Annotated in this window: 46 protein-coding genes, 1 pseudogene and 1 riboswitch (1 of these 48 running past the window's edge); of the genes and pseudogenes, 25 read left to right on the top strand and 22 right to left on the bottom strand. The window is 52.4% G+C overall.

The genetic code is table 11. The features are described 5' to 3' along the window. Nucleotides 1–46: 46 nt before the first annotated feature. The 3 genes from ACUTQ5_RS13040 to ACUTQ5_RS13030 all read left to right on the top strand — a co-directional run bounded on the left by ACUTQ5_RS13040 (nucleotide 47) and on the right by ACUTQ5_RS13030 (nucleotide 3,500). Nucleotides 47–874 carry an AraC family ligand binding domain-containing protein gene (locus ACUTQ5_RS13040; protein WP_445651686.1) on the top strand — a complete coding sequence of 276 codons (828 nt, stop codon included), beginning with the start codon at nucleotides 47–49 and terminating at the stop codon, nucleotides 872–874. A 376-nt stretch (nucleotides 875–1,250) separates the two neighbouring features. Further along, nucleotides 1,251–2,357: an ABC transporter substrate-binding protein gene (locus tag ACUTQ5_RS13035; protein WP_445651595.1), complete on the top strand. Its 1,107-nt coding sequence runs from the start codon at nucleotides 1,251–1,253 to the stop codon at nucleotides 2,355–2,357. 177 nt (nucleotides 2,358–2,534) lie between these two features. Beyond that, nucleotides 2,535–3,500 (top strand): DMT family transporter, encoded by a 966-nt coding sequence (locus ACUTQ5_RS13030; protein ID WP_445651594.1) that lies wholly within the window; start codon nucleotides 2,535–2,537, stop codon nucleotides 3,498–3,500. 31 nt (nucleotides 3,501–3,531) lie between these two features. Here ACUTQ5_RS13030 and fusA read toward each other — a convergent pair whose 3' ends face one another. The 4 genes from fusA to ACUTQ5_RS13010 form a co-directional block, all read right to left on the bottom strand. Next, on the bottom strand, nucleotides 3,532–5,637 hold the full coding sequence (gene fusA, locus ACUTQ5_RS13025) for an elongation factor G (protein WP_445651593.1): 2,106 nt from the start codon (nucleotides 5,635–5,637) through the stop codon (nucleotides 3,532–3,534). Nucleotides 5,638–5,880: 243 nt separating this feature from the next. Further along, complete coding sequence (locus ACUTQ5_RS13020) at nucleotides 5,881–6,918, bottom strand: ABC transporter ATP-binding protein (RefSeq protein WP_445651592.1); 1,038 nt, start codon at nucleotides 6,916–6,918, stop codon at nucleotides 5,881–5,883. Beyond that, nucleotides 6,915–8,498, bottom strand: a complete 1,584-nt coding sequence (locus ACUTQ5_RS13015) for an ABC transporter permease (RefSeq protein WP_445651591.1) — start codon at nucleotides 8,496–8,498, stop codon at nucleotides 6,915–6,917. Before ACUTQ5_RS13015 ends, ACUTQ5_RS13020 begins: the two co-directional genes overlap by 4 nt. Before the next feature lie 33 nt (nucleotides 8,499–8,531). Beyond that, complete coding sequence (locus ACUTQ5_RS13010) at nucleotides 8,532–9,548, bottom strand: iron ABC transporter substrate-binding protein (protein WP_445651590.1); 1,017 nt, start codon at nucleotides 9,546–9,548, stop codon at nucleotides 8,532–8,534. 570 nt (nucleotides 9,549–10,118) lie between these two features. Beyond that, nucleotides 10,119–10,292, top strand: a riboswitch (M-box (ykoK) riboswitch). Between the two features lie 30 nt (nucleotides 10,293–10,322). Here ACUTQ5_RS13010 and ACUTQ5_RS13005 point away from each other — a divergent pair. The 4 genes from ACUTQ5_RS13005 to ACUTQ5_RS12990 all read left to right on the top strand — a co-directional run bounded on the left by ACUTQ5_RS13005 (nucleotide 10,323) and on the right by ACUTQ5_RS12990 (nucleotide 13,322). Further along, nucleotides 10,323–11,387 carry a magnesium transporter gene (locus ACUTQ5_RS13005; protein ID WP_445651589.1) on the top strand — a complete coding sequence of 355 codons (1,065 nt, stop codon included), beginning with the start codon at nucleotides 10,323–10,325 and terminating at the stop codon, nucleotides 11,385–11,387. Between the two features lie 142 nt (nucleotides 11,388–11,529). Continuing rightward, complete coding sequence (gene mgtS / locus ACUTQ5_RS13000; protein ID WP_013813036.1) at nucleotides 11,530–11,622, top strand: protein MgtS; 93 nt, start codon at nucleotides 11,530–11,532, stop codon at nucleotides 11,620–11,622. Nucleotides 11,623–11,732: 110 nt separating this feature from the next. Next, the gene (locus ACUTQ5_RS12995) at nucleotides 11,733–11,912 is read left to right on the top strand and encodes a hypothetical protein (protein WP_445651588.1); all 180 of its coding nucleotides are present in this window, start codon (nucleotides 11,733–11,735) and stop codon (nucleotides 11,910–11,912) included. Between the two features lie 27 nt (nucleotides 11,913–11,939). Beyond that, a complete protein-coding gene (locus tag ACUTQ5_RS12990; RefSeq protein WP_445651587.1) occupies nucleotides 11,940–13,322 on the top strand; it encodes a cation diffusion facilitator family transporter in 1,383 nt (460 codons plus the stop codon). A gap of 51 nt (nucleotides 13,323–13,373) precedes the next feature. Here ACUTQ5_RS12990 and ACUTQ5_RS12985 read toward each other — a convergent pair whose 3' ends face one another. After that, nucleotides 13,374–15,101 (bottom strand): ABC-F family ATP-binding cassette domain-containing protein, encoded by a 1,728-nt coding sequence (locus ACUTQ5_RS12985; protein WP_445651586.1) that lies wholly within the window; start codon nucleotides 15,099–15,101, stop codon nucleotides 13,374–13,376. Nucleotides 15,102–15,592: 491 nt separating this feature from the next. Here ACUTQ5_RS12985 and ACUTQ5_RS12980 point away from each other — a divergent pair, with 491 nt between their 5' ends. Continuing rightward, on the top strand, nucleotides 15,593–18,019 hold the full coding sequence (locus ACUTQ5_RS12980) for a DUF3772 domain-containing protein (protein ID WP_445651585.1): 2,427 nt from the start codon (nucleotides 15,593–15,595) through the stop codon (nucleotides 18,017–18,019). Between the two features lie 54 nt (nucleotides 18,020–18,073). On the opposite strand, the gene ACUTQ5_RS12975 is transcribed toward ACUTQ5_RS12980, so the two are convergent. After that, nucleotides 18,074–18,247: a hypothetical protein gene (locus tag ACUTQ5_RS12975; RefSeq protein WP_445651584.1), complete on the bottom strand. Its 174-nt coding sequence runs from the start codon at nucleotides 18,245–18,247 to the stop codon at nucleotides 18,074–18,076. An 830-nt stretch (nucleotides 18,248–19,077) separates the two neighbouring features. On the opposite strand from ACUTQ5_RS12975, the gene ACUTQ5_RS12970 reads away from it, so the two are divergent. From ACUTQ5_RS12970 to ACUTQ5_RS12950, 5 genes are all read left to right on the top strand, one after another. Next, nucleotides 19,078–20,355, top strand: a complete 1,278-nt coding sequence (locus ACUTQ5_RS12970) for a lysine N(6)-hydroxylase/L-ornithine N(5)-oxygenase family protein (protein WP_445651583.1) — start codon at nucleotides 19,078–19,080, stop codon at nucleotides 20,353–20,355. Between the two features lie 78 nt (nucleotides 20,356–20,433). After that, nucleotides 20,434–21,312 carry an ATP-grasp fold amidoligase family protein gene (locus ACUTQ5_RS12965; protein WP_445651582.1) on the top strand — a complete coding sequence of 293 codons (879 nt, stop codon included), beginning with the start codon at nucleotides 20,434–20,436 and terminating at the stop codon, nucleotides 21,310–21,312. 342 nt (nucleotides 21,313–21,654) lie between these two features. Continuing rightward, nucleotides 21,655–22,008: a DUF1428 domain-containing protein gene (locus ACUTQ5_RS12960; RefSeq protein ID WP_445651581.1), complete on the top strand. Its 354-nt coding sequence runs from the start codon at nucleotides 21,655–21,657 to the stop codon at nucleotides 22,006–22,008. A 12-nt stretch (nucleotides 22,009–22,020) separates the two neighbouring features. After that, the gene (locus tag ACUTQ5_RS12955) at nucleotides 22,021–22,491 is read left to right on the top strand and encodes a VOC family protein (RefSeq protein ID WP_445651580.1); all 471 of its coding nucleotides are present in this window, start codon (nucleotides 22,021–22,023) and stop codon (nucleotides 22,489–22,491) included. 212 nt (nucleotides 22,492–22,703) lie between these two features. After that, the gene (locus ACUTQ5_RS12950) at nucleotides 22,704–24,041 is read left to right on the top strand and encodes a D-serine ammonia-lyase (protein ID WP_445651579.1); all 1,338 of its coding nucleotides are present in this window, start codon (nucleotides 22,704–22,706) and stop codon (nucleotides 24,039–24,041) included. Between the two features lie 29 nt (nucleotides 24,042–24,070). Here the strand turns inward: ACUTQ5_RS12950 and ACUTQ5_RS12945 are convergent. After that, nucleotides 24,071–24,519 (bottom strand): annotated as a pseudogene (locus ACUTQ5_RS12945) (helix-turn-helix domain-containing protein); the annotation flags it as partial. 23 nt (nucleotides 24,520–24,542) lie between these two features. After that, the gene (locus ACUTQ5_RS12940; RefSeq protein WP_445651685.1) at nucleotides 24,543–25,187 is read right to left on the bottom strand and encodes a TetR family transcriptional regulator; all 645 of its coding nucleotides are present in this window, start codon (nucleotides 25,185–25,187) and stop codon (nucleotides 24,543–24,545) included. A gap of 194 nt (nucleotides 25,188–25,381) precedes the next feature. Here ACUTQ5_RS12940 and ACUTQ5_RS12935 point away from each other — a divergent pair, with 194 nt between their 5' ends. Next, nucleotides 25,382–25,672, top strand: coding sequence for an FAD-dependent monooxygenase (locus tag ACUTQ5_RS12935; RefSeq protein WP_445651578.1), 291 nt, complete (start codon nucleotides 25,382–25,384; stop codon nucleotides 25,670–25,672). Between the two features lie 81 nt (nucleotides 25,673–25,753). Here the strand turns inward: ACUTQ5_RS12935 and ACUTQ5_RS12930 are convergent, their stop codons facing one another. The 3 genes from ACUTQ5_RS12930 to ACUTQ5_RS12920 all read right to left on the bottom strand — a co-directional run bounded on the left by ACUTQ5_RS12930 (nucleotide 25,754) and on the right by ACUTQ5_RS12920 (nucleotide 28,522). After that, nucleotides 25,754–27,190, bottom strand: coding sequence for a 6-phospho-beta-glucosidase (locus ACUTQ5_RS12930; RefSeq protein ID WP_445651577.1), 1,437 nt, complete (start codon nucleotides 27,188–27,190; stop codon nucleotides 25,754–25,756). Between the two features lie 123 nt (nucleotides 27,191–27,313). Then, nucleotides 27,314–28,048: a MurR/RpiR family transcriptional regulator gene (locus ACUTQ5_RS12925; protein ID WP_445651576.1), complete on the bottom strand. Its 735-nt coding sequence runs from the start codon at nucleotides 28,046–28,048 to the stop codon at nucleotides 27,314–27,316. 147 nt (nucleotides 28,049–28,195) lie between these two features. Then, the gene (locus tag ACUTQ5_RS12920; RefSeq protein ID WP_445651575.1) at nucleotides 28,196–28,522 is read right to left on the bottom strand and encodes a DUF1493 family protein; all 327 of its coding nucleotides are present in this window, start codon (nucleotides 28,520–28,522) and stop codon (nucleotides 28,196–28,198) included. A 289-nt stretch (nucleotides 28,523–28,811) separates the two neighbouring features. On the opposite strand from ACUTQ5_RS12920, the gene ACUTQ5_RS12915 reads away from it, so the two are divergent. Genes ACUTQ5_RS12915 through ACUTQ5_RS12905 form a run of 3 tightly spaced genes read left to right on the top strand, consistent with a single transcriptional unit; the run spans nucleotide 28,812 to nucleotide 32,862 of the window. Further along, entirely contained in the window at nucleotides 28,812–29,285 is a 474-nt protein-coding gene (locus ACUTQ5_RS12915) for a (2Fe-2S)-binding protein (protein WP_445651574.1), read from the top strand. After that, entirely contained in the window at nucleotides 29,282–31,567 is a 2,286-nt protein-coding gene (locus tag ACUTQ5_RS12910) for a molybdopterin cofactor-binding domain-containing protein (protein ID WP_445651573.1), read from the top strand. The genes ACUTQ5_RS12915 and ACUTQ5_RS12910 overlap by 4 nt, the downstream gene beginning before the upstream one ends. Further along, nucleotides 31,564–32,862: a c-type cytochrome gene (locus tag ACUTQ5_RS12905; RefSeq protein WP_445651572.1), complete on the top strand. Its 1,299-nt coding sequence runs from the start codon at nucleotides 31,564–31,566 to the stop codon at nucleotides 32,860–32,862. Before ACUTQ5_RS12910 ends, ACUTQ5_RS12905 begins: the two co-directional genes overlap by 4 nt. Before the next feature lie 85 nt (nucleotides 32,863–32,947). Here the strand turns inward: ACUTQ5_RS12905 and ACUTQ5_RS12900 are convergent, their stop codons facing one another. Further along, nucleotides 32,948–33,853: a DMT family transporter gene (locus tag ACUTQ5_RS12900; RefSeq protein WP_445651571.1), complete on the bottom strand. Its 906-nt coding sequence runs from the start codon at nucleotides 33,851–33,853 to the stop codon at nucleotides 32,948–32,950. A 129-nt stretch (nucleotides 33,854–33,982) separates the two neighbouring features. Here ACUTQ5_RS12900 and ACUTQ5_RS12895 point away from each other — a divergent pair, with 129 nt between their 5' ends. Further along, nucleotides 33,983–34,552: a helix-turn-helix domain-containing protein gene (locus tag ACUTQ5_RS12895; RefSeq protein WP_445651570.1), complete on the top strand. Its 570-nt coding sequence runs from the start codon at nucleotides 33,983–33,985 to the stop codon at nucleotides 34,550–34,552. Between the two features lie 18 nt (nucleotides 34,553–34,570). On the opposite strand, the gene ACUTQ5_RS12890 is transcribed toward ACUTQ5_RS12895, so the two are convergent. Next, complete coding sequence (locus tag ACUTQ5_RS12890) at nucleotides 34,571–35,128, bottom strand: GNAT family N-acetyltransferase (protein WP_445651569.1); 558 nt, start codon at nucleotides 35,126–35,128, stop codon at nucleotides 34,571–34,573. 194 nt (nucleotides 35,129–35,322) lie between these two features. Here ACUTQ5_RS12890 and ACUTQ5_RS12885 point away from each other — a divergent pair, with 194 nt between their 5' ends. Continuing rightward, entirely contained in the window at nucleotides 35,323–37,266 is a 1,944-nt protein-coding gene (locus ACUTQ5_RS12885) for a DUF3857 domain-containing protein (RefSeq protein WP_445651568.1), read from the top strand. A gap of 46 nt (nucleotides 37,267–37,312) precedes the next feature. Here the strand turns inward: ACUTQ5_RS12885 and ggt are convergent, their stop codons facing one another. Then, a complete protein-coding gene (ggt, locus tag ACUTQ5_RS12880; RefSeq protein WP_445651567.1) occupies nucleotides 37,313–38,986 on the bottom strand; it encodes a gamma-glutamyltransferase in 1,674 nt (557 codons plus the stop codon). 152 nt (nucleotides 38,987–39,138) lie between these two features. Then, nucleotides 39,139–40,002, bottom strand: a complete 864-nt coding sequence (locus tag ACUTQ5_RS12875; RefSeq protein ID WP_445651566.1) for a LysR family transcriptional regulator — start codon at nucleotides 40,000–40,002, stop codon at nucleotides 39,139–39,141. 148 nt (nucleotides 40,003–40,150) lie between these two features. Here ACUTQ5_RS12875 and ACUTQ5_RS12870 point away from each other — a divergent pair, with 148 nt between their 5' ends. Next, on the top strand, nucleotides 40,151–41,278 hold the full coding sequence (locus ACUTQ5_RS12870) for an agmatine deiminase family protein (RefSeq protein WP_445651565.1): 1,128 nt from the start codon (nucleotides 40,151–40,153) through the stop codon (nucleotides 41,276–41,278). Nucleotides 41,279–41,434: 156 nt separating this feature from the next. On the opposite strand, the gene ACUTQ5_RS12865 is transcribed toward ACUTQ5_RS12870, so the two are convergent. After that, on the bottom strand, nucleotides 41,435–42,004 hold the full coding sequence (locus ACUTQ5_RS12865) for a DJ-1/PfpI family protein (RefSeq protein ID WP_017892877.1): 570 nt from the start codon (nucleotides 42,002–42,004) through the stop codon (nucleotides 41,435–41,437). 214 nt (nucleotides 42,005–42,218) lie between these two features. On the opposite strand from ACUTQ5_RS12865, the gene ACUTQ5_RS12860 reads away from it, so the two are divergent. Beyond that, nucleotides 42,219–43,757, top strand: coding sequence for a long-chain-fatty-acid--CoA ligase (locus ACUTQ5_RS12860; protein ID WP_445651564.1), 1,539 nt, complete (start codon nucleotides 42,219–42,221; stop codon nucleotides 43,755–43,757). A gap of 56 nt (nucleotides 43,758–43,813) precedes the next feature. Here the strand turns inward: ACUTQ5_RS12860 and ACUTQ5_RS12855 are convergent, their stop codons facing one another. Further along, nucleotides 43,814–45,088: a Glu/Leu/Phe/Val family dehydrogenase gene (locus tag ACUTQ5_RS12855; protein ID WP_445651563.1), complete on the bottom strand. Its 1,275-nt coding sequence runs from the start codon at nucleotides 45,086–45,088 to the stop codon at nucleotides 43,814–43,816. A 618-nt stretch (nucleotides 45,089–45,706) separates the two neighbouring features. Here ACUTQ5_RS12855 and ACUTQ5_RS12850 point away from each other — a divergent pair. Further along, entirely contained in the window at nucleotides 45,707–47,164 is a 1,458-nt protein-coding gene (locus tag ACUTQ5_RS12850; protein ID WP_445651562.1) for an amino acid permease, read from the top strand. 81 nt (nucleotides 47,165–47,245) lie between these two features. Further along, nucleotides 47,246–48,985, top strand: a complete 1,740-nt coding sequence (locus tag ACUTQ5_RS12845; RefSeq protein WP_445651561.1) for a thiamine pyrophosphate-dependent enzyme — start codon at nucleotides 47,246–47,248, stop codon at nucleotides 48,983–48,985. Nucleotides 48,986–49,103: 118 nt separating this feature from the next. Here ACUTQ5_RS12845 and ACUTQ5_RS12840 read toward each other — a convergent pair whose 3' ends face one another. From ACUTQ5_RS12840 to ACUTQ5_RS12825, 4 genes are all read right to left on the bottom strand, one after another. Further along, nucleotides 49,104–51,137 carry a TonB-dependent copper receptor gene (locus ACUTQ5_RS12840; protein WP_445651560.1) on the bottom strand — a complete coding sequence of 678 codons (2,034 nt, stop codon included), beginning with the start codon at nucleotides 51,135–51,137 and terminating at the stop codon, nucleotides 49,104–49,106. A 243-nt stretch (nucleotides 51,138–51,380) separates the two neighbouring features. Continuing rightward, nucleotides 51,381–51,848, bottom strand: coding sequence for a DUF2946 domain-containing protein (locus ACUTQ5_RS12835; protein ID WP_445651559.1), 468 nt, complete (start codon nucleotides 51,846–51,848; stop codon nucleotides 51,381–51,383). An 804-nt stretch (nucleotides 51,849–52,652) separates the two neighbouring features. Continuing rightward, nucleotides 52,653–53,042: a nuclear transport factor 2 family protein gene (locus ACUTQ5_RS12830; protein WP_445651558.1), complete on the bottom strand. Its 390-nt coding sequence runs from the start codon at nucleotides 53,040–53,042 to the stop codon at nucleotides 52,653–52,655. Nucleotides 53,043–53,354: 312 nt separating this feature from the next. Then, entirely contained in the window at nucleotides 53,355–53,672 is a 318-nt protein-coding gene (locus ACUTQ5_RS12825) for a cupin domain-containing protein (protein ID WP_012145173.1), read from the bottom strand. 628 nt (nucleotides 53,673–54,300) lie between these two features. On the opposite strand from ACUTQ5_RS12825, the gene ACUTQ5_RS12820 reads away from it, so the two are divergent. Further along, nucleotides 54,301–54,807, top strand: a complete 507-nt coding sequence (locus ACUTQ5_RS12820) for a hypothetical protein (protein WP_445651557.1) — start codon at nucleotides 54,301–54,303, stop codon at nucleotides 54,805–54,807. A 77-nt stretch (nucleotides 54,808–54,884) separates the two neighbouring features. Here the strand turns inward: ACUTQ5_RS12820 and ACUTQ5_RS12815 are convergent, their stop codons facing one another. Continuing rightward, nucleotides 54,885–56,759 carry a PAS domain S-box protein gene (locus ACUTQ5_RS12815; protein WP_445651556.1) on the bottom strand — a complete coding sequence of 625 codons (1,875 nt, stop codon included), beginning with the start codon at nucleotides 56,757–56,759 and terminating at the stop codon, nucleotides 54,885–54,887. Between the two features lie 610 nt (nucleotides 56,760–57,369). On the opposite strand from ACUTQ5_RS12815, the gene ACUTQ5_RS12810 reads away from it, so the two are divergent. Continuing rightward, a protein-coding gene (locus ACUTQ5_RS12810) for a diaminobutyrate--2-oxoglutarate transaminase (RefSeq protein ID WP_445651684.1) crosses the window boundary here: on the top strand, nucleotides 57,370–57,671 show its beginning. 1,090 nt of this gene lie beyond the right edge of the window; the window shows 302 of its 1,392 coding nt (coding positions 1–302); the start codon lies at nucleotides 57,370–57,372; the stop codon falls past the right edge of the window.

Below are 57,671 nucleotides of genomic sequence, written 5' to 3'. Positions count from 1 at the left end.
TTTGACTATCATACAGCCATCAATGGCATTGAAGCAGGGCGGTACGGTGCAGGGTGTTCCAGAGCAGTTTCCCTTTGAAAAGGACAGTGCGCAGTTCCGGCAGTTATCGCAGGTGCCGGGCGTGGAGCTTTATCACGCCCATATAGAACGCTATGCCTTTGAACCCCATAGCCATAATGCTTTTGCTATAGGTACCGTCGATTTTGGTGCCGAGCGTTTCCGCTATCGTGGCGCGCAGCACCGGGCGGCACCAGGTTCGCTGGTGTTGATGAACCCGGACGAACTGCATACCGGTGAAGCCGAAACCCCTGGTGGCTGGAACTACCGCATGCTTTATCTGGAACCGGATACGCTGGAGTTGCTGTCGGGTGAACAGGGATTCTGGTTCACCGATGCGGTGCGCCAGGACGTGCAGGCGGCACAACAATTGTCCGCCACGCTGGTCGCACTATGGCAGGCCAACGATCCGCTGACCATTGATCATTTGCTGGCGCAGGTGGTAGACATCATCCGCCCGCATATCCAAGTGGCGCGCCCATTAAAGGCAGAAGCGGCGCACCGTTTTGATATCGTCAAAAGTTACCTGCAGGATAACTTCTCTGCCGTAATTACTCTGGATCAGTTGGCGGCACTGGTTTCCCTCAGCCCTTATCATTTTTTGCGTAAGTTCAAAGCCCAATATCATGTTTCCCCTCAGCAAATGCTGATGGCGATCCGCCTGTCGCAGGCCAAGCAGATGCTGGCGCGCGGTATGCCTGCGGCACAGGTGGCGGCGGCGGCGGGGTTAACCGATCAGGCGCATTTGACCCGTGCTTTTGCTAGTCGTTACGGTGTCACGCCAGTGCGTTATCAAAAACAGGTCAGGAATCCTTGAAAAGATGGGCCAGCGGAAGCACCACCTGAAGGGTGCCAAACAACCTGCAATAATTTAAGGCCAATTAGTGGCCTTATATTGTTTCCGCCTTTACTGTCAAAGTTGACCTAAGTATGTGACTGCTGATTGTTCTCTCTCCAGGATGTATTTGTCGTTAACGTTATAATTCTTTTTTATGCTGCATTAGCAAAATTATCTGGCAACTCATGCAGGAGTGTTTGCTATGCACAGAATTTTAACTTTAGCCGTGGATAGTCTCTGAAATTTTAGTTGATATAAATCTTAATGGAAATTATTATCATTTGCGTTTTTGCATTCAGAATAATGAAATGAAAAATGATTAAGAACACTCCCAACTCCTGAGGATCTCCATTTTATGGGCGCTCGAAATTTTAGAACCTTTATGATGCTCGCCATTTTTTTAATCATGCCTGGTATCACCAGCGCGGCCACGACCACATTAACCGATGTTCTGGGGCGGCAGGTTACGCTTGATACCCCCGTCAAAAGGGCGGTTTTGGGGTTTTACTTTGAGGACTACATGGCCGTGGGTGGGGAGGCGGCATACGAGCGTGTCATCGGCATTTCTCGTGAAGCCTGGCGGGGAAAGGTGCCCGCAAATTGGAATATGTATGTTAAACACCAGCCATCACTGGCTCGTATCGCTGACATTGGCGAGGTAGATCTCCATAATATCTCTCTTGAGAATATAATATCATTGAAACCGGACGTCATTATTTTGGCTGAATGGCAATACGTTGCTTTGAAACATGAGGTCTCACGCCTGGAGGAATTAAAAATCCCAGTGGTCGTGGTAGATTACAACGCACAAACTGTCGAAAGGCATGTCAGCTCTACAAAAATATTCGGCATACTCACGGGGCAAGAAAAACGTGCTCAGGAATTATCAGAATTTTACGCTAATAACATTGCTGACGTGCAGCGTAGAGTTAATGCATCAGGATTAAAGAAACCCAAGGTTTATATTGAGTTTGGGAATAAAGGGCCTGGCGATTATTCGTTCACCTACGGTAAGAATATGTGGGGGGCGATGCTGAAGCTTGCCGGAGCAGACAATATTGCCGAACCCTTTTTTGAGTGGTGGGGTGTGATTAACCCAGAACAGCTTCTGTTTGCCAAGCCTGATGCTATTTTTATCTCCGGCAGAGAAAACAATCAGGTTTCGTCAGCGCTATCAATGGGGGTGGGAGTTGATAAAAATACGGCTGTTCAACAGCTTATAGGTTTTTCCACTCGTAATGGCTGGAGTTCATTGCCGGCGATAAAAAACAAGCAATTATTCGGTGTTTACCAGGGCGCATCAAGAACGCTTTCCGACTTCGCCATGATTCAGTTTATTGCCAAATCACTTTATCCAGAACAGTTTAAAGATGTTGACCCGGTCGAGAATTACCTGGATTACTACGGAAAATATTTACCGGTAAAACCGGAGGGGACATTTGCTGTTGCCGCATGGGAATAAAGTCATCCGCCCATGATGAGATGAGACCTGCAAATATTCAGTTCGATTTGCGAAGTGTTTACCAGACCGACTAAAACAGCAATTTGCTACAATATTCCTCTGCACGAGCAGGTTAGGCTGGCGCCAGATTTAATTCATGGGGCCAGCCTGCTGCGCCTGGTCGTTGATGGAGTCACTATGTTTATTGGCGTGTTATTTGCCCTGTCTGCAGGGTTGATGTGGGGATTGATTTTTGTCGGTCCGGTTATGATCCCTGAATATCCGGCGGCGTTGCAGTCTACCGGGCGTTATTTGGCCTTTGGGTTGATCGCTTTGCCGCTGGCGTGGTTTGATCGTCAGCGTCTAAAAAAGTTACAACGTAACGATTGGTTGGAAGCGTTGAAACTGACGGCGATCGGTAACCTGTTGTATTACCTGTGCCTTGCCAGCGCCATTCAGCGCACCGGGGCGCCCATGTCCACCATGATTATCGGGACGCTGCCGGTGGTGATCTCGGTGACCGCCAACCTGTTTTACAGCCGGCACGACGGGCGACTTTCGTGGCGTAAACTGACACCGGCGCTGGTATTGATCGCCTGCGGGTTGGCGTTGGTTAACCTTGCCGAGTTGCGGGGTAATACGGCACCGATGGATGTCTGGCGTTATATCAGTGGGTTTGGGCTGGCATTGCTGGCGGTGGCTTGCTGGACCTGGTTCCCGCTGCGCAATGCCCGCTGGCTGCGAAACAACCCGAGCCAAAGGCCTGCCACCTGGGCGACCGCGCAAGGGCTGGTCACCTTACCGCTGGCGTTGGTGGGCTATCTATTGGTTTGCGGGCAATTGGCTTTAACCCAGCCGACGTTTGCGCTGCCGTTTGGGCCAAAGCCGGAAGTGTTTGTTCCCTTGATGATCACCATTGGCATACTGTGCTCGTGGATTGGTGCCCTGTGCTGGAATGAGGCGAGTCAACGCTTGCCGACGGTATTGGTGGGGCCGCTGATCGTCTTCGAAATACTGGCCGGACTGGCTTACACCTTTATGTTGCGTCAGGCCTGGCCACCGCTGTTGACGCTGGGCGGTATCAGTTGCCTGATTATCGGCGTGATTTATGCGATGCGGATTAAGCCGCAGCCAGTGGTGGTGGCTCTGGCCACCAAAGAGTGAAGCCTGCCGCTGGCAGCGGCAGGCAGTCAACTCAAGATTTCCGGTGATGAATGATCTCTTCGGCCACGTTGCGCGGTGCCTCTGCGTAGTGGCTGAACTCCATGGTGTAGGTGGCGCGTCCCTGTGACATGGAACGCAGCGTGGTTGAATAGCCAAACATCTCGGATAACGGCACCTTGGCGTGGATCCCCTTACCACCGCCGCCCGGAATGTCCTCCATGCCTTGCACCAGACCGCGCCGCGATGACAGGTCGCCCATGACGCTACCGGCGTAATCCTCGGGTGTTTCCACTTCTACCAACATGATCGGCTCAAGGATAACCGGGTCGGCCTGGCGACAAGCTTCTTTAAAGCCGAAGATCGCCGCCATGCGGAAAGCCTGTTCCGAAGAGTCGACGTCGTGGTAAGAGCCGAAGGTCAGATGTACCTTGACATCCACCACCTGATAACCGGCCAGTACGCCGGTATTTAGCGCTTCCAGCACGCCTTTTTTCACCGCCGGGATAAACTCGCCTGGGATCACGCCGCCCTTGATCTCATCGAAAAACTCGAAGCCCTTGCCAGGCTCATTGGGTTCCACGGTAAACACCACGTGGCCGTACTGGCCTTTACCTCCGGACTGGCGCACGAACTTGCCTTCTACATCGGCCACGCGCTTGCGGATGGTTTCGCGGTAAGACACCTGCGGTTTGCCGGTGGTGGTCGCCACGCCAAACTCACGCCGCATGCGGTCGACGATGATTTCCAGGTGCAGTTCACCCATGCCGTAAATAATGGTCTGGCCAGAATCCTCGTCCGTGCGAACGCGGAACGACGGATCTTCCGAAGAGAGGCGTTGCAGGGCGATCCCCATCCTTTCCTGGTCGGCCTTGGTTTTAGGCTCAATCGCCTGAGCGATCACCGGTTCAGGGAACACCATTTTTTCCAGCGTGATAATGGCGTTAGGGTCACACAGCGTGTCGCCGGTGGTGACGTCTTTTAGTCCCACGCAGGCGGCGATATCACCGGCATGCAGTTCTTCGACATCTTTACGGTCATTGGCGTGCATTTGTACGATACGGCCAATGCGTTCTTTCTTGTCTTTCACCGGGTTATAGACGCTGCTGCCTTTGGTCAGCACGCCGGAATAGACCCGCACGAAGGTCAGTTGGCCGACGAAGGGGTCGGTCATCAGCTTGAAGGCCAGCGCCGAGAATTTTTCGTCGTCGGCAGCCCGGCGAATGACAATCTTGTCTCGCTCGTCATGGCCTTCCATCGGTGGAACATCGAGCGGCGAAGGCATCAGTTCAATCACCGCATCCAGCATGCGCTGAACGCCCTTGTTACGGAAGGCCGAACCACACAGCATCGGCTGGATTTCGCCGGCCACGGTGCGCAAGCGCAGGCCACGGACGATCTCTTCTTCGCTCAACGGCACCTGATTGAGGTATTTGTCCATCAGCTCTTCCGAGCCTTCGGCGGCGGCTTCGATCATTTTATCCCGCCACTCCTGCGCGGAGTCGCGCAATTCTGCCGGGATCTCTTCAAAGCTGAAGCTCATGCCTTGCGTTGCCTCATCCCACAGGATGGCCTTCATGCGCACCAAATCCACCACGCCGGTGAAATGGTCTTCGGCGCCAATCGGGATAACGATTGGCACCGGGTTGGCTTTCAGCCGTTCAATCATCATTTTGCGCACGCGGAAAAAGTCGGCACCCACGCGGTCCATTTTATTGACGAACGCCAGCCGCGGAACCTTGTATTTATTGGCCTGACGCCAGACCGTCTCCGATTGCGGCTGTACGCCGCCCACAGAGTCATAGACCATTACCGCGCCGTCCAGCACGCGCATGGAACGTTCGACCTCTATGGTGAAATCCACGTGCCCTGGGGTGTCGATAATATTGATGCGATGCTGCGGATAATTATGCTGCATGCCGTTCCAGAAACAGGTGGTCGCCGCCGAAGTAATGGTGATGCCGCGTTCCTGCTCCTGTGCCATCCAGTCCATGGTGGCGGCGCCGTCGTGCACTTCGCCCAGCTTGTGACTGACCCCGGTGTAAAACAGAATCCGCTCGGTAGTAGTGGTTTTTCCGGCATCGATGTGCGCCGAGATGCCGATATTGCGGTAGCGTTCAAGGGGGGTAGTACGTGCCATAATTAACCTTTCTTAGCCGCGATAAACCGCTGCGGCTCAAACAGTATGAATAATTATGATAATCCTCTGTGGGTTATCTCCGGACGGGTGAATGTTTACACCGATCACAGACTAATCGTAGTTGATGAAAGGGGTTTTGGTATTCGATAGCTGCGATAGGTTTTTCATTCGGACGTGCGGATAATAAAGCGCGAACGGGATCAAAATTCGAAAATGACAGGGGCACCAAGGCACCCCTGAGTTTTATTCGGCAAAGATATGCGCCTGGCCAATGATATTCAGATTGACGTGTGAACCGGGGCGGAGACCTTCGCGGCTGATGGTTTTAATCTCTATCGCGGTATTACTGCCGGTCATATGCAGATTTAAGGTCGAGACGAAACCGGCAAAATCAATACCGGTCACCACCGCCTGGCTCTGTTGCTGTGGCTCGGACTGGTTAATCTGGATCTGCTCAGGGCGAAGCATGATGCGAGCCGGGCCACGGCGCTGACGATCGTCAACGGCAATCCGTCCTAATGCGCAATCGGCCCAGCCTTGTTCCAGCTCAGCGGAAAGCACCAGTGTTTCGCCTAAAAAAGTGGCGGTCGGTTCGTCCACCGGCCTTAGGTAAAGATCTTGCGGCGGCCCGATCTGCGCCAATCGGCCATTGCGCATTACGGCCACCTGATCGGCAAACGACAAGGCTTCGGTTTGATCGTGGGTCACCAGAATCGACGCGACTTTGGCTTCGGCCAGCAGTTCCGCCACCGCTTTGCGGGTCGCGGCCCGCAGGCCGGTATCCAGCGCGGAGAAGGGTTCGTCCAGCAACATCAACTTGGGTTGCTGAGACAGCGCACGGGCCAGCGCCACCCGCTGTTGTTGACCACCGGAAAGCTCATGCGGCCACAGCGCCCCCAGGCGGCGATCCAGCGCCACCATCTCCATCAGGGCATCAATACGCAATTGCTTGTCACGCTTGCTGCCTTTCAGGCCGAAACCGATATTGCCGGCCACGGTAAAGTGCGGAAATAATGCGCCGTCCTGGGGGACAAAACCAATGCCGCGCAGGTGTGCCGGTACCCAGCCGCTGTCGTTGGCCATCGTTTGCCCTTGCAGCATCACCTGGCCGCTGTCCGGTATTTCAAAACCGGCAATAATACGCAACAGGGTGGTTTTCCCCGAACCGGAAGGGCCGACAATCGCTGTACGACTGCCTGGTACCACGTTTAAATCAACATGCTCCAGCACCTTGACCGAGTTATAGGATTTACCGATGCCTTGCAGTTCAAGCGTGCTCATAATCCCGCCGTACGTTTGGATTGAGAATAAAGAAGCCAGGTCAGTGGCAATGACAACACCACCATAATCAGGGCGTAGGGTGCGGCCGCCACATAGTCGATCTCGCTGGTCAGCGCCCAGAAGCCGGTGGCCAGTGTGCGGGTACCATTGGGAGCCAGCAGCAGCGTGGCGGTCAGCTCATTGACGATCGCAAGAAACACCAAGGCGGCACCAGCGGCCGCACCGGGGGCTGCCAGACGCAGCGTGGTGCTCCATAATGCTGCCGCCGGCGAACGCCCGAGGCTACGGGCCACGTTTTCCAGCTCGACCGGTGCCTGGGCAATACCCGCGCGCAGATTGATCAACGCCCGTGGCATAAACATCAGCAAGTAGGCCAGCAGCAGGGTGATTTCAGTCTGATAAATCGGCCGGAAGCTGTGAATGGTGATGGTCACCAGCGCCAGTGCTACCACAATGCCGGGCAGTGAACTGGTGATGTAATTACAACCTTCCAATACCCGATATATCCGTGCCGGGTAGCGTACCGACAGCCAGGCCATAGGGATGGCGCACAGCGTGATCAGCAGCGCACCACTGGCGGCCAGTGACAGTGTTTGCAGCAAGGCAGGTAGCAATTCGCTGTTGCGCCACACTTCAAGGCCACCCAAGGTCAACCAACGAGTCAAGGTGATGAAAGGCACACCCAGCGCCAACGCGGTGAGGCTCAGGGGAAGCAGCAGGCTGAACAGGGTGGTGATAGGCCCAAGGCGATAAGCCGTTTGACTGCGAGCGCTGCCGGAACCGACGCGGGCATAACGTGCCCGCCCACGGCTGATGGCTTCCAACATCAATAATCCCAGGCAGCACAGTACCAGCACCCCTGCCAGCATATTGGCCGCCGGGCCGTTAAATGTGGACTGGAACTGGTCGAAAATAGCGGTGGTGAAGGTGTCAAAGCGGATCATGGCATACAGACCGTACTCGGCCAGCAGGTGCAGCGCGATCAGCAGCGAACCGCCCCAAACCGCCAGCTTTAGCTGTGGCAGCACCACGCGGAAAAACACGGCCAGCGGACGTGTACCGAGCGAAGTGGCGACGTCTTCAATACCGGGATCCAACCGGCGTAATACCGCAGCGGTCGGCAGATAAATAAAGGGGAAGTAGGCGATGACCGAAATAAACACCCCGGCCCCCAACCCATGCATCGAAGGTACCAGGCTGATCCAGGCGTAGCTTTGCACGAAAGCCGGCACCGCCAGCGGCGCGGTGGCCAATAATGACCAAACGCGACGGCCTGGCAGCGTAGTGCGTTCGGTTAGCCAGGCCAGCGCTACCCCCAGAATGGCGCAAATCGGCAGGGTGAACACCACCAACAGCAGAGTGTTCAGCAGCAGTTCGGCCACCCGGGGGCGAAATACCAGAGCTTTTACCGTTGGCCAACCGGTTTCAAACGCCACGCTAATGACAAACCCCAGCGGCAATAGCGCCAGCAGAGAGAGTAAAATGGCGACCGCCACGATAAACAACCCGGGCCGTTGATGGCGGCGGGCCGAAGTATACCGTGGCTTTAAGCTGGCGGCGTTGAAACCTGTATTCGACATAGGGCTAAAAACTCTCTGTACCAATCAACCGGTTTACATCAGCCCGGCTTGAGTCATCAGTTCGACCACTTTTTTACCGTTCAATGCAGAAGCGTCAACTTTTGGCGCGTCCAGTTCTTTCAGCGGAACCAGTTTCGGATTAGAAGCTGCGTTGACGCCAACTGCATATTCAAAGGCATTGTTGGTGCGCAGGATCTCTTGGCCGTTTTTACCGGTGATCCACTTGATGAATTCTTGTGCCTGCTTTTGGTGCTTGCTGGAGGCCAGCACGCCACCGCCGGAGATGCTGACGAACGCACCCGGATCCTGATGTTTAAAGTAATACAGTTTAATATTTTTACTGTTCTCGCCAGTCTTGGCACCATCGACGAACGGATAATAATGGTAGATCACGCCGCTGTCGATTTGGCCGGCATTAACCGCTTTCATGACGGTGCTATTGCCTTTATAAGCGGTGAAGTTGGTTTTCATCGCCTTCAGCCACTCCAGCGTGGCTTTTTCGCCTTTCAGCTCCAGCAGTGCGCTGACAATTGCCTGGAAATCTGCCCCTGAAGGTGAGGCGGCCCAGCGGCCTTTCCATTCTGGCTTGGCCAGATCCAGCAGTGACTTGGGCAACTGTGCTTCGGTCAGCTTCGCCGGGTTGTAGACGAATACCGTTGAGCGGGCGGCAATGCCAATCCAGCGACCGTGTTGCGGACGGTACTGAGGTTCAACCTGTGCCAGCGTCGCAGCATCCAGAGGCGCAAACAGCTTGGCGTTATCCACCAATACCATCGACGGGGAGTTTTCCGTTAAAAAAACGTCGGCAGGGGATGCGCTGCCTTCTTGCACCAGTTGGTTGCCCAACTCGCTGTCGCCGCCGTTACGTAGGGTCACTTTAATGCCGGTGTCTTTGGTAAAACCGTCCACCCAAGATTTCACCAGGTTTTCGTGTTGGGCGTTATAAATAATAATGCCTTCATCCGGGGACGCCCCATTGGCCGAGAAGGCCAGCATCATGGACGATGCCAACAGGGCAATCGGGCCGAGAGAAGAGAAACGCAGCTTCATACAGTCATCCTTTTTAGAGAGTGCAAAGAAGAAGAAAAACCTAATGTGCCTAACGGGCGTTGGGCTGCCCCGATTGTATATAAGAACATTAATAATGATAGTGAAAACGATTCGTATTAGTTTATTTTTGGTTTTAGCTCCAATAATCATCTCGTCTTAAGGAAAAATTAAGCTTCTCGGATATGACTGAGTCTGTCACCTAATTTCATAAGTATTTATAATGTATGAAAAATAGCTAAAGGCAGGCTGGAGTAAGGGTTTCGGCAGCCCAGCCACACGGCAGGGGCAACAACCTTGCCAACAGGTCGAAGATTGGTTGGGGAAAAGCTACTCTGGAGGCTTCGGTTGACGACAAAACCAAAGCTACGCGGTCAAACCCTATGCGAAGGGCGCCAGGGGCCGCTGTACGATAAAAACGTGTATATCATCGCGCACTGACGATTTAATAATGCGGTTTAGGAGGAATCCGGCCCGCTGTTAATAGTTTTTTCTAAATGTTTCATAAACGGTAAACCATATTTTTACCCGAAAATAAAAAACCGCGCCTATACTGCCCCCCGTAGTTTATATGCAGTATCTCGTTTGGCGAGGCTCCTATACAAACACAGGTTACTGATCTGACGACATCGAGAGATGCCCAAGGTTAAGACAGGCTTTATCGGATTAAGGTTCAGCCCAAGGTAACTTCTGATGAATACATCAGATACGTTGTATAGTGCTAAAACCTGGACGCGGAGATAGGCTGTCTGCACTCCCTCTGTGGTTAACGCCCCTATGCGATTCGCTGTTGAAGTTCAAACAGAAATAGGGACTAACATAATGAAGTCACATCACAACACACCATCCCCGGCGCTGATCTCAGCTGAAACTCTTGATGAGTCTTCGGTGGCAGGCTATATGAACGCCGATTTCATTACCATTCCTGGTAATATGACGGTCAATAAGGCAAAAGAATATTTTCTTTCGCAACTTAAAACCGACGAAATTCCGACTCAACTGTTTGTTACCGCCGACGATTATCATTTGCGCGGCACACTTTCGGTAAAAAAATTACTGCAATGCGAAGATAACGATAAAGCCGTTGGCGTAATGATCAACCACAGCTATTTTCAGGTTTCACCCGATGATGACCGCAACGATGTTGCGCATTTATTGGGTAAGGGCGGGCTGGACGTGGTGCCGGTGGTGGTCAATAAAACCCTGGTAGGCGTGTTGGGTGAAAAAGAAATTGCCCGGCTGATTGAAGACGAAAATACCGAGGATGCACAGCGCCAGGGTGCCAGTCTGCCGCTGGATAAACCTTATCTGGAAACCAGCCCTTGGGCATTATGGCGCAAGCGTTCGGTATGGTTACTGATGTTGTTTGTCGCCGAAGCCTACACAGGGAATGTGCTAAAGGCATTTGAAGAACAGTTGGAAGCGGCGATCGCGCTGGCGTTCTTTATTCCCTTGTTGATCGGCACTGGCGGCAACAGCGGAACCCAGATTACCTCCACGCTGGTTCGCGCCATGGCTCTGGGTGAGGTCAGTCTGCGTAACCTGGGCGCGGTGATCCGCAAAGAGGTTTCTACCTCCTTATTGATCGCGGTCACCATCGGTGTCGCCGCCTGGGTCCGCGCCTGGATCATGGGGGTGGGCATGGACGTGACGATGGTGGTCAGCCTGTCGCTGGTGGCGATCACCGTCTGGAGCGCCATTGTCTCCTCGATTATCCCAATGCTGCTCAAGAGGCTGGGGATTGATCCGGCAGTGGTGTCGGCCCCCTTTATCGCCACCTTTATTGATGGCACTGGCCTGATTATTTACTTCAAGATAGCTCAGTATATTCTGGGGATTTAAACCGCCATCCGCTCCGTGTCGTAGCCGGGGCGGGTATTTTATCTCACTGAAAAGGAGGAACGTAAATACTCATGAGTAATGACAATCCCCGTTTTTTAATTAAAGGGGCTTCTATCGATAATAGTTAACCGAGGAAAAAATAATGGGAAATATGACAATTTTTGTAGGATTCCTGAGCATTATCAGCTCACTGGGCTTGTTAGCGGCCTATATGAGCACTAAATGGGATGATTAATGAACGCTAAAGATCCGCCTGGATGCATCCTCCCCGAAGGTTTTATTTACTACGGGGAGGATGCGATTAAACTCTGACCGCCCAATGGGGACTTTGGGAGTATAACCACCATGATCCTTCTTATTCTTGGCTTACTTTATGCCATTTTGATGATCTCTGTCGGTGTGAATGAGATTTATTTTTATTCAACCGGAAAATCAGAATTCCTGCCTAGTTTAATACTGACATTCTCGGGTACTATGCTGCTGGTTGCTTTTGTCTGGCAATGGTCGACTAAAATAAAAAAATGAAATACCTATTTGAATGTGAGCCGTAAAATGCAAAACGAAAAAGAGTCCGTTGCCAGAAATTCCATGATAGCCAGCGGGCTATTGGCAGCCGGTAAATTTATTGCCGGTATTTTTACCGGCAGTATTGGACTTATTTCCGAAGGGATCCACTCGCTTACCGATTTTGTTGCCACCAGCATTACCTGGCTGGCGGTGCGTATCAGCGACAAACCGGCCGATGATGACCACCATTTTGGCCATGGCAAAGTCGAAAACCTGGCGGCGTTGTTTGAAGTGCTGCTGCTGTTGGGGGCGGCGGGCTGGATTGTTTATGAGGCCGGTAAAAGTCTGTTGGGGGAGGCCCATGAAATTGTCGCCGCTCCGGTGGTGATTGTCGTGCTGTTGATCTCGATTGTGGTCGACTTTTTCCGCGTCAGGGCGCTTAATCGCGTAGCTAAGGCTACCGACAGTGCGGCGCTGGAAGCCGATGCACTGCATTTCTTCTCCGATATGCTTGCCTCTGTCGTGGTGCTGTTAGGCATGGTGTTTGTGATGCTGGGCTTCACCCGCGCAGATGCCATCGCCGCGCTAATCGTCGCGGGTTTTATCGTAGTGGCGGCGGTGAAATTGGGTAAGCGCTCGTTTGATTCGCTAATGGACACGGCACCGGCCGGCACCAAGGAAGAGATCGGTGTCTTGCTAGAGTCCTTCCCGGCGATACTGGCCACGGAAAATATCCGCATTCGTAACGCCGGTGCCATCTTGTTTATTGAGGTTACCGTCGCTGTCTGTCGCACTTTACCGCTGGAGCGCATCAACGCGTTGAAGCAGTCAATTGCCGAACGGCTGGAACAGCAATATGCCAATGCTGAAGCCACGGTAATCGCTAATCCACAAACCCGTAGTGACGAAGACATGGCGACGCGCATCCGGGTGATCGCCGCCAACCACGGCGCGGTTGTGCAAAATCTGGCGTTGCAGCAACTGTCAGAACGCATGTCGATAAGCATGGATCTGGCCGTGCCGGCCAGTGCCAACGTGGCGCAGGCGCATGAAATTGCCAGTGAGATTGAAACGCTGTTACGGCAGGCGATTGGTGAGGATACGGAGATCGAAACCCACCTGGAACCCCAGACAAATCACTGGATCGCCAGCGAGGATGTCGCGCCGGAGCAACTGGCTAGCATTCGTCAGATATTGGAAACGGTGGTGGAAAAAGGCGAAATGGTGCAGGACGTTCATAACATCCGCGCACGTAAAACCGCTGGCGGTATTATCGTCAATTTCCATTGTCGGGTTTCCCCGGCGGTTTCCATCGCGTCAGCGCATGCGGCGGTAGACAGCATAGAGCGCCAGTTACGGGCGCTTTACCCGAGCATTTCGCGGGCGGTGGGACATGTAGAACCGATTAAACCCAAATCGGTTGTTTGAATCCGGTACCGCAGCTTCCTGGAAAGGCCGCCCGCAGGCGGCCTGGAAAAGTTAGTCCAGATTCAGTCGTGCAGTAAGGGTGGAAATCTCACGGCGCCATTGCTGCTGCAACTGCGTTTTTTGATGTTTTGGCTTGCGAGCCAAATCCTCCTGTAGTTTGCTTTCCAGTTCAAACAGCGCGGCCAACAGCCGTTCCTCGTCATCGTGCTGCAACGGACGATTGACGGTATCCTGACTTGGGATAGTCATAGTGACAGCGTCACGTTCTTCTGCCAGGCGGGCGTAAACGGGTTCCAGATCCTGCCACTCTTCCAGCCGCTGATGGTCAATCAACCAGAAACGGTTGCAGCTATTTTCGATCAGCATTCGGTCATGAGTGACCAATATGACTGCGCCGTCAAACTGGCGTAAAGTCTCCGCCAACTCCTCCTTGCCTTCCATATCCAGATGGTTGGTGGGTTCGTCGAGTAACAACAGCGAATGGTTAGCCAGCGTCAGGCCGACAAACAGCAGGCGTGAACGCTCTCCGCCGCTCAGGGTGCTGATGCGTTGCTGATGACGCAGATAGGGGAAACCGGCACCAATCAACGCCATCTTCCGCTGCTCTTCGGTCAACGCTGCAAAGTGGGTTAATGCTCCACTCAGCGTGTCGTCATCGTGCAGTTGCTGCAGGCTTTGATCGTAATACCCAATGCGTACCCGCGGGTGGAACACCGTTTCCCGCAGGGTTACGTCCTGATATTCCCGCCACAGATGATGCAGCAGGGAAGATTTTCCACAGCCGTTGCGTCCGACGATGGCGATGCGGTCACCGCTTTTGACCCGCAATGGGTCGAGGCGGAACAGCACCGGTGCGTCAACTGCCGGGCGAACTTCCATGGGTGGCAGGGCCAGCAGGCGATCGGCATCCAGCGCTTCACCTTTTAGCCTGAGCCGCCACTGGCTGCCTGCGCTCAGCGTGGTTTGCTCCTCCTTGAGTCGGTCAACGCGCTTTTCCATTTGCTTGGCCTTGCGGGCCAGATCTTCGTTGTCGTAAACCTTGCCCCAAATGGCCAGCCGATGGGCGCTTTTCGCCACCCGATCGATCTCTTTTTGCTCCGCCTGACGGCGATGGGCATCCGCCGCATCCTGTTCCTCCAGCGCCTTGCGTGCAGCAGTGCAGGGTAAGCGGAAGAATTGCAGGGTCTTGTCGCGTAAAATCCAGGTGCAGTTAGTGACCTGATCCAGTAGATAGCGATCGTGGGACACCAGCACAAAGCTGCCGGGCCAGCTTTGCAGGAACCGCTCCAGCCACAGCAAAGTAGGAAGATCCAGATGGTTGCTGGGCTCATCCAGCAGTAGCAGGTCCGGTTGACAGATTAATGCTCGTGCCAGCAGCAGACGCGTGTGCTGGCCGCCACTCAGGGTACCTGCGGTCAGCGTCCATGACGGTGGCGCAAAACCCAGGCTGGAAAGCAGAACCTCAGCCTGCCAACTTTCACTGATACGCTGATTTTCAGGCAGCCGTGCCAGTACCGCATCCAGCAGGGTACGGTCGTGCAGGGCTTCAGGTAGGTGCTGTTCTACCCGTGCCATCAGACACTGGTGGGAAGGGGTGACGCTGCCGGTACCGGCACGCAGATCGCCGCTGAGGATTTTAAGCAGGGTGCTTTTGCCACAGCCGTTATGGCCGATTAAACCGATGCGGTCACCTTTCTTCAGGCTGAAGGAAACCTCAACCAGCAGAGGGCCGAAATTGTTGTCGTAACCGACAGATTGTGCAGATAGTAATGTGGTCATTGCTTACTCAAGAGTTACAGGCATGCAGATGCCTATCGTCAAACATCGCTGACGACAACCCGGTAAGCCGGAGGGAAGGAACTTCAGATTTTAGTCAGCTTCGCTCAAGCCTGGGTTATCGCAGCACGATACCGGTAATGCTTGAGCAGCAGCGATTACTATAGAAGTGTGAGTAAAAAAACAATTCACACATCGGCATAGTAATCCTCCTTTTATTTCGTTGGTTAATGAGTGAGCTGAGTATAGAGTGCTTTGACCGCTTACGCCACTGTAAATCCTTCAGGTTATCAGTGTAGTAAGCGGAACACTCTGTCGGGAATATGCAGACAGAGGCGACGGTGCGGATAATCATGCTGAATGGGAGTAATACTGATATTTAAGCGCAGATTAAGCAGTTATCATAATCACAGTTTATGATTAGCCAAGCTTGACGGTAAATACCGGCCAGCTTGTTTCGTCTGTCTATCATGCAAACGCTGAGCACCGAATTTATGTTAAAGCCCCGTCAGATTATTCTTTTCCTGTTCCTGCTGTTTGGCTTGCAGTTAGCGCCGTTGGTCAGCGTCGCTGCACAAGATGGTGCCCCAGTGGCAGAGAGCCCGCCGGACCCTGCGACCGCACTGAAGAGTTATCAAAAGCAGTTGGACAGCATCAAGCAGCAGGTCTCCAAAGCCGATAACGATAACCAGCTTAGTAAACTGAAGCTGGCTACCGACGATCTGGCCGCAGGGCTTGATAAACTGGCAACTGCTCTGCAACCGGCACAAGAGAAACTGCAGGGGCAACTTGACGTATTAGGCCCGCAACCGGCCGCCGGTTCGATGGCTGAAACCACCGCCGTGGTGCAGCAGCGTAATACATTGAACAACAGTAAAAAACAGTTGGACGATGCGGTGAAACGCGCAGAGGCCATGCGGGCTGGCGCGATTGACCTGGGCCAACAAATCAGTGATTTGCGTCGCGTGGCTTTCAAAACCCAATTGGCATTGAATACCGGTAGCGTGCTTGGCAGCAAGTTTTGGTCGCCGGTGGTGCAACCTGCTGCCAGTGACGTGCAGCGATTGGACGAGTTTAATACGGCCATGAAACAGGCCTGGGATACCAGTTGGCAGGAAGAGTGGCGCTACGGTACCCTCACTCTGTTGGTATTGGCGGTGGTTATCTGGTCATGGGGCCGTTATTTCTCCGAGCGTTTTCTGGCCTGGGTGAGTATTCGTTTTCTGCCGGACGGGCGTTTACGTCGCAGCTTTATGGCGATGATGACCGTCACTGTTACGGTTATCACCACCAGTATTGCGCTGAATCTGCTGTATTTCACTTTTACCCGCGTGCAGCCTTTGTCGGGAATGTTGGAAGACTTCGCCGAAGGCTTTTATCGGTTGGGGATCTTCTGCGCACTGATTGCCGGTCTGGGCCGAGCGACGCTGTCCCTTAACCGTCCGTCATGGCGTCTGGGCACCATGGATGACGCGGTAGCCACGGGTTTACGTTATTTCTCGCCGCTGCTGGCCGGGTTAGCTTTGGCGTTTGGCTCGATTGAGCTGATCAACAACGTGGTGAGTGCCAGCCTGGGCACGACCATTTTCGGCAACGGTCTGGTTGCCGGATTAATCGGTATGGTGTTGTTGGCGATGCCGTTGCGTTCCCAGCGCATTCGTCGCCAACTGGAACAGCAGGGTGAGCACGTAGAGAAGCGCTCTACCCTCAGTGGCGTGTTGCACATGAGCACCCTGGTGTGCTCGGTGATAATCCTGTTTTCACTGCTGGTGGGGTATATCGCATTCGCCCGCTTCCTGACCTACCAGGTGATCTGGATCGCCCTGGTACTGATGGCGTTTTATTTTCTGCTGATGTTTGCCACCGATCTGTGCGGTGCGATATTTTCTTCGCAGACCGCCAGCGGCAAGATGCTTAAAAAGTCCTTCAACTTCAAAGACCGTCACCTGGAGCAAATGGCGATAATCTTCACCGCCATTGCCAAATGCTCTCTGTTGCTATTAATGATTGTCTCGCTGTTTAACGGCTCGTTCGGCACCACCACGCCCAACTCGTTGCTGGACAAGATCATTGCCATCCTCAGCGGTGAAGGGCTGCAACGACTGAATATTGTGCCGGGCAACCTGATTAACGCGGTTATTTGTCTGGCGATTGGTATCTATATTCTGCGGGTGACCCAGCGCTGGCTCAGCCAGGAACTGTTGCCGAAAACCATTTCAGACATTGGTATTCGTGCATCACTGGTCACGCTGTTCAGCAATGTGGGATACGTGCTGCTGATCCTGATCACCCTGGCGGCGCTGGGTATCCAGTGGAACAATCTGGCGTGGATCGTCAGTGCGTTGTCGGTGGGTATCGGTTTTGGTCTGCAGGAGATTGTGAAGAACTTCATTTCAGGCTTGATCCTGCTGACCGAACGCCCGGTAAAAGTGGGCGATATGATCGGTATTGGCGGTGTGGAAGGGGATGTGCGCCGTATTAACGTGCGCGCCACCGAGATCCAGCTCAGTGACCGTTCGACCATGATCGTACCCAACTCGCAGCTAATTTCTCAAAACGTGCGTAATGCCACCATGGGCAATGCACAGGGTGTGGTGACCATCGCGCTGACCTTCCCGACGGATATCGATCCGGAGCAGGTACGTAATATCTTGCTGAGTGCTTACCAGGAGTATGAAGCCATTCAGGAAACGCCTGCGCCTTATGTTCGTTTTAGCCAGCTCGGCCCGGACGGCATTATTCTTAGCGTGACCGGTTATGTAGCCAGCCCGCGCATGGTGGGTTCTACCAAAAGCGAATTGCTGTTCAATATCCTCAAGCTGCTTCGCGCGCAACGGGTCAATATGTCCAGTCCGCAAGAAGTGGTGTTTATGAAGCAACAGGCGAAAAATCTTACCAACGACGAAGAACAATCTTCGTAATAATACCCTCTCCCACAGGAGAGGGGGCTAACGACACTGAGGTGCAGAGCAAACTCAGTGCATCGGTGGTACCACGGACTGCGAGCAGCCGCTGTTGGCACTGGCGGAAGTGTTATTGCAGGTTTGTGGATCGTTATGTACGGGCGGTGGCGGTACATCCTGTGGGCCGCCTCTACCCATACAGCCGGAAAGCATCAGCATCAACAGCACAGGGAGCATTGTTTTCATCGCAGTTGTCTCCATCCTGAACACTCCCTTAAGTATAGCCATGTATCAGCGGCGATAATCTTGCCAGATGTTCCTCCTCAGGAATTTCCCCGGATTTGTGAATATGTGGGACCACGGAATGCCCGGCGCCATTCGCTTGGACTGACGCTGAAAGTAGAAGAAATATCGCAATAGATTGAGCCAGGTCCTAAATTAATTTCTACGGGAAGTTATTTTAAATTGTCAACTTTCCCAGTTAATGCATTCCCAGAAGAATTGCAAAAATACTGTTTGATCCACTAAGGCGTATGGGATGTCTTAAATGGTCAGAAACCATACAGACTTTTGTTTGATTCCTCACTTTATCGTCGTGGAATTTATTAATTCATTGATACTTAATGTATTTTATCTATTTCATTTCTGAGTTGAGGGCATTTCACGGGCTGTGTCCCAACCCTAACACCATCTAAACCAAGGTGAAATTTTATGATTTCACTTTTAATTTCACATTAACAACCCGTGTCTTGGCCTTAATGTTATTTTTTTTCACATGCCAGCGTGCAACTTTAGCGCTACTCTGACCAGGCCGTGTCTAATTAAGGAAGATGCCATGTGGAATATGCAAACTAACATAGGGATATGTTATAAATCCCTCTGTTGCCCCATTGAGATTCTTTCCCAAAGCACGCCTTTTTCATGATTCTGCGATAATACTACTGGCTTAAGGATTAATGGGTCTTTAATTATCGGGGTAACAATAATAATATCATTTTGTGATTATTATTTAATTATTCTTTTCCCGACCCGATAAATCTCTCTGTCAGCCTATTTATTCAATCAGGAGTACACTAATGAACCCGTGTTTGGACTTTATCGGTATTGGTATCGGTCCGTCCAACCTCAGTATTGCTGCGCTTGGCAGCGAAATCGAAGGTTTTAATTGCAAATTCCTCGAGCGAAAACCGAAGTTTTCCTGGCATCCAGGCATGATCCTGGCGGAATGCAGCATGCAGACCAGCTTTTTGAAGGATTTGGTGACCGCCGTCTCGCCAACTAACCCTTATAGTTTCCTCAACTATCTGGTGAAAAGGAAAAAATTCTACCGTTTCCTGACAACGGAACAACGCACGGTGTCACGTGAAGAGTTTGCCGATTACCTCAACTGGGCTGCTACGGGTCTGGATTCGCTGGTTTTCAACCAGGACGTTCAGCGCGTAGAGTTTGATAGCCAACAGCGGCAGTATGTTGTTACCACCCAGAACAAGGTGTTTTACGCTAAACACGTCTGCGTGGGCATTGGCAAGAAAGTCAAACTGCCGGACTGCGTGACGGAACAAAATGATCGGTGTTTTCACGCCAGCGAAATGATGTTTCGCCAGTCAAACCTTAGCGGAAAACGCGTGGCTATTGTGGGCGGCGGTCAAAGCGGAGCCGACCTGTTCCTTAATATTTTTCAGGGCGAGTGGGGCCAGCCAGAGCAACTGAGTTGGATCTCCCGACGTAACAACTACAACGCTCTTGATGAAGCGGCATTTGCTAACGAGTATTTTACGCCTGATTATGTCGACGACTTCTACACGCTCAGTAACACGGCCAAACAACAGATGTTACGCGAACAAAAAATGACCTCCGATGGCATCACCAGCGAGTCTCTTTTGGCTATTTATCGCGCCATGTATCACCGCTTCGATGTTCTGCAAGAAAAACGCTGGGTACGCTTGTTACCCAGCCGCTCCGTGACTGCCCTTAATAGCCAGGATGATTATTATCGGTTGGAAACACAGCATCATCTTGATCGTGGGCGTGAGACCCTGGATGCTGATGTGGTTATCTTTGCTACCGGTTATGAACAGGCTCAACCGGCTTTTCTTGCCTCCCTGACGGACCGGGTGTTAACCGATGCCGATGGGCAATATCGTCTTGCCGCTGATTTTACTCTTGAGCGCGAGGCGGGGGGTGAGAATGCTCTGTTTGCCGTCAATGCCAGCATGCACCATCACGGGATTGCCGATCCTCAGCTCAGTCTGGTGGCCTGGCGATCGGCCCGCATCCTCAATCGGGTTCTGGGCGAGAATAAATTTGATCTGAGTACCGCCCCGGCGATGATTCAATGGCGCAGTGAGCAATAACAGCCAATAGCCTTAAACCTCCTTTGGTTCCTTTCGGGAGCCGTTTTAATACTTTTTTCAAGTTATGAGACAGGTTGTATGAAAAAGAATATTAATAAATTTATCATGAACCAATTGGCTACATTCACACCGACTTTTAAAACCAGGTTAATATATAAAAAAGCGTTTGGTAAAAGATTAAATCTTAACCCGCCAGTGACCTGGAACGAAAAGATAAACTATCTAAAACTTAACGATTACAGCAACAATACGCTGGTTACGCAATGTGCGGATAAATACGCAGTCAGAGAGTATTTGAAAGCGAAAGGGTGTGAGGAAATTCTCAATGAACTTTACTTCGTATGCGATTCAGTCGCTGAGATCCCTTGGGGTTCCTTGCCAGATAAGTTTGTGATTAAGGGTAACCATGGTTCAGGTTACAACCTGATTTGTCAGGATAAAATGTCTCTGGACGTTACCCACGCCACTAAAACCATTGATAACTGGATGAAAGAGGACTACTGGAAGGTCTATGCAGAGCTGAACTATAAGCAGATAAATAAAAAAATAATAGGTGAAAAATTTATAGAGTCATCCAGTGGGCATGGCCCTGATGATTATAAAATATACTGTTTTCATGGCGTCCCTTACTGCACATTACTTTGTGTTGGCAGAGAGACAGGTATGCCGAAATATTACTTTTTTGATAAAGACTTCAAGTTTCTTTGCTACAGCCAGGATTGTTTAGCGCTTAGTCAGCAGGAGATAAATGCTTTTGTGAAACCTGAGGGTTATGATGCTCTCTTCGAGTACGCCAGTAAATTATCTTCACCTTTTGAATTTGTCCGTGTTGATTTCTATATTACCAACGGCAAACCCATTTTCGGCGAATTAACCTTTACGCCCTCCGCAGGTATCGATACGGATATGCTCGAATCAACCGATATTTTGCTCGGGAAGATGCTGAAACTGAAATAGCGGCACGCCTCAGACAACGATTGTAACTGTCTTTCCTGCTGGTTCACTCTGGCATGACAGTTGACCTCTCGACACCCTGTGAACACTCCTGGGTGTCTTTAATTTGCTTACAGATAACCCCATAACGGATGTCAGGCCCACAAAAAGTAGCAATAATATCAGCCTGGCTGCGGCCGTAACCGTGTCGCTACGCCAGAATTCCTGCCGCATCATTCCCCCGAAATCTAAAACCCGGCCGCCCTCGTTAATGGTTGACCCTGCTAATGGGGTCTAAAATGGAAGAGGGCACAGGCAGTTCCGCCGGTGCCAACCCGACTGTCTAATCGACAAGAGGAAACTCCGATGAAATATGTTGATGGTTTTGTCGTGGCGGTTCCGGCCGCCAATAAGGAGGCGTATCAAAAACTGGCCGCCGCAGCTGCACCACTGTTTAAAGAGTTTGGGGCTACGCGGGTCGTCGAATGTTGGGGCAATGATGTTCCCGACGGAAAACTCACCGACTTTCGCGGTGCGGTTAAGGCTGAAGCCGGCGAAGTAGTGGTGTTCAGTTGGATTGAATATCCGTCAAAAGAGGTTCGCGATGACGCCAACCAGAAGATGATGGCCGACCCGCGCATGAAAGCGCTCGGCGATCAAATGCCGTTTGACGGCAAACGTATGATCTTCGGCGGCTTTGAACCTATTCTGGACCAATAGCGGAGGGATATCGTGAACATCACCCAACACCTGTGGTTTGAGAAGGATATGGAAGCGGCGCTGCGTTGCTATATCGCCTTGATTCCCGGCTCTTCTCTGACCTGGCAATCCACCTTGCCGGCCGATACTCCCAGCGGCCCAGCCGGCAGCGTAAAACTGGCATCTTTTACCCTTGGCGACCAGCGCTATGCCGCGATTGAGGCCGGCCCGTTGGATCCCTTCAATCACAGTTTTTCCATTATGGTCGAATGTGCCGATCAGACAGAGGTAGACCGGCTTTGGCAAGCGCTGAGTGACGGTGGCCAGGTTGAGCAATGCGGCTGGCTGCGCGATCGCTGGGGGCTGAGCTGGCAGATAGTTCCCAAGCGGTTGGCCGAGCTGATGAGTGATCCCGACAATGCGAAGGTGCGCAGAGTCACCGAAGCAATGCTGCAGATGGTCAAATTGGATATCGCCGGCCTGGAGGCGGCGGCACGCGGATAAGATTACCCGGGTTGATGCCCCGCAGTTTCTTCCTGGCTGCGGGGCGCTTAGGGTGACGCAGTATCACTCAAGGCGTTAATGTATGTGACAAATTGAAGTAAATCATCTTTTTGCATCAATCCTGCTCATGCAAGGCTCAAATTTTATCATTTGTCAGCCTGGGAAAATCGCTGCACCCTAGGGCATAACCTTATGCAGCGCAGAGAACAACCATGGAAAAGACACAGATTCAGCAGTTGGTTAAGCAATTCCCGCTGGTGCAGGAACTGATCGAACTAAAACCGGTAACCTGGTTCAACCCACGAGCGACCAGTTTACAGGTAGGCCTGCCGTTTGTTGGGCTGGACGCCGCAGACGTGGCCGACGCAGAACAGCGTTTGGCGCGTTTCGCCCCTTATCTGAGTGCCGCCTTCCCGGAAACCCGAGCCGCAAATGGCGTGATTGAATCCGCCGTGGTCGCGATGCCCGCCATGCAAACTGCGCTCGACCAACGTTACGGCTTGCCGCTAGCCGGTCGTTTGTTGTTGAAAAAGGACAGCCATCTGCCAATTTCCGGCTCGATCAAGGCCCGTGGCGGTATCTACGAAGTGCTGGCGCATGCGGAAAAACTGGCGCTGGCAGCCGGGCTGCTGCAGTTGACTGACGATTATGCCAAGTTGTTCTCGGCGGAATCTCGCGAATTCTTTGGCGGATACCGCATTGCCGTCGGTTCGACGGGTAATCTGGGAATGTCGATTGGCATCATCAGCGCCCGGCTGGGGTTTAGCGTCAGCGTGCATATGTCAGCAGATGCCCGTGAATGGAAAAAACAGAAGCTGCGTGACAATGGCGTCAACGTGGTGGAGTACGAACAGGACTATGGCGTTGCCGTTGAACAGGGCCGTTTGCAGGCGGCGAGCGATCCGCGCTGTTTCTTTATTGATGACGAGAACTCCCAGACGCTGTTTCTGGGCTATGCCGTGGCCGGTGGCCGCCTGAAGCGTCAGTTTGCCGAAAGTGGTGTTCAGGTTGATGCTCAGCACCCGTTGTTTGTTTATTTGCCTTGTGGCGTTGGCGGTGGCCCGGGTGGCGTGGCCTTTGGGCTGAAACTGGCCTTTGGCGACCACGTACACTGTATCTTTGCTGAACCGACGCATTCGCCTTGCATGCTGCTTGGCGTGCATACCGGCCTGCACGATGGTATCTCGGTACAGGATCTGGGCATTGATAACCAAACCGCGGCGGACGGGCTAGCGGTTGGGCGCGCATCCGGTTTTGTCGGCCGTGCTATGGAGCGTCTGCTCTCCGGTTTTTATACCCTTAGCGACCGCGAGATGTTTGCACTGTTGGGGCTGTTGGACAGCCATGAGCATATTCAGCTTGAACCATCCGCCTTGGCGGGTATGCCGGGGCCGTGGCGCGTAACGGCTGACACTGAGTGGCTGGCGAGCCAGGGGCTGAATGCACAACAGATGAACAATGCCACCCACCTGGTGTGGGCGACCGGTGGCGGCATGGTGCCGGAGGCGGAAATGGCCAAGTACCTGGCCAGCGCGCGTCAGTCGGTCTAATGGGTTAACAGCGAAAGCTCCTGCGCGCCTTCGAGCAGGATCGGCAGGGTGCGTTCGGCAGAGGCATGGGCAATATACAATATATTGTCGCCGTCCAGCGTGGCGATAGAGCAGGACTCATTCAACAGCTGGCTGATGTGCTTCAGCACCGGCTGGGTGGCTTTAGCCAGCGGCGTGGCACCGAGATAGGTATGCGCCAGCGTCAGGATCCGCGGGCGCAGTTCAAAGTTTTGCCGCCCTGCGCGTAAACAAACCCCAGTTTTTCAGGGTATACAGGCAACGCGCGTGGAATGCCGGTTTTCTGGCTGATTTGTGAAATCGACATCAGACGACGCTGCGGAGTAAAAGCCTGGATCACCTCAAGGCCCTGGGCCAGCGAGGCCATAAAATTGGGGGCGCCCTTAAAGGGATCGCCGCTGGCGGCGGACACGAAACTATCAGGTGCAGTCTTCTCTTCACCGACTGAGGTTTTGGTCATCGCAATCTCCCGAAAAGCCGTGTTTACAGTGCCAGATAGCGCAGAGTCGCCGCGACGGCCAACTGACGAATATGGCGAACCTGTTCTTGCGGTGTTTCATGACTTTCAAACAGGGTATTAAAGGTGTACTGGTTGGCAACGTAGTGGAAACACAGGCTGCTGATCAAGCGATGCACATCGGCGGCGCTGGCATCCGGGGTGAATAGTTTTTCTTGCTTGCCGCGCAGCAATATATCTTCCAGCAGGGTTAAGGCAATTTGATTCAGCGCCTTAATGCGTGATGACTGGCGGATATACTGGCCGCGCATCATGTTTTCCATGCAGATCACCCGGATAAAATCGGGGTGCTCCGCATGGTAGTTGAAGCTTTCTTCTACTAAACGAGTCATGGCGGCTATGGGGGGTAATGCTTGCAGATCCAACCCGGTTTCGTGTGCACGGATATGCTGATACACGTGTTCCAGCACCTCCAGATACAGTGATTCCTTGGTCTTGAAATGATAAACCACCATGCGTTTGGTGGTAGCCGCGTGCTCGGCAATGTTTTCCATGCGGGCACCTTTCAAACCGGCCTCGGCGAACTCGGCCAGAGCCGCAGCGAAAATGCGCTGTTTCAGACCAACGGGGTCATTTTTGCGTTTTGTCACGGGGATATCATCATTGTTCAAAACATCAGTCACTTATCTTGGAGGAACACCAGTTAAGAGTAACTGGGGTGACCCGGTAATACAATCCGCGTCAGGTTATCAATAATCTCCTTTGCCGAGCCGCACGGGAGTTCTGACAGTAGACGCCAGAATATTTAATATCGGTTCGATTATCGAACATTTGCATTTATTGGCGTCTGTACCAAGGAAAAATTGTGGCTTCAAACGAAATTGATGTTCGAACGCTGATCAACGATCGCCCGATTTGCGGTTACCAAAAACTGATTATTCTGCTCTACGCCCGCCACCCGCGAGGATTGGCGCTGATCAGCACCTGTTCACCTGGCGTTCAGCGGATGTATTTCAAGTGCGATCCGGCGGAAGATGTCGATCAATGGTCTGACGCTCGCATCTGGAACGAACTGGAGAGCCGGCAAGAGAAAAGGGCCGCATATTCCAGAAAAACGTGGTCGGCACGCGCAGCTTTGTTACCGAACTTTACATAACCTTAGGTTATGTAATGGGAGGCTATCTGGATAAAAATGAGCCACAAGGATGTGGCTCATAATGGATTATTGGGCAGATGATTAAAGCTGTTCGCCGTTGCTGGCGATCACGACGCGGTACCAGTCGAAGCTCTTCTTGCGTGAACGCTCCAGCGTGCCGGTGCCGTCGTCGTGTTTGTCGACGTAGATAAAGCCATAGCGCTTGCCGTATTCACCGGTGGTGAAGGAAACACAGTCGATACAGCCCCATGGGGTGTAGCCGATCAGATCCACGCCGTCTTCGATCACCGCTTTTTTCATCTGTTCGATATGCGCACTCAGGTAATCGATGCGGTAGTCATCGTTAATTTGACCGTCGGCCTCTACCTGGTCGAAGGCACCAAAGCCATTTTCAACGATAAACAGCGGTTTCTGATAGCGCTCGTACAGCACGTTTAACGAATAACGCAGGCCAACCGGGTCAATCTGCCAACCCCAGTCGGAGGCTTTAACATGCGGGTTAGGCACATTGCCGGGGAAACCGAACATCGGGTCGCTGCTGCTCACCGCATCGGCCTGCAGGGCATTACTCATGTAGTAGCTGAAACCGATGTAATCCGCGCAGCCTTCACGCAGGGTTTGCTCGTCCTGTGGCTGCATTTCAATCTGGAAGCCTTTGCGCTGCCAGTCACGCAGCAGGTACGACGGATAGTAACCGCGCACCTGAACGTCGGTGTAGAGATAACGCTGGTGCATGGCTTCGACGCTGTACATCACGTCGTCCGGCTTGCAGGAGAACGGGTAGAAGGGCACGCAGGCCAGCATGCAGCCGATTTTGAACTCCGCGTTAATCTGGTGGCCCAGTTTCACCACCTGGGCGCTGGCGACAAACTGATGGTGCAATACCTGATACAGCGTTTGTTCCGGGTTTTGTTCTTCGCTATAGACCACGCCGGAGCAGCAGTAGCCGAACAGCGGATATTGATAGTTGCTCTGGTTGTTGATCTCGTTAAAGGTCATCCAGTATTTAACTTTGTGCTGATAACGGCGCATTACCACTTCACTGAAACGCACAAAGAAATCGACCACCTGACGGTTTTTCCAGCCGCCATACTCTTTCACCAGGTGATAAGGCATTTCAAAGTGGGAAAGGGTGATCACCGGCTGGATATTGTATTTCAGCAGTTCATCGAACAGATCGTCATAGAATTGCAGACCGGCTTCGTTTGGCTCAAGTTCATCACCATTAGGGAAGATGCGCGTCCAGGCAATAGAGGTACGGAAGCATTTGAAGCCCATCTCGGCGAACAACGCGATATCCTGCTTGTAGCGACCATAGAAATCCACGGCCTCATGGTTAGGATAACGATAACCCTCCAGTACGCCATCGGTCATTACGCGATCCACGCCGTGCGCGCCACCTGACAGCACGTCAGCAATGCTTGGACCTTTGCCGCCCTGATCCCAGCCGCCTTCAACCTGGTGTGCGGCAACCGCGCCACCCCACAGAAAATCTTTCGGTAACTGTTGCTGTTTCATCGTTGGTTTCTCATTCGCTTATTAATGAAAGGTAATGAGAAGATATTAGCAAGCCGGAAGTGAATGTCACGATATAACAAAATAGGGCTCAGGTAACTTGTCACATTGAAAAAACAGCCTGTTTTATTTGGCGGCGTTAATATGGCCCAACCGCTTGCCGATGGTTTCGATAATGTAAATAACCGGGATCTGGGTGGTGATATTATGTTGCCCGGCGATCAGTTGTGGAGGAACGTGATAGGAGAGGTTAAAGTCTGCCATACGCGCCAGCGACGAGGTTTCGTTGTTGGTGATGCTGACGATTTTGCAGTGGTGCAGGCTGAACTGGCTGGCGAGGCGCAAGATCTCTTCGGTCTCACCGGAAACCGAAAGTATAATCGCCACCGCGCTTTTATACATGTCGCTATTGATTGGATAATAAGGATCATCAATATGGGTGCTGAATTTCCCCACGTTGGAAAAGAAACGTGCGCCATATTTACCTAAGGTTCCAGAAGTGCTGACACCGACGAAAATAATGCGTTCGGCGGCGGCAATATGCTGCACCGCCTGGTCAATCAGCAGATTAAATTCGTCGTTGTTAATACTCTTAAAGAAACTGATTATTTCGCTGGTGCCAAAATCTACCGGCGGCGCTTCATTTTGCTCTAGATATAACTTAAAGCGAATACGGAATTCGGAATAACCCGCGCAGCCCATTTTCTTGCAAAAACGCAGCACGGTAGTAGTGGACACCCCGGCGGCCTCGGCCAGCTCGCGGATGGTCATATACATCACCGCGTTTTTGTTTTTGATGACGTAGTTATAAATCATCAACTCCAGCGAATTGAGTTCGGCAATGGCTTTATGGGTAAACATAGACCTATCCGGCGAGTAACAACAGACCTTAAGCAGAGCAGGTAAACATAGCAAATTTTACCGTTGCCCGCTTGTGGTTTTCGTTGTTATTGGGGTTTTGTGCACATTTGCCCGGGAAGTGCCATTTGAAAAGCTCCTTGCTTATGTTTAGTCATATAACCAGCGCCGGACTTTTGCTGATTCGATCAGCATACTGATAGTGAAATCAGGTACAGGTATAGGCGGGGATTTTTTGAATGGATTCCATGAGAAAGGTTCGGCAGGATAGTAAGTTTCAATCTTGAAATTACCCCGTCCAACATTGAATTTTTCGAAAAAGTCATTCATCAGATCTTCAACTTCAAGCTCATCAATGCTCAGATCAGTATCCAGGTCAGTTTCAGGCGTTAACTCCACCTTCTTTAAGTTAAACAGATATGTGCCAGCATAAGGCCGCACAAGCTCATAAACTCTCTGCTCGATACTGTCTACCATAACTTATCGTTGCCTCGTGCTTATCCGTAGTGTGCTCGACGGGGAAAATGCGGTAACAGCAAGCCGTAACATGCCGGAACGAAAGGTAAAACTTTCGTATTCGGATTGGTGAATACGATTACGGACATCTATCAGAATTTAATAATAAATACACACTTTTCGGTAAAGCAATTTGTGCTACATCACCTTAACATTGCTAAGTCTTTCAATGATTATAATTAGTATGCTTTGAATTATTCATCGCAGTGATATTACGGAGAAATCCGTTTGGCTAAGGATATATTTCACCATGGAAATCAAAATAAACGGCCGGATGGTCGCCCTTGACGACGTCTCGCCCGAGACGCCTTTACTCTACGTGTTACGCAACGATCTTGGCCTAAACGGTCCCAAATACGGCTGTGGTCTGGGGGAGTGCGGTGCCTGTACGGTGCTGATCGATGGCGTTGCTGCCCGTTCTTGTTCCATCCCTCTGAGTGGTACGCTCAATAAATCCATTACCACGCTGGAAGGCCTCAGCGAAGCAGGACAACTGCATCCGGTTCAACAGGGGTTTATCGATGAACAGGCCGCGCAGTGCGGTTATTGCACCAACGGCATGATCATGACCCTGGTGGCGCTGTTTGAGCGCAACCCGCAGGCTGATGAGCAACAAATCAAAAGCGAACTGGCCTATAACCTGTGTCGCTGCGGCACCCATATTGAGATTTTGCGTGCCGCCGCCAAAGCCCGACAGCTGTTGGCTGAAAGGGGGCAGGCATGAGTCACCTGGAAATAACCCGCCGCCGTTTGTTACAGGCCGGCGGCGTGGTGATGGTCAGCAGCCTGTTGCCCGTTTCGCTTAATACCTTTGCCGCAGAGCCTGCCACCCCGGGCAGCCTGCCGCTTGATCGCGTGGACAGCTTTATCGGCCTGACCGCCGACGGCCGGGTTACTGCCTTTAACGGCCATGTGGATCTCGGTACCGGCATTCGCACGGCGTTGGCGCAAATCGTTGCCGATGAAATCAGTGTCCCTTTTGACTATGTTACGGTCATTCTGGGCGATACCCAGCGCACGCCGGATCAGGGCCCCACCATCGCCAGCGCCACCATTCAGGTGACCTCAATACCGCTGCGTCAGGCGGCGGCGCAGGTGCGGCAATTGCTGTTGGGGTTGGCCGCTCGCGCATTCGCGTTGCCGCTGGACAGGCTGCGTGCAGAAAATGGTCGGGTGTTCGCGGTGGATGAACCTCACGTCAGCCTGAGTTATGGCGATCTGGCCAGCGGACAAAACTTACAGGTGGCCCTGGATAAAACGATCAGGCTGAAAAGCGTGGCGGAGAGTCACTACGTCGGCAAAGCGGTACCACGGGTGGATATCCCGGCCAAGGTTACCGGCCAACTGACCTATGTGCACGATCTTCGCCTGCCGGGCATGCTGCACGGCAGAGTTGTGCGGCCGCCTTATACCGGGGCCGACAGCAGTGCGCCTCTGGGCAATGGGCTGCTGTCGGTGGACAAAGCTTCCATTGCGCATTTGCCAGGCATCGTAAAACTGGTGGTGATTAACGATTTTATCGGCATCGTGGCCGAGCGTGAAGAGCAGGCGATCGACGCCATGCGCCAATTGAAGACCGTGTGGCGCCCATGGTCCGGGCTGCCGGATCTCTCGGGGGATGGCCTGCATGCGGCGTTGGTGGCTAACCCGAAAACCGATCGTGTACTGCGTGACGATGCCGGGTTCGATGCCGCGTTGGGGTCGTTGCACACCGAGGTTAATGCCGATTACGTCTGGCCCTATCATCAGCATGCTTCCATCGGGCCTTCCTGCGCGGTGGCCGATGTCACCAGTGAACACGCAGAAATCTGGTCGGGCACGCAAAACCCTCATGACCTGCGTAAAGACATTGCCCATTTGCTCAACTGGCAGCCGGAGCAGGTGCACATCAACCGTATGGAGGCCTCCGGCTGTTATGGCCGCAACTGCGCCGATGACGTCTCGGCAGATGCCGCGCTGTTATCGCAGGCCACCGGAAAACCGGTCAGGGTGCAGTTGATGCGCGAGCAGGAGTCGGGCTGGGAGCCCAAGGGCACCGGGCAGTTGATACGGGTGCGCGGTGGGCTGGATCAGCACCGGCAGGTGGCGGCCTATGAGTTGAAAACCAGTTATCCCTCCAATAATGCCGTGACATTGTCACTGGTATTGACCGGCAAGGTGGCCAATCGGGCCGACGTACAGCAGATGGGCGACAGAACCGCCATTCCGCAGTATGAATATCCGAATATGCGGGTGATTTGTCAGGATGCTGCGCCGATCGTTCGGGCTTCTTGGATGCGCGGGGTTTCGGCGCTGCCCAACGTGTTCGCTCACGAGTCGTGGATTGATGAATTGGCATGGCATGCCGGGCAGGATCCGATCGCTTTCCGCCTGCAATACCTGAAAGACCCGCGCGCGGTCGCGTTAATCAATGCACTGAAGAAACAGGCTAACTGGCTGGAGGGTCCTTCGCATCGCAACCCGGCACCGGATACGCAGGCGTGGGTCAGTGGACGTGGCTTTGCCTATGCACGTTACATCCACAGCAAATTCCCCGGTTTCGGCGCTGCCTGGGCGGCCTGGGTGTGTGACCTTAGCGTCAATCGCCTCAGCGGCCAGATCAAGCTTGATAAAATCTTCGTTGCCCATGACTGCGGACGCATCATCAACCCGGCCGGAGTGCGCCATCAGGTGCATGGCAATATTCTGCAGTCCGCCAGCCGGGTGCTGAAAGAGTTCGTCACCTTTGACGCTTCGGCGGTGACGTCGCTGGACTGGGGCGGCTACCCGATCCTGCGTTTTGACGAGTTGCCGCAGGTGGATGTTCAACTGCTGGACTATCCGGATGAGCCGCCGATGGGGGCGGGAGAATCGGCTTCGGTGCCGAGTGCGGCTGCCATCGCCAATGCGTTATTTGATGCGCTGGGGGTGCGCCTTCGGGAAGTGCCATTTACTCCCGAGCAGGTGCTGAAAGCGTTAAAACAGCAGGCTCCCGGCAACGCAGCAACCAGGGGTAAGGCATTATGAGCAAATTAAAGAAAGCCGCCGGATGGGGCAGCCTGGCCGTCATCGCCGTAGTGGTCGCTGGTGCCATAGTCAGCTGGCAGCCGGAAATTGCGCCACGTGACGCCAATGAGAGCCACGTTTTTAGTCAGCAACAGATTGCGCGTGGCAAAATGCTGGCCGATCTCGGCGACTGTTCGGTTTGCCATACCCGGCCGGGCGGTAAACGCAACACCGGCGGACTGGCGATGGAGATCCCCTTTGGAACTATCTACACCACCAACATTACGCCGGATAACGAAACCGGCATTGGCAAATGGTCGTATGCTGCTTTTGAACGGGCAATGCGTCATGGGGTCGATCGCCAGGGGCGCTATCTCTATCCTGCCTTCCCCTATACCGCCTTTACCCGTACCAGTGACGAAGATCTGCAGGCGTTATACGCCTATCTGATGTCACAACCGGCGGTGAACTACCAGCCACCCGTTACCGCATTGAGTTTTCCGTTTAACATTCGCCAGGGCATAGTGACCTGGAACTGGCTGTTCCTGAAGCCGGGCGCGATGAAAACCAACCCTGAGCAAAGCGCCGAATGGAACCGGGGAGCTTATCTTACCGAAGGCCTCGGTCATTGCAGCGCCTGTCACTCACCGCGCAATTTGATGTTTGGCGAAAAAGGCGGCAGTGCGCACTTGACCGGCGGCGTGGCGGAGGCCTGGACGGCACCGTCGCTGACAGGCAGTTCTGCGGCACCGCTGGATTGGACCCGGCAGGATTTGCTCAACTTTATGCGCAGCGGATATTCGTCGAATCACGGCGTAGCGGCAGGGCCGATGGCCCCGGTAATTGAAGAGGGGCTGTCACGCCTGCCGGAGCAAGACTTGCAGGCCATCGCTACTTATCTTCGCAGCTATCACCCGCAGCAACCCAGGGTCGCAGAGGCTAAACGGCTGAACGACTGGGCCGAATTAAAAACGGAGCCGTTAACCACCGAAGGGGCACGTATTTTCTCCGGTGCCTGCATGGCTTGCCATGCTCAGGAAAAGGGGGCACAAATGGCTGGTGTCAGGCCTTCACTGGCGCTGAACACCAATCTGTTTGCCGATACGCCAGACAATGCGATTCGGGTGGTGCTGGACGGGATCCAGCGGCCGGCCAATATCAATCTGGGATATATGCCGGCATTCCGCCATAACCTGAACGATGGGCAGATTGCGGCGTTGCTTGATTTCCTGCGGCAACGTTACGCCGGAAAAGCGCCGTGGCCTGACCTGCGGGCGCAAGTCAGCCGCATACGCAGCGAAACTGAAGATAGGTAGGATTGTTAAGTAGACAGGATTACTAAATTAGTGGGGGTCATTGCAGGCCCCGATTTAGTGAGTCACGCACAGCTCATTAAAGCGTTTAGATCTCGTCTGCCAGACAGGACTTTTTCTTTGCCCGCATCAGCCGCCAACCAAAGTTCATACCCGCTGCCGCCAGCAAGATGGCCGCAGCGCCCAACAGCTGCATCAGGCTCAGGCGGTGGCTGAACACCGCCCAGTCGACGATAATTGCCACCAAGGGATAGATAAACGACAAGGCACCCACCAGGCTGGTCGGGATTTTCTGGATCGCGCTGTACAACAGCGAGGACATCAACCCGGTATGCACCAGGCCAAGGGTCGCCAGCAGCAGCCAGGCATTGGCCGTTGAAGGCAGGGCACCCAGCCCGGCGAAGGGGGCCAACAGCACCACGCCAACGGTGAGCTGAATCAACACAATCAGATGCGGCGGCACCCCTTTCAACTGTTTGACGATTGCTGCCGCCACCGCATACATAAAAGCAGCGCCCAGCGCCAGCATCACACCGGTAAAGTAATGGGAACCGGGAGCGCCGCCGTTAGGTTTGCCGGTAATGATCAGCAGCATGCCACCAAAGGCCAGCAACAGCCATCCGATTTTATTCGCCGTCAATTTTTCACCAAAGAACAACATGCCCAGTCCGACTAACATAAAGGGCTGCACGTGGTAAGTGACCGTTGCCACGGCGATAGAGGCGTAAGAATAGGCAGCGAATAGCAGCGTCCAGTTCAACACCAGCGCGACCCCACCCAGTACCGCTATTGCGGCCTGTCGCCGGGTTAACCGGCCCTTTTTCAGCAGGCCGAGCAGAGCGCAGGCAACCAGCATCGCCAGCGCGCCAAAGGCACAACGCCAAAAGACCACCGTGGTTGCCGGTTGCCCCAGCATCACCACCGGCCAGCCTACGGTGCCGGAAATTATCATGGCGAGCGTCATCTGCCATACGCCGCTGGTTTTCACTTTCATTCACCTTCTCCCCGTTTGTGCTCAATGCTTGCCGGTGTCGGCAGTTACCATTAAAATGAACAACTGAGCATTATGATGAACATGCCGCAATCGTTCGTCAAGTCGAACAATCGGATGATATGGTGAACAATGAGCGATAATACCAGCAGTAACGTCACCCCCATTGGCCTGCTTTCCAGCGCTATTCGTCGCGAACGCGAACGACTGGCGCTGTCGGTTACCGAGTTGGCGCGGCGGGCGGGGATAGCAAAATCGACGCTTTCACAGCTGGAAACCGGCAACGGCAACCCCAGTCTGGAAACGCTGTGGGCGTTGGCAATGGCGCTGGATGTGCCGGTCAGCCGGTTAATTTCTCAGCCGCGTCAGCATGTTCAGGTGATCCGCGCCAATGAAGGGGTGACCACCGTTTCCGAGCAGGCCAACTACGCCGCAACCTTGTTGGCAACCTGTCCGCCGGGCGCGCAGCGCGATATTTATCGCCTGAGCGTGCAACCCGGCGAAGTCCGCATTTCGCGTCCGCATATGCCGGGCACCATTGAGCATGTGATTATCAGTAGTGGCAGGGCGCTAGTCGGGCCGAAAGACCAGACGGTGGAGTTGAGTCCGGGGGATTACATCAGCTACTCCGCCGATCGGGAGCACATTTTCGAAGCCCTGGCCGCGGATACCACGGCGGTGATGCTGATAGAGCAAGGCTAGGGCGCAAGAGCCATTGGGTCACTCAAGCGGAGGTTCGGTGTAAAAGGTCATCTTTTGATAATGGTCGTTAAGCAGATTAACTTCCGCCGTCACGTTGAACCCCAGCGTTTGATACATTCTGCCCAGATAGGGTTTACTCTTGTCGGCCAGCAAGCCAACCTTTTTGAAACCCTGTTTTCTGGCCTCAAGCGTCACCTGATTTACCAAACGTTTCGCAATTCCCTTACCCCGACATTCCGGTAACACCGCCAAAGAATCAATATAGATTTCATCCGGATCAGACTCATTTTCCATCTCGGGCAGAGATTCGGTTATGGCCTGAAAACCAGACTCATCTTCACCGCGAAAGTAGAGGATACAACCCAGAATCCCGCTGTTGCTTCTGGCGACAAAGATGTTTCTGTAACTGAAGTAGATGTCATCACGACTGAAATTTATTTCATACTGATGGAGGGCATCGTTAATATCATCCTTACCGGAAAGCGCCAGTACGGCATCTTTATCTGCCAGGGAGATGAGCCTTACAATTTCTGCGGCATCGGTTTTTTTCGCTTTTTCGATAATGATATTTTCCATAAATAACCTTCCTTTTAAAACGTGGCCTTTGTATTTTGAAACTTGCTGCCCTGAATGATACCTCGGATCCCGTCAGGCGAATCGGTATTTTATTGAAAGCGCTTCTCATTTACACTACTGTGCCTGCCCGTTGTGACGGTGAACCTCGCCTGATTAAGGCCATCGTCTGGTTTAAAAACCTTCAAGGAATGAAGATGAAAATTGTTATTCCCTCAATACTGTTGCTTGCCGGCCTGACTGCTGCGCAACCGGCAACGCTGCTGGCCGCAGAGGCCACGAAGGCTACCGCGCAAGAAAACGCTGCCCGTAATGACTTTAGCTTTGTGCGTTATCGCGCCGATTATCAAGTGCGGGCCAATGCCAGCAATGTGAAAACCGAGAGCTACGAAGTCCTGCTCAAAACCAAAGCCGCAGTCGAAAAATTCAGCCAAATTCGCCTGAGTTACAGCGAGAAAATGGAAACGCTGGAGGTAGTCTCCGCCTATACGCTGACTGCCGATGGCCAGCGCCATGATGTAGCCCCCGATCGTATCTATACCCAGGAAAGTTATTCCAGTGCCTCGGCTCCCTTGTATGCCGATCGCAAGGTGCGGGTCATCGTCTTCTCTAACCTGGCACCGGGTTCGCGCGTGGTGTATGAACTGCGTCGCACGCAAAACACGCCGTATTTCCCGGACTACTTCGGCCTGTGGGAAACCTTCAGCGTATTCGATCAATTTGATGATGCGGAAGTTAACCTGCAGGCGCCGGCAGATTTGCCAATGCATGTGTTTACCCGTGGCGTGGAAGGTGGCAATGCACCGCAGGTGCGTGATGGTCAGGCACACTGGCGTTGGCATTATCAGCGCAGTGAACCGCTGAAGGCCCAGAACTGGTCGGCGAACAGCTGGACGTTCAGTCCAACCATCATGGCCAGCACCTACCGCGAATGGCCACAGTTGGCCAAAGCCTACCAACTAAAGGCCAGCCAGGCGGCGAAAGTCACCCCGGCAGTGCAAACCCTGGCGGACAAAATCACCAGCGGTATCAGCGATCGTCGTGAGCAGACGGCGGCGATCTACCGCTGGGTGGCACAAAATATTCGCTACGTTGCCGTGTATTTGGGCAACGGCGGGCTGGAGCCCAATACGGCACAGAGCATCCTTGATAACCATTACGGGGACTGCAAGGATCACGTAGTGCTGCTGGAGGCATTGTTGGCGGCCAAGGGCATCGTCAGTTCGCCGGTGCTGATCGGCATGGATGAAGGGCCAACTCTGCCAACGGTGCCGCTGTTGGGGCGCTTCAACCACGCGATCACCTACGTGCCGGAATTCAAGCTGTATCTGGATTCCACCAATCCCTGGGCCCGTTTTGGTCAACTACCGGGGGCTGACCTCGGGGCGCCGGTGCTGATCACGCGCGAAGCGAAATTAGCGCGTACTCCGGATAATGACGAACTGCGCAATAACACGTCACTCAACGTGGACTTTGTTTTCGACAAAGCGGGCAATATGCGTGGGCAGACGGAGCGCAAACTGGGTGAGGTGGATGAGATTGACCTGAGGGGCTATTTTTCCCAACTCAACCAACAAAACCAGGCGCGGGTAGAAGAAACCATTATGGCTTCCTCCGGTATTGATGGCCGTGGGGAAATTGCGTTACACGGCGATCCTTTCGATCTCAAAAAGCAGTTTGGTTACAGCTATCGTTTCAAGGCCGAGGATTATGTCGATTTTGGCGTGGTAGGCGGGATGACGGTGCCAACGCCGCCAGGGGGTAAATCTTTCCGTACCCTTTACTCCACGACGTCGGCAACGACCAACGAAACGCCGTTCTATTGCACCGCACAGCGCTATGACGAAACCTATCGACTGAATTTACCCGCTGGCGTGCCGATCATTGCGGTTCCAAAGAACCAGCAGTTCAATAATGCCGCCGGTGAATACCGGGTGACATGGCAATTGGACGGGCGCCAGGTGGTGGTTAACCATCGGCTGCAGATGAATGCCATTCGCGGCAAGGATGCACTCTGTCAGCCGCAGGACTATCCGGCATTCCGCGAGCTGTTCCAGCAGGTACGTCGCGGTTTTCGTGGCCAGGTGGTTTATGGTGAGTTGACTCCAGGGGCCGTTAACGCCGTTACTGCAGCGAAGTAATAAAGCCAACCGGGCGAGCTTATTGCGAAGCCGCCCGGTTTTATCGTTATTTTTTCACTACCAAACCCATCCCGCGGCCACGAGGATCAGACGCCGTCTCTGGCGTATCGCCATTGACGCGGATCACCTGAATATCCCCCATAGACCAGCCCTGATCTTCCAGCTTATAGCCCATGGCTTTCAGTTGTTCCGCCACTTTACCGGTCAGTGGGGCAACGCTGTCAAAGAAGATGGTGTCTTTAGGCAGCAATTGGTGATGGACGCGCTGGGCGGCTACGGCCTTGTCCAATGGCAGTTGATAATCATAGATGTTGTTTATCACCTGAAAAATCGAGGTGAAAATACGCGAGCCGCCGGGGGTACCAATCACCAGGCTGACGTTACCGTCACGGGTGATAATGGTCGGGCTCATGGATGAAAGCATGCGTTTGCCCGGTTCAATGGCATTAGCATCGCTGCCGACCACGCCAAAAGCGTTGGCCACGCCCGGTTTGGCGCTGAAGTCATCCATTTCGTCGTTCAGCAGGAAGCCGGCACCTTTCACCACCACGCCGCTGCCAAAGTCCCAGTTCAGCGTATAAGTGTTGCTGACCGCATTGCCCTGGGCGTCAACAATCGAGAAATGGGTCGTCTGGTGCGGTTCCAAACCAGGCCGCACTTTTTCGGTTGGCGAAATGGCGGTGGGGTTGATCTCCGCAGCACGTTTTTGCAGATAGTCCGGTGCGACCAGTTGAGCTACCGGAACCTTGGCAAAGTCCGGATCGCCGAGGTAATCGGCGCGATCGGCAAACACGCGTTTCTCAATTTCCGACAGCAGGTGAATATAACGTGCAGAATTGAGTTCTACGCCTTTGAAGTCGGCGGCGCGGTTTTCTTTTATGCCAAGCAACTGCGCCAACGCGATGCCGCCAGAGCTGGGCAGCGGGGCGGTGTAAAGGGTGTTGCCGCGCCAGGAGATTTGCATTGGGTCACGCCATTTCACCCGATAGTCAGTGAGATCGGCCTGGGTAATCAGGCCACTATCGCGCTGCATCTGGGCCACCAGCAATTTGGCCGTTTCCCCCTGATAGAAGTCTTCGGCACCTTTATTGGCGATGCGCTCCAGCGTTTTGGCCAGCTCCGGTTGCTTAAACACCGCACCGGGTTTCATGCTGCCAAAATAATCGCCAAAGTTGGTTTTTCCGGCGAACAGCTTGTTGGCGTCTTCACGGTACTGATATTGCTGATCGGCCACCTTAAAACCCTGCTGTGCGTAACCGATGGCCGGGGTCAACAATTCCGACCAGGGTAATTTACCAAAGCGTTTATGGGCCTCCCACAGCCCCAGTACCGTGCCTGGCACACCGGCGGCTTTGGTTCCCACCAGGCTGAGGTTTTCAATCACTTCGCCTTTTTCGTTCAGGTACATGGTTTTGGTGGCGGCTTTGGGGGCGATTTCACGGTAGTCGAGGAAATAGGGTTTACCGTCGACGTACAGCGTCATAAAGCCGCCGCCGCCAATGTTACCGGCTTCTGGGTAGGTTACAGCCAGGGTAAAAGCGGTGGCGACTGCCGCATCGACGGCGTTACCTCCGGCCTGCAAAATTTGTGCGGCCACTTTGGCACCGTATTGATCCGGTGCCGCTACGGCGCCGGCATTCAGATTTGCGGCCAACACCGAGGGGCTAAGGGTAGCAAGTGCCACGCTGAGTGCTAAGGTTTTTAATAAGCCAGAATGCATAGCGGTTCCTTTTCGAATTGAACGATGGCAGGTGACTTCAATCTCAACAATTACTTAGCGCCATTGTGTACAGGTTTTCGGGCGCCTGATTGAAGGTAGCATTGCTCAATCCTCACTGCTTTATCCGCGGTACGGATCCGTGAGCTGGAACATTAAACGGTGGACGGTAACTGGGTTAGCAACCACTCACAAAACTGCCGAGTATGCGGGCTATGTTCGCTGTCGCGGTGGACAAGCCAGGCCCAGTTGGGCCCGCGGACGCTTTGTTCCGTCAGCGGTTGCAACACGCCTTTTGCCTGTGCCTGCCGTGCCAGCAATTGGCTGACCAGCGCGATACCCAGACCATCGCAGGCGGCGTCCAGTAACAGGCCAGGATCTGAGAAATTCAGCCCTTGGCTGTTTTGGCCGACATTGACGCCGCCCTGAACGGCCCAATGGCTCCAATCCATCTCACGTTCACCGTGCAGAGTGGTTCGTTGCTCTGCGTCCAGTTTCAGGACATCAGGATGGCAAGCCGGATAGAGTCGGTCCTGATGTAATACCCGGAGGCTGCATTCGGCTTGTGCACCGAGATCGTCACGGATCGCCAGATCGACGCTTTCCGTCGCCATCTCCGGCGGTTCGAAGGTGGTGAACAGCCAAAGGTCGATATCCGGATGCTGCCGATTAAAGCTCTTCAGGTTCGGCACCAGCCAGTGGCGGGCAAACGCCGGGGTGGTATTGACGATCAGTTGGTTGGGTTTGCGGTACTGATCCAGACGGCGGATGCCGACCGCCAGTTGTTGCAGCATCACCTGGGCGGTGCTGTAGAGATCGTGCCCGGCATCGGTCAGGCTGACGCTACGACCACTGCGGAAAAACAACGGTTGTTCCAGATAGGCTTCCAGGCTGCGTATTTGTTGACTGATTGCCGACTGGGTGAGGTGCAGCTCATCGGCGGCCTGGTGGAAACTGCCCAAGCGGGCAGCGGCTTCAAAACCACGTAATGCGTTCATCGGAGGCCAGTGTTTTAGCATTATTGATAAGCCTATCTAATCAGGTGTCTGCTAAATCTATCCTTTGTTATGGCAGCAATGGAAGCTTTAAAATGTATTAAATCGGAATCACGCCGTCTTTCACTGAACAGAATATCTTATTTCAATGACGGCAATACAGGAGCAAACCATGTCAACGCGTCGTGAATTTATTAAGCAGGCATCCCTGATTGCCGGTATGAGCCTAACTGCATCCATGGGGCTGACGTTACCTGCCCATGCCACGTCAGCGGTGCGTGGAGAAGGCTGGCGTATGCCGGATGAAGGCGAAGAGCAGCAACGAGCTTTTATCGCCTTCGGTGCGCAGCGGGCCATTTGGGCTGATTATACTGCGGGTGTGCAGGATGCTTTGGGGCGCATCGCACGGGCGATCGCTCAATATCAACCGTTAACCGTATTTTGCCGTGAAAGTGAACGTCGACTGGCGGAAGAGAAATGCGGCAGCCACAATGTGACCTTTATTGTCACCGAACTTGATGATATTTGGATGCGTGACATTGGCGCCAATTTTGTCGTCAATCAGGCGGGCAAACTGGGGGCGGTGGACTTTAACTTTAACGGCTGGGGCAACAAACAGCAGCACAAATACGATGCGCGTTTGGCGGCATTTGAAGCCAGCCATTACGGTGTGGCCAACATATGGCGCAGCGGACTGGTGGGGGAAGGCGGCGGTATCGAAGTAGATGGCCACGGCACCGGTATCATGACCGAGAGCAGTTGGGTCAACAAGAACCGTAACCCAGGCTGGAACCGTGATCGGGTGGAGCAAGAGTTGAAAGAGATGCTCGGACTGCGCAAAATTATCTGGCTGCCGGGGATTAAGGGGAAAGATATCACCGACGCCCACGTTGATTTCTACGCCCGTTTTGCCAGCCCAGGAGTCGTGGTGGCCAATCTGGACACTGATCCCGACTCTTACGACCATAAAGTGACCCAGGCACATTTGGCGATCCTCAAACAGGCGACCGATGCCGATGGCCGCAAGTTGCAGATACATACCATGTCGCCGCCGATGGATCCGCGTCTCAGTCGTTTCAACAAGGGTAATCCGGACTTTGCTGCGGGATACATCAATTACTTTGTGATCAACGGCGCGGTCATTGCCCCCGAATTTGGCGACCCGGAAGCGGATGGCGAAGCGTTGCGATTATTAACCGAGCTTTACCCGGAGCGTGAAGTCGTGCAGTTGAATATTGACGCCATTGCCGCGGGCGGCGGGGGCATTCACTGTGTGACCAATCAACTGCCGGCGGTTTAAAAATCAGTGTCATTATTTTCCCCACCATCCCGACGTCGTAATCATTGGGATCTTGAGATGGAAAGGATCCGGCCCTTGTATGGTTGGCGGAGTAATTAACCCACGAACGGTCAAAATAAAAAGGCCCGCAGCTGTGTTGCGGGCCTTTTTATTGCATTATTCCGCCAGCAGTTCGGCAAATTTCGCCAGCCATTGCGGATGTGCAGGCCACGCCGGGGCGGTCACCAGATTGCCATCAACATGGGCCTGATCAATGCCGATGTCGGCAAAGTGTCCGCCAGCCAGCTGTACTTCTGGCGCGCAGGCCGGGTAGGCGCTGCAGGTTCTGCCTTTCAACACGCCGGCGGCAGCCAGCAGCTGTGGGCCATGGCAAACGGCGGCGATAGGCTTGCGTGCGGCGTCAAAAGCCTGCACCAGTTTGATGACCTGTGGATTCAGTCGCAGATATTCTGGCGCTCGGCCTCCGGGGATCAATAAGGCGTCATAGTCTGCTTCTTTGGCTGCCGAAAAATCAGCGTTCAGGGTGAAACGGTGGCCGGGTTTTTCGCTGTAGGTTTGTGCGCCGTCAAAATCATGGATCGCCGTCATGATGTAGTCGCCTATGGCCTTATCGGGGCACACGGCATCCACCTGATGACCTATCATTTGTAACGCCTGAAACGGCACCATGGTTTCATAATCTTCAGCGTAATCGCCGACCAGCATCAGGATCTTTTTCTTGCTCATCAGGGGCTCTCCGGGAGGGGAAATGATCCCTAACATATAGCCTATCAGGCAGCGGAGCGCGAACCTTTACACTGGTATGACCTCGTCTATACTGATTACTGCCGTGGTTTTTTCCGCCGCAGGCTGTTCAGGGAGAGCAACCTCAGCGAGGTCGCGCAGTATCTCAGTCGATGACTCACCGGGCATGCCCGGTTTCTGCTTTCGAGAAAACCTCATGCTAAATTTGGCTACATTGCTTGAAGAGAGTGCGCGTTCGTTTCCGGATCGGCTGGCGTTGGTGCAGGAGGGGATTGAGTTTAACTATGCCGCGCTGAATCAACGGGCTAATCAGGTGGCTAACCTGCTGATGGCCAGGGGAGTGCAGCCGGGTGAAAGGGTGGCGCTGGCTTGCCCGAACTGTTGGGAATTCCCGGCAATTTACTATGGCATCCTCAAAGCCGGTGCGGTGGTCGTGCCCTTGAACACACTGTTGAAAGCCGGTGAATTTGAATATTACCTGCAAGACTCGCAGGCGGTGGTATTCTTCTGCTTTGAGGGTGGCAATGGATTGACGTTGGGGGAAGAAGCTCGACGCGCGTTTGAAACCACAGGACATTGCCGTGATTTTATTATTATCGGCGATAGCCTTCCGCTGGTGGGTGACCGTTTCAGTCAGGCGCTCGGCAGACAGTCCACCGATTTTGACAGCGTCAGCACGGTGGAATCCGACACCGCCGTGATCCTCTACACCAGTGGCACTACCGGCCGTGCCAAGGGGGCGGAACTGACCCATTCCAATCTGGTGCTGAACGCACTGGGCTCGGTACAGTTGTTCAATAGTTCGTTAGAAAATCCCGATCGCCATTTGGTGACGTTGCCGCTATTCCATACCTTTGGTTCCACCGTACAGATGAACGCCGGTTTTGCCCTGGCGGCGACGTTGGTCATGGTGCCGCGTTTCGATGCGAAGCAGGCCATTGCGCTGATGCAAAAGCACGCTATCACTTTTTTTGCCGGTGTCCCCACCATGTACTGGGCATTGCTGAACGCACTGGACGATACGGCAGATCTTGCCCTGTTACGTAAAAACATGCGCATGGCGGTCTCCGGGGGCGCCAGCTTGCCCGTACAAATCATCGAGGACTTTGCCCGACGCTTCGGCATTAATATTCTGGAAGGTTACGGTTTATCGGAAACCAGCCCGGTTGCTACCTTTAACCATCCGGGGAGGGTCAATAAAGTCGGCTCTATTGGCCAGCCAATTTGGGGGGTGGAAGTCCGGTTAGTCGATGTCACCGGTAAAACGGTAGAGGGCATCGATCAGGTTGGTGAGATTGCGGTGCGTGGCCACAATGTGATGAAGGGCTACCTTAACCGCCCGGAAGCCACGGCCGAGGTGCTGGAAAAAGGCTGGTTCAGAACCGGTGACCTGGCACGCCGTGATGCCGATGGCTTCTATTTTATCGTCGACAGGTCGAAAGATGTGATTATCCGCGGCGGATTTAACGTCTACCCGCGTGAAGTTGAGGAATTGATGATCCGCCATCCGGCCGTGTCATTGGTGGCAGTGATTGGCGTACCGCATCCGTCGTTGGGCGAAGAGATAAAAGCGGTGGTGGTGTTGAAGGATGTGGACGAGACGGTGAGTGAAGAGCAACTGATCGCCTGGACCAAAGAGCGGCTGGCGGCGTTTAAATACCCACGCATCGTTGAGTTTGTCGAACGGCTGCCGATGACCAGTACCGGAAAGGTGATGAAACGGTTGCTGCGTTGAAGGGGGTAATTTTGAAATAATCCCGGCCTGCAGAGCAAGCCGGGAGAGATAACGCATTAACCTGGGTAAATGCCACGCTCTTTACGTGCGGTCAGGATACGTTCACAAGCGACGATATATGCCGCGGTGCGCAGGCTGCACTCTTTCTCTTCGGACTTGTTCCAAACGTGAATCATGGCGTCGGTCATGATCTTGTCCATACGCTCGTTGATTTCGCTCTCGCTCCAGAAGTAGCTGGCCATGTCCTGCACCCATTCGAAGTAACTGACTGTTACGCCGCCGGCGTTACAGATAACGTCAGGTACCACGGTGATGTTGCGTGAACGCAGCACGTCGTCCGCATCTGGGTAGGTTGGGCCGTTAGCGCCTTCCAGAACCAGTTTGGCGCTGAGGATTTCTGCACGTTGACGGGTAATCTGACCTTCCAGCGCGGCTGGGATCAGGATATCCATGTCTACGGACCAGAAAGCTTCGCTTTCAATTTCGCTGGCACCAGGGAAGCCGGCGATTTGCTTGTTCTTGGCCTGCCACTCGGTCAGTGCGGTCAAATCGATACCGTTGGCGTTGAACAGGGTTGCGGAGTGGTCCTGAATCACCACCACACGCGCACCGATACCAACAAACAGGCGGGCGGCTTCGCTGCCCACGTTACCAAAGCCCTGAACCGCAACCTTGGCACCTTCGATTTGCACGCCCAGACGTTTCGCCACTTCACAGCCGGTAACGAATACGCCGCGACCGGTGGCTTTCTCACGACCCAGAGAGCCGCCCAGGTGGATAGGCTTGCCGGTAACCACGCCGGTGATGGTAGTGCCGTGGTTCATGGAGTAGGTATCCATCATCCAGGCCATGACTTTGGCGTTGGTGCCGACATCGGGTGCCGGGATATCTTTCTGTGGCCCGATGATAAACCCGATTTCGCTGGTGTAGCGACGGGTCAATCTTTCCAGCTCGCCTTCAGACAGTTTGAAAGGATCGACGCGGATCCCCCCCTTGGCACCACCGTAGGGCAGGTTGACCGCCGCACACTTGATGGTCATCCAGGCTGACAGCGCCATGACTTCATCGAGATCAACGTCTGGGTGATAACGGATGCCGCCTTTGCCCGGGCCGCGCGACAGGTTGTGCTGAACGCGGAAGCCTTCGAAATGGCGGATTGAACCGTCGTCCATCTGCAGTGGGATATCAACGATCAGCGCACGCTTCGGGTGACGCAGGGTATCAACCCAACGCGACAGATCACCCAGGTAAGGTGCAACGCGGTCGATTTGTTGCAGATAGGTGGCCCAGGCCGTTGTGCTACTTTCTGAAGCGTAGGATAGCTTTTCCATAACCAACCTTTTTTATATAGAGGTGTTTATTTTGTTTAACCGTGGTTTACCAAGTGCATAACACTTTTGCGATGCCAAATTTACCATTAAAAGCGCGGCTTGTTAGCCCCCCCTGGCGGGCTGCGGAGCGGTTTTCAGCGGTTTTTTCGTCGCAAAAATGAATAGTTAATTACTTTTTCAGAAGGGGTTGGCTGACTACGCATAATTTATGCATAAAAAATGCATAAAACCCGTTTTTATCTATTTTTCAGAACCTTGAATGTGATCAAAAAGTTTCATTTTATTTAAGTGTCGTGTTGACAATGCGGTTTCCTGACGCCAGAGTTAAATTCATGTTAAATCTGCGGTGGCCGCATTTTTTTCTTGACCGGGAATGATAATAACCCACTGATATAAAGCCATTTATCCTCCATGCTCATGTTTCGCATGCTAAATGTGGGCTGGTACTCAGTTCGAACAGTCGTTTTCTGAGACGTACAGATATTTACTTCCCTTTAACAAAAGGGCAGGCAGCGTTTGGCCTGAATTTCTTTTTTGCCGGTAGAACGCCAACGGCGTTTCACTCCTGCTGCAGCGGTGAAAGCTGCTTAATCGCCTTAATGACGGACAGGTAACACCATGACAAAAAGTAAACAACATCGGTTGAATACCCATTCAACCGAGGGGCACGACTGTACCCAAACATTGCAACGGGGTTTGAGCGAGCGCCATATTCAGCTTATTTCCATCGGCGGGGCCATTGGCACCGGGTTGTTTATGGGCTCGGGTAAAACCATCGCGCTTTCCGGCACTTCTATTGTTTTGACCTACGTCATTGTCGGCTTCTTTATGTTTATGGTGATGCGGGCGATGGGCGAATTGTTGCTGACCAAGCTCGACTATCGCTCATTTGCCGATTTCGTCTCCGAATACCTGGGCCCCAAAGCCAGCTTCTTCCTCGGTTGGTCTTACTGGTTGAGTTGGGTGGTGACCTGCATTGCCGACGTAGTGGTGTGCGGGGGGTACGTGCAGTACTGGTACCCGGAGGTTTCGCCCTGGCTGCCGGCCTTGCTGACCCTTGGGCTGCTGTGCCTGTTCAATATGCTGTCGGTGAAGATGTTTGGTGAAGCAGAGTTCTGGTTTGCCATCATTAAAGTGATTGCCATTATCGCGCTGATCCTGACCGGTGCCTGGATGGTATTTATTGGCTGGACCTCGCCGGACGGGGTTAAAGCCTCGGTGAGTAATATCACCGACCCCAATATCTTTATGCCGCACGGCATATTCGGTTTCTTTGCCGGCTTCCAGATTGCCATTTTCTCCTGCACCGGTATCGAGCTGCTGGGCACTATGTCGGCAGAGACCAAGAATCCGCAAAAGGTGCTGCCTAAGGCGATCAACGTGATCCCGTTGCGGATCATCATTTTCTATGTGTTCTCGATGCTGGCGATTATCGCCGTGACCTCATGGAGCCACGTTTCGCCGGACAGCAGCCCGTTCGTTATGCTGTTCGACCAGGCCGGTTTGCCTGCCGCGGCCGCAGTGATTAACTTTGTCGCCTTGACCTCCGCCATGTCTTCGGCCAACAGCGGGGTTTATTCCAGTACTCGCATGCTGTATGGCCTGTCGATGGAGAAACACGCGCACGGACAGTTCAAAATCCTGTCACGCACCACGGCAATTCCGATCCGCAGCCTGATGTTTTCCTGCTTCTGTATGGTGGTGGGAACCATGCTGTTGATCCTGATGCCTAATGTCATGACGTTGTTTACCATTGTTTCTACCGTGGCGGCAATATTGGTGGTTTACAGTTGGGGAATGATTCTGGTGGCCTATCTGGTTTATCGCAAACAACAGCCCGAACTGCATGAGCGTTCTACCTTCAAGATGCCGGGCGGGGTGATCATGACCTGGCTGACGTTGGCGTTCTTCGCTTTCACGCTGGTGCTGATGGTCTTTGACCGGGATACTCTGATAGCGCTGTGCAGTATGCCGCTGTGGTTTATCGCCCTGGCGATAGTTTGGCGCTTCAGGATCAAAAATAGCCTGGCGCGGGAAGGCTATGTGTATTACCAACCTGACCAACAGGCCGAGTAGGATCGGAGAATCAAAATCCTGAAAAACACCTTTAAACTGAATTTCAATAGCTATCCTTCATGTAATGAATTATTTCTGAAGGTGCTAATTTTGAATAAGGTAATTGCTGGTAATGATGTATCCATAGGATATCAACTCTTACTGGAGACGCTCTCTAAATGGGGGATTACCCGTTATGTTGGCGTTACTGGTGGAGGGGTTGTTCATTTTTTAAAACATATTAATCCCCTTGTAAATTTCTGCTCTGAAGAGTCAGGTTTTCTCTCTATTGCTGAATACAGTGCCGGGTTTATTCCATTAGGATATTATCTGAGTAGCGGTAGAATGGCGGCCGCAGTCGCAACGACAGGAGCCGCTAGCAAACTACTCAGTTGCGGTATAAGCGATGCGAAACTGCATGATATTCCAGCCATATACATAGTCCCCCTCACCGGAGAGGAAATACAGGGACACTCCCCATTGCAAGATACTTCAGAGTCTGGCAGTAATCTTGTCGCCCAATTACGCAGCGAGTTGCCTGAATCCGTCTTTGTGCTTGACTCGCCAGAAACCCTTGCCGAAAAATTATCATCTGCCCAGGTCCAGTTGGAAAGGGCAAAACCGGTTGTACTTGTTTTGCTGCATAACACGCTCAACAGTCCAACATCTCATCCCGCAAAAACTACAGCGTCGGTAAAACTACCCGAGCAAAGATCTTCATTCATCGATTTTTGTGACGAATTTCGACACGACATTGATGGGCGACGTCTGATCCTACTGGTGGGAGAGGAAATGACTCGCTATCCAGATGCGGCAACCCTGACGACTCAATTTTGTCAAATGCTCCGCTGCGCGGCTATCTGGAGCATCAATGGTGCCAATGCTGTGCAGCGAGATAATCCTTATGGTTTTGGCTATATTTCATTCGGGGGGAATGATGAAGCCTTGTCGCTCTATCAATCAATTGGGAAAGATGATGTGTTGCTAGTGCTGGGCGCTTGCCCTGATGAATACACTGTTAATCTACACAAATTTTCCGCCGCTAAGACGTTTTTCCTCACTAACATTCTTGGAAGTTATGGTCAAATAGAGAATAGTTTCGTACATATGAGTCAGGGAGCATATCGGCAGGTCTCCGGCCCACTGGATAAATTGTTGTGTAACCTTCTGTCGGCGGCACAACAAAAGCCGTTCGGCAATATTCACTCTCCCTTCGCTCCTGATAATCTCAATCACCGCCAATATCTGCCTCCTCGCCCTGGTTATGTTGACATGGCTGAGCTTTATCAACGACTTGATCGTTGGTGGCCGGCAGGTTCTATTGGGTTTGACGATGTTTGCCTGTCTTACAAAGACAGACAATATGTTACTCAACGTCCAAACAACAATATTCACTTTTATTCACTCTACCGTGGTTCAGCAATGGGGGGCGCATTCGGTGCAGCTGTTGGGGCGAAATTATCATTGCCAACACGTCCAGTGTTTCTCTTTACTGGTGATGGATGCTTCCGACTATTTTCCGGTTCATTGGGGGAAGCGAGTGAATTGGGGCTAGTTATTTTTCTCGTCAATAACGCCAGTTTTTCGATTGTTGGTCAGGGTTTGCCCATCATCTTGCCAGAGACAGAAGAAAAAAATTATCACGCCAACCTCAAGCCGTTGGATTATTGCGCAATAGCACGAGCTTGCGGCTGGGAGGCCGAGCAGCTTGCACCTGATTTGAGCAATCTGAGTATTTTGCTGGATAAAGCAACGGGTAATACAATGAAATCTTTGCTTATTGATATCCCAGTCGATGCGTCACAAGTACTGGGTCGTAATCCTCGCGTAAAAAATCTCTAAAAAGAAGAGCAGAAAGACAGAATGAGAAGCCCCAGAACGAAACATTGAAGGGACCTTTCAGTGAGAACAGGCTCGAAATGGGCTTTGCCGGGCGATGATCATCACCCGGCTCCGTTAGTTAGAAGGTGACATTGACCTTGGCCCAAAGGGTTCGCCCTGGTTCATTCACCGAAGTATTCGATGAATAGCCGAAGGTGCTGTTGCCTGCCAGATTGAGATGCTCGCTGTAGGTTTTGTTGAAGATATTATCCAGGCCGGTACTGAGTTTGACCTGCGGATTCACCTTGTAGGCCACATTGGCGGAAAGCACGCCAAAGCCCGGACTGTCGGCAAAGTCTTTACCCACCACGTTACCCTGATTGATCGCTACACGGTGCTGGCTACTGACCAGACGCCAAAGACCGGTACTGCTCCAGTCACCACGCTCGTAGGTCAAACCCAGGCGTGCTTCCAGTGGCGGTATTTGCGGCAGTGGCTGGTGGTCAGTGGTGTTCTTACCCCAGGCATAGGCCAGACTGGCATCGGTTTTCCAGTGCTCGGCAAGTTGGTAACCCATGCCCATTTCACCGCCCATAATGGTGGCGTTCACGTTATCGGCCTGACTGATACGAGCATGGTGCGGATCGTATTTGAACAGGATAAAGTCATTCACATGACCCAGGTACGCGGACACCCAACTGTTAAAGCGTTTATCGGTGTATTGAGCGCCGATATCGATCTGCGTGGTCTTTTCACTTTTCACGCTATCAAACGGACTTTTACTGCCGTCCGGCCCCAGAGTCGGGGAGAACAGTTCCCAGTAGTCAGGGAAACGTTCGGTATAGCCAATCCCGGCGTAAACCATCAGCGGCATACCGGCAAGCGTATGCTCAATGCGGGTAAAGCCGCTTGGCAAGGTATCGGAACGTTCACGCCCATTAGCCGATTGATAGTTATCCACCAGGCTGCGATCAAGGCGCGCACCGCTGATAACCTTGTTTTGTTCGGTCGCGGTCCAGGTCAGTTCACCAAAAGCGCCGTAGTTATGAAATTGCGCATCCTTCTGCCAGCCGTCGCCCTGTTTATTGCGGTGAGTGTTGGTTTGCGTATCCATACCGCTTTCCAATTTGAAATCTTGCCATAGCCAGGTACCCATGACGCGCCCACCGACGGTGCGGCGATCCAGTTGCATCGTCATCCCCATATTCATATGACCCATGCCCATATGTCCCATCGCCATGCCACTCTGACCGGGGGAGCGAAGGGTGACGTTATCCATAATATGGTCGGCGTAGTTGTAATAAACCTGAGCTTCGAGCTTATCCAGTACCTCGCCAATGTTGGATTTTTCAAATCGCATGCCCAGACTTTCACGCTTGAACTGTGAACCGTCCATGCTGCGCCCGGCATAACGTGCTTCGCCATTACCTCGGCCCATGGTCACTTCCAACAGAGTGTCGCTGTCTGGCGTCCACCCCAGCGCCAAATCACCATTCCATTTATCCCAGCGCGATGGCACGCGGTCGCCATTGCCATCCTGATAGTCGTTGGAACGCGATTTGTTGCCCATCAGGCGCAAATAGCCTTGTTCACCCCCCAGACTAGCGTCGATATTTTCATCCCAGCGACCGTTAGAGCCGGCCAATACGCTGGCATTGCCCTTTATGCCTGGCTTGTCAAAGCGCGGACGCTCACGTTCGAAGCGTACCGTTCCCGCTGAGGAACCTGGCCCCCAAAGCACCGTCTGCGGGCCTTTGGTGATGGTCAGCAGATCATAGCTTTCTGGTGAGATATATGAAGTCGGAGCATCCATTCTTGCCGGGCAGGCACCCAACATTTCGCCACCATCAGTCAGAATTTTCAGTCGTGAGCCAAACATGCCGCGGAACACCGGATCGCCATTGGTACCGCCGTTACGGATCTGTGAGAAGCCCGGAATGGTTTTCAGATAGTCCGAGCCATCGCTGGCCGGCACCGGCTGACGAGGTGTTTTAGGCGATGTCACTATGGTCATCGGTGAATAAAGTGGCGCAGTCACGGTAATGACGTCACCGTCGTTGGTTTTGACGGCAGCATGGCCGTTGAAGGGCGCCAGAGCAAACAAAGACATCGCCGCAGTAATATGCAGTGACAGAGGGTGTTTTTTATAATTCTTGGTTTTATCGAACATCATCGTTCCTTAATGCAAATTTTGACGCTAAACGTATTTTTATATCGCAACCGATTATTATTTAGGCGTAGTCATGCCCGGAGCATAATGCTGCCGTAAATAGGGGGGCGTCCTCGCCATAGCGGATTAATAACGCCAGCCGAGTTGCGATAAATAATGTTCTGCAGCAGTAAATCTGACCGGCGTGTGTCCACCTCCTGATTTAATTATCTCAACAGGAATAATTTGGCTGCAGTCTATTAATTTTTAAATCAGAGAAAGTGATGCTGGCGGGGCGCGAGGTTGTGCCTCGGAGTGGGCCACATGGGCGAATAACGGGAAGATATAATGCGCTGGCGGAGCGCGGGACAGCAACGTGCCAGACCAGAGCAACGGCGAATAGGCCAGGTCCAACAACGGCACATGGATCAGCAGCACGCAGTAACCGCAGGCACTGTCATCCATCATCATCGCCATATTGTGGCTGCCGGTCTGCATGGCCATTGACATGCCCGGCATGCTGGCCTTAGCGCTCGGTGCAGACGGTGGTGAGTGATGCATATGTGTCGACATATCCATACCACAGTCTGCCATGCTGGCGGTTTCAGACTGACCGACGCGCACATGCTCCAGCGATCGAGATATCACTGGAGCAATGAACAACATCAGGATCGCAAAAATCCCCAGACAGGCGGGGAGGCGGCTTTGCGATGTAGCAGTCCTAATTAACGACACATATATCCTAAAACAGTGCGAAATTAACGGGCGGAATTGTACTGTCTTATGCTGAAAATGTTAAAACATTTTATTCACGGTTAGTATATTGATAAATTAAAAGGCCCTGTGGCAGGCAAACCGTTCTGCCAAATGATAGGCGATTGATGCCCCCATAATTCCCGCGCCGATAACAATCATATGTTTCTCTGTGGTACACATACGGAGTTCCTTGTGTGAAAACTGGCCTGACTATCCCATAGGCTACAGGAAGAAACGGGAATTGTGTGCAATGAAGTTGGTCAGTATGTGGCGCAAAGAAGCTTTGAGATGATGTTGCCGAATGGCGAGATGGTTGATAGAGATACCTGATAAAGTCCAGAACCTCAGATTCTACGTATATCCACCTTTGTCAAAGCTAAGTTAAGATGTCCGCATGTCCGCATGTCCGCATGTCAGCAAAGTAGAAATGTCCTTTGATTACAGGAGAAGGAAGCCCAGTTCGTAGCCGTATACATGGCCGCTCAAAACGGTAATGAGTCGGTTAACTTCATCCAATGTAAAAACTCCGCTGCATGAGCCGTCATGGTGATCTTCTTGTTGATTATACATGACGGACATCTTAACTTAGCCCAAGGCGGACATTACAACTTTGCTGTTACAGCATTGGTGCGCATAATGTATATTATGTTAAATTGAATTTATAGCTACGCACCCGGTTATCCAACCTGGCCATAGCTCACCTCGCCTTTCTCTTTACCGGTTCTTTCAGCAGCTAACTTTTGTTCATTGATGACTTTTGCTTGTGGTTCAACATCGCCGGTGTCAGCAATTCGTCGGCGTCCCCTGATGAAAACGAATCTGCCATCGACCGCCATTGTCATTTGCAGATAATTGCCAGATCGACGAACGCAATGTGCATCGAGTAACGCCACCATCGTCACCATGTTGAAAACTACGGTACGTCAGCAACACCGCACCTTCGGTAATGACGGCCAGCTTAAAGCCTTCGGAAAAAATCGATGCCTTATCACTTTCTCTTTGTAGTGCAGCCAGGGTTTGCTGTTTATCATAGTAATGACCTGAACGCCCAATCTCTTCAAAGTCGTCATGCAGCAACTCACTGACCACAGCAATGTTGTTCCTTGTTGCCGGCAGATGCAGCTTAACTTCCAGGGATTGGATTAATGCCAAAAGTTGTGTCGAATCGGTCAAAATGCCCTCCTTTTTTGATCGCGCTACGTGAAATCTGAAAACAACTGGCAATAATCCCCCTGCAGATCTCGTCAAAACGCGCCTTGTCAGCTTACAATTTTCGGTGCAGCCCAGCTGTGTTTTCAGGAACGGGATCACCTTATCCAAGGTTGCACGTACCGCATTGTTCTGAAGGGAATATCCGGGGGTATAAGTTATGGCGTCACGAAAAGCTCAAAAAATAAGTTTTGAATCAGAACTCCCCGCTGAATGACGGGGAATTCCACCAGATAAGCCAATGTAGGCACCAACCTGGCTTATTTGCAAAGAGCCCTAGCGGGCCAGTTCCACCCCGTCCAGTTCAGAGATGGCCAGGCAGAAAACTTCGGTGATGGCATCCACCGTGTAGGCGGTTTTAGCCGGGATCATCAACATCTCATGAGCCTGTAGAGTCTGATCGCCAATTTTCAGCTCACCCGACAGAACCATCAGTTTGACCCAGCCCGGATGCATTCTGGCTGACTGATGACTGCCAGCATCAAGTTTCAACAGCGCCGTGTGCCCCTGCGCCTCACGTTTCAAGATATGGTAGTAGACTCCATCGTAAGGCATTTTCTCGTAGTGCAATGTCGCCAGTGTTCTTTTATGCATGATAGCTTCCTAGTAATCGGTGATTAGTTGGATCAAGTATCACAATTCCCTAACGGCCTGTGGGCCTGTTAATAAATATATAGGACGTATGCCTCATACGCAAAAACTCACTTGTTTGAAGCGCTGGCGCACCAAAGTGGGCCTTGTCCGCACTCAGTGACATTGTCACTAAAAGGCGAGTAATAGCACTTCATTCGTTATTAAATTCTTTCAGTTAATATTATAACCCAGGATATTAATCAACCTGCTCAGAATGTTATCTTTATCAACCAATAACAATGAGTTATTTAAATAACGGAAAATTACCATAGAAATAATTAAGAAAAAACGACATATCATTGCAATTCAGACTATGTTTATTAATGTTGTAACTCGCCCGTGACCAAATAAATTTCAAATCAATTGCTATTTTATTTGGTCATTATGTCATTGTTGTCGGCGCAGCCCACCTGGAGCCACGCACGGACGTTAAGGGATGGGTAGTTCTGAAAAATAACGGGGGTGATTTTTATGGTTCCAACTGTCAAATAGCCGTCAGTATTCCAGATTAGAATCGCATTTTCACACTGCTCGTCACCACCGAACTTCAGGTAATATTCAATCATGACTTATTAATACAGGTGATATTATGTCCATTGATAAAAAACAGATGACCAATGCCATTAATGCAGCTTTAGCTGAACTTCACTCCGCAATAAGAATTGACAATTTAAATTCAGATAAAACCACCGATGGTTCAATTGGTTGCACTCAATTCGCCGGTGCCGTTTATGAAAAGGCAGGAGGAAAAGACACGGATAAAAGTTACAGAATCAAAGTCGATAACCTGAACGGAAATGAATTGAAAAAATACAAAAACGGCGATCTGGTTAATATATTGCTCAACTATGAAAACTGGGATTACACTCATGCATGCTGCATTTACTTCTCTTCAGATACCTCTTATGTTATTCAGACCTATCTTAATCACACCGTACGCATCGTCACTTCATTTGAACACGCTGTTTTAAATCAACGTTGGCATCAATACGCAGAGACAAAAGGCGGCAATGCCGAAGTCTTTAATTCACTGTTTTCAGTAAAGCCACTGAACCTGCCCAATGTGGTCGAGGTTATTATCACTGAATTGCTTTGACGACGGCTTGGCACATTCACTCCTTTTAACGGCAGCCCAGCTATCCTTGGTTGGGCTGACACCAGCGAAAGCTCTGATTACCGGATGTTATAGGTCCCTTTCCCTGCGGATTTGGCCCGATACATGGCATCGTCCGCTTTGGTCAGCAGGGCCTCAGCGGTAATATCGCCGCCAGAAGTAATGGCTGCACCGATACTGGCAGAGAGACTCACTTTTTGATTGCCGACCCGTTCCAATGCCGCCAGCTTGACCAATACGCTCTCGCAAAACGCGCTGACCTGCAGCTGCGGATGCGCCAAAGGCCAGAGGATAACCGTAAACTCATCACCGGCGAGGCGTGAAACGCTGTGATGAGGCCCGGCACAGGCATTGAGCAATTCTGCAAAGGTTTTCAGGATAAGATCGCCGAAATCATGGCCAAAGCTGTCGTTAAGCATTTTGAAACCATCAAGGTCGATAAACAACAACGCCATCTGCTGCTGTGGGCAACAAGCCTGCAGCGTTGCTCCCAGCCGAAGCAGGAAAGCCCGCCGATTGGTTAGCCCGGTCAGCATGTCATGAGAGACGTCGTACTCTAACTGCCGCTGCAAACGTTTAAGTTCGGTAATATCCATGGAAAGAATATAGAAGCCCTGGGTTTCACTGGGTACCAGGGTGGTATGGATGATCGCTGTCCCTTGGCGCGTTTGGAGTTCACTCTCAAAACTGACCGTCTCCCCACTCAGCGCCCGTGTAATCATTGGCTTGGCCATTTCATAGGCACTATCACCCATAAATGCCTGCACGCTCATTCCCTTGAGACGTTCTTCATCCAGACCAAACCAGGTTTTATAGGCGCTGTTGGCAAACAGATACCGCTCATTGGCGTCAATCTGACTGATCAGCGCTGGCATATTATCGGTAATGGCCCGCAGACGTTCTTTTTCATTGCTCAGTTGCAGCTCGGTGAGCGCCCGATTGGCAATTTCCTGATTGAGTTTATTGACGGCAGAATTCAATTCACGGGTCCTTGTCACTACCCTGTCTTCCAGCTCATGTTGCAGTGCATAGAGGTCAGCTTCTGCCGCTTTGCGCTCGCTGATATCGACAATGACCGAGATAAAATGATGAGGCTCTCCATTCGGCATACGATTGAGCGACACCGTCAGTTGAACCCATATTGTTGAACCATCAGCGCGGATATAGCGCTTTTCCATCGAATAGGTGTCTATCTCATTGGCCAATAACTGTTGCAACATTCCTAGGTCGTTGTGCAGATCTTCACGATAGGTGATGTCCTGGAAGGTACGCTCCAACAGTGCCCGCTCAGAGTACTGCAACATTTCACAGATCCGCGGATTCACCCGAAGCCAATACCCTTCCAGCGAGACCAGAGCCATGCCCACTGCCGCCTGTGCAAAGGTCTGCTCAAACAGGGCTTCGGTACGTTGCAGGTTTGATTTCAGACTTTCGGTATAGATATCACGTTCAATACTGTGCAGATACTCTTCGATAACGGCGGCAAAATCGCGTAAATCATGCACCATATCAGAAGATAACGCCTGTGGGTGACCATCGATAATGCATAAGGTGCCCAACGGCAGGCCGTCCAGTGACAACAAGGGGTGCCCGGCATAGAAACCAATTTTTGGCCCGCCAGTGACCAGGGGGTTGTCAAAGAAACGCGGGTCAACCGCAGTATCCGGCACGACCAACGTGTCACACTGCAAAATGGCGTGACCGCAAAAGGAAATATTGCGAGGTGTTTCCCGTACATCCAGACCCGAGCGAGAAAGGAACCATTGGCGCTCACGGTCGATTAACGAAATCAGGGCAATACTGACGCCAAAATATTTGGCGGCCAGGCGCGTGACCCGGTCTAATTTCTCTACTGAATTCGTGTCCAGTATGTTTAGTGAATGCAGAACCGATAGCCGTTCGGTTTCATTTTCTGGAAAACAGGGTTCGTACATAGGTTACTCCGGCTTATCTTTGCTGGGCGATGCTGATTCACAACCTGCATGGCTAGCCGTTACCCTTAATGGCTTAACACCGCACCGTAAATGACTTATTTCATTCAGCTTAGACGGTTCTGCTGGTTTTACTGGCCCTTGGGAGGAATTAATCATGCCAACTAAACATCAATAAAACCTTCGATACTTAACTTCAACAACCATAGACCCTGCTCTAGCTCCGGTTATACCAGCCTAAATGCGCTTAATTTCTAAGCAGCGATTTATTTATAATAAGTTGTTGCTTAAAAAACGTTCAGGCGTCAACCCGGCGACAATCACAAAATTGTCAGCAAAATAAATGCATTGGGCTAGTACCCCTACTTTAATTGAGGGAGCTTTACGTGCCTGGTCAACTCCCCTGTCGCGGCCATACGGCGGCATTATTGACCAATAAACCAGCAATTTATTGTTTTTAATAGAAAAAACATTAAATTTCATGCAGCCAAATAACTATTGAGCCGGGGGGTAAAAAGCCATATATTGGGCGCGTTTTTTCACGGTAGTTACTTATTCATTTTAATAATTCAACTAGGGCGTTACTGATACCCCCAGTTGTAGGAGAGATATGATGACGGATAAAGTCCGTATTGATAATTTCGGTGTGAGTTTAGAAAATGTAAACAATGAAACATATTTGGCGAGACAAGCCGAATTTGAATCGAATGTCAGGAGTTACCCCCGTAAATTGCCATTGGCAATTGCGAAAGCCCAAGGTGTGTGGATCACCGATGTTGAGAATAATCAATATCTTGATTGCCTGGCGGGTGCGGGTACGCTGGCTCTGGGTCATAACCATCCTGATATCCTCCAAAGCATCCAAAATGTCATTACCAGCGGCTTGCCGTTACATACCCTCGATCTTACAACACC

Source organism: Serratia sp. NA_112.1 (assembly GCF_052691715.1).
The sequence above is the reverse complement of the archived record's forward strand: the minus strand, read 5'-3'. Positions and strand labels throughout refer to the sequence as shown.

Excerpts from the sequence above, each read along its gene's own strand:
- ACUTQ5_RS13015 (WP_445651591.1), bottom strand. The coding sequence starts at position 8,498 with ATGTCGAATACAGGTTTCAACGCCGCCAGCTTAAAGCCACGGTATACT.
- ACUTQ5_RS13020 (WP_445651592.1), bottom strand. The coding sequence starts at position 6,918 with ATGAGCACGCTTGAACTGCAAGGCATCGGTAAATCCTATAACTCGGTC.
- ACUTQ5_RS12915 (WP_445651574.1), top strand. The coding sequence starts at position 28,812 with ATGGAAATCAAAATAAACGGCCGGATGGTCGCCCTTGACGACGTCTCG.
- ACUTQ5_RS12990 (WP_445651587.1), top strand. The coding sequence starts at position 11,940 with ATGCAAAACGAAAAAGAGTCCGTTGCCAGAAATTCCATGATAGCCAGC.
- ACUTQ5_RS12885 (WP_445651568.1), top strand. The coding sequence starts at position 35,323 with ATGAAAATTGTTATTCCCTCAATACTGTTGCTTGCCGGCCTGACTGCT.
- ACUTQ5_RS13030 (WP_445651594.1), top strand. The coding sequence starts at position 2,535 with ATGTTTATTGGCGTGTTATTTGCCCTGTCTGCAGGGTTGATGTGGGGA.
- ACUTQ5_RS12925 (WP_445651576.1), bottom strand. The coding sequence starts at position 28,048 with ATGTTTACCCATAAAGCCATTGCCGAACTCAATTCGCTGGAGTTGATG.
- ACUTQ5_RS12875 (WP_445651566.1), bottom strand. The coding sequence starts at position 40,002 with ATGCTAAAACACTGGCCTCCGATGAACGCATTACGTGGTTTTGAAGCC.
- ACUTQ5_RS12825 (WP_012145173.1), bottom strand. The coding sequence starts at position 53,672 with ATGCATAAAAGAACACTGGCGACATTGCACTACGAGAAAATGCCTTAC.
- ggt (WP_445651567.1), bottom strand. The coding sequence starts at position 38,986 with ATGCATTCTGGCTTATTAAAAACCTTAGCACTCAGCGTGGCACTTGCT.
- ACUTQ5_RS13035 (WP_445651595.1), top strand. The coding sequence starts at position 1,251 with ATGGGCGCTCGAAATTTTAGAACCTTTATGATGCTCGCCATTTTTTTA.
- ACUTQ5_RS12975 (WP_445651584.1), bottom strand. The coding sequence starts at position 18,247 with ATGAAAACAATGCTCCCTGTGCTGTTGATGCTGATGCTTTCCGGCTGT.
- ACUTQ5_RS12855 (WP_445651563.1), bottom strand. The coding sequence starts at position 45,088 with ATGGAAAAGCTATCCTACGCTTCAGAAAGTAGCACAACGGCCTGGGCC.
- ACUTQ5_RS12890 (WP_445651569.1), bottom strand. The coding sequence starts at position 35,128 with ATGGAAAATATCATTATCGAAAAAGCGAAAAAAACCGATGCCGCAGAA.
- ACUTQ5_RS12980 (WP_445651585.1), top strand. The coding sequence starts at position 15,593 with ATGTTAAAGCCCCGTCAGATTATTCTTTTCCTGTTCCTGCTGTTTGGC.
- ACUTQ5_RS12985 (WP_445651586.1), bottom strand. The coding sequence starts at position 15,101 with ATGACCACATTACTATCTGCACAATCTGTCGGTTACGACAACAATTTC.
- ACUTQ5_RS12820 (WP_445651557.1), top strand. The coding sequence starts at position 54,301 with ATGTCCATTGATAAAAAACAGATGACCAATGCCATTAATGCAGCTTTA.
- ACUTQ5_RS12860 (WP_445651564.1), top strand. The coding sequence starts at position 42,219 with ATGCTAAATTTGGCTACATTGCTTGAAGAGAGTGCGCGTTCGTTTCCG.
- ACUTQ5_RS12930 (WP_445651577.1), bottom strand. The coding sequence starts at position 27,190 with ATGAAACAGCAACAGTTACCGAAAGATTTTCTGTGGGGTGGCGCGGTT.
- ACUTQ5_RS13010 (WP_445651590.1), bottom strand. The coding sequence starts at position 9,548 with ATGAAGCTGCGTTTCTCTTCTCTCGGCCCGATTGCCCTGTTGGCATCG.
- ACUTQ5_RS12815 (WP_445651556.1), bottom strand. The coding sequence starts at position 56,759 with ATGTACGAACCCTGTTTTCCAGAAAATGAAACCGAACGGCTATCGGTT.
- ACUTQ5_RS12910 (WP_445651573.1), top strand. The coding sequence starts at position 29,282 with ATGAGTCACCTGGAAATAACCCGCCGCCGTTTGTTACAGGCCGGCGGC.
- ACUTQ5_RS13005 (WP_445651589.1), top strand. The coding sequence starts at position 10,323 with ATGCGATTCGCTGTTGAAGTTCAAACAGAAATAGGGACTAACATAATG.
- fusA (WP_445651593.1), bottom strand. The coding sequence starts at position 5,637 with ATGGCACGTACTACCCCCCTTGAACGCTACCGCAATATCGGCATCTCG.
- ACUTQ5_RS12965 (WP_445651582.1), top strand. The coding sequence starts at position 20,434 with ATGAAAAAGAATATTAATAAATTTATCATGAACCAATTGGCTACATTC.
- ACUTQ5_RS12960 (WP_445651581.1), top strand. The coding sequence starts at position 21,655 with ATGAAATATGTTGATGGTTTTGTCGTGGCGGTTCCGGCCGCCAATAAG.
- ACUTQ5_RS12950 (WP_445651579.1), top strand. The coding sequence starts at position 22,704 with ATGGAAAAGACACAGATTCAGCAGTTGGTTAAGCAATTCCCGCTGGTG.
- ACUTQ5_RS12895 (WP_445651570.1), top strand. The coding sequence starts at position 33,983 with ATGAGCGATAATACCAGCAGTAACGTCACCCCCATTGGCCTGCTTTCC.
- ACUTQ5_RS12905 (WP_445651572.1), top strand. The coding sequence starts at position 31,564 with ATGAGCAAATTAAAGAAAGCCGCCGGATGGGGCAGCCTGGCCGTCATC.
- ACUTQ5_RS12970 (WP_445651583.1), top strand. The coding sequence starts at position 19,078 with ATGAACCCGTGTTTGGACTTTATCGGTATTGGTATCGGTCCGTCCAAC.
- ACUTQ5_RS12870 (WP_445651565.1), top strand. The coding sequence starts at position 40,151 with ATGTCAACGCGTCGTGAATTTATTAAGCAGGCATCCCTGATTGCCGGT.
- mgtS (WP_013813036.1), top strand. The coding sequence starts at position 11,530 with ATGGGAAATATGACAATTTTTGTAGGATTCCTGAGCATTATCAGCTCA.
- ACUTQ5_RS12995 (WP_445651588.1), top strand. The coding sequence starts at position 11,733 with ATGATCCTTCTTATTCTTGGCTTACTTTATGCCATTTTGATGATCTCT.
- ACUTQ5_RS12850 (WP_445651562.1), top strand. The coding sequence starts at position 45,707 with ATGACAAAAAGTAAACAACATCGGTTGAATACCCATTCAACCGAGGGG.
- ACUTQ5_RS12865 (WP_017892877.1), bottom strand. The coding sequence starts at position 42,004 with ATGAGCAAGAAAAAGATCCTGATGCTGGTCGGCGATTACGCTGAAGAT.
- ACUTQ5_RS12840 (WP_445651560.1), bottom strand. The coding sequence starts at position 51,137 with ATGATGTTCGATAAAACCAAGAATTATAAAAAACACCCTCTGTCACTG.
- ACUTQ5_RS12900 (WP_445651571.1), bottom strand. The coding sequence starts at position 33,853 with ATGAAAGTGAAAACCAGCGGCGTATGGCAGATGACGCTCGCCATGATA.
- ACUTQ5_RS12920 (WP_445651575.1), bottom strand. The coding sequence starts at position 28,522 with ATGGTAGACAGTATCGAGCAGAGAGTTTATGAGCTTGTGCGGCCTTAT.